The 43,207-nt window shown below is 40.2% G+C and carries 28 protein-coding genes; 13 read left to right on the forward strand and 15 right to left on the reverse strand.

Going from position 1 to position 43,207, the window contains the following annotated elements; all coding sequences use genetic code 11:
- The first annotated feature begins 92 nt into the window (after positions 1 to 92).
- Positions 93 to 878 carry a hypothetical protein gene (locus tag HC733_RS15925; RefSeq protein WP_190366004.1) on the forward strand — a complete coding sequence of 262 codons (786 nt, stop codon included), beginning with the start codon at positions 93 to 95 and terminating at the stop codon, positions 876 to 878.
- Between the two features lie 167 nt (positions 879 to 1,045).
- On the opposite strand, the gene dgt is transcribed toward HC733_RS15925, so the two are convergent.
- Positions 1,046 to 2,524, reverse strand: a complete 1,479-nt coding sequence (dgt, locus tag HC733_RS15930; RefSeq protein ID WP_190366005.1) for a dGTPase — start codon at positions 2,522 to 2,524, stop codon at positions 1,046 to 1,048.
- Positions 2,525 to 2,761: 237 nt separating this feature from the next.
- Here dgt and HC733_RS15935 point away from each other — a divergent pair, with 237 nt between their 5' ends.
- Together HC733_RS15935 and HC733_RS15940 are read left to right on the forward strand one after the other, a co-directional pair.
- Positions 2,762 to 4,159 carry a hypothetical protein gene (locus HC733_RS15935; RefSeq protein ID WP_190366006.1) on the forward strand — a complete coding sequence of 466 codons (1,398 nt, stop codon included), beginning with the start codon at positions 2,762 to 2,764 and terminating at the stop codon, positions 4,157 to 4,159.
- Between the two features lie 339 nt (positions 4,160 to 4,498).
- Positions 4,499 to 5,479, forward strand: coding sequence for an LNS2 domain-containing protein (locus HC733_RS15940; protein WP_190366007.1), 981 nt, complete (start codon positions 4,499 to 4,501; stop codon positions 5,477 to 5,479).
- A 56-nt stretch (positions 5,480 to 5,535) separates the two neighbouring features.
- On the opposite strand, the gene HC733_RS15945 is transcribed toward HC733_RS15940, so the two are convergent.
- Both HC733_RS15945 and HC733_RS15950 read right to left on the reverse strand, forming a co-directional pair.
- Positions 5,536 to 6,912: an MATE family efflux transporter gene (locus HC733_RS15945; protein ID WP_190366008.1), complete on the reverse strand. Its 1,377-nt coding sequence runs from the start codon at positions 6,910 to 6,912 to the stop codon at positions 5,536 to 5,538.
- A gap of 74 nt (positions 6,913 to 6,986) precedes the next feature.
- The gene (locus tag HC733_RS15950; protein ID WP_190366009.1) at positions 6,987 to 8,387 is read right to left on the reverse strand and encodes an aminotransferase-like domain-containing protein; all 1,401 of its coding nucleotides are present in this window, start codon (positions 8,385 to 8,387) and stop codon (positions 6,987 to 6,989) included.
- A gap of 91 nt (positions 8,388 to 8,478) precedes the next feature.
- On the opposite strand from HC733_RS15950, the gene HC733_RS15955 reads away from it, so the two are divergent.
- Entirely contained in the window at positions 8,479 to 9,852 is a 1,374-nt protein-coding gene (locus HC733_RS15955; protein WP_190366010.1) for a pyridoxal phosphate-dependent decarboxylase family protein, read from the forward strand.
- A gap of 285 nt (positions 9,853 to 10,137) precedes the next feature.
- Positions 10,138 to 11,178, forward strand: a complete 1,041-nt coding sequence (locus HC733_RS15960) for a hypothetical protein (RefSeq protein WP_190366011.1) — start codon at positions 10,138 to 10,140, stop codon at positions 11,176 to 11,178.
- Between the two features lie 77 nt (positions 11,179 to 11,255).
- Here the strand turns inward: HC733_RS15960 and HC733_RS15965 are convergent, their stop codons facing one another.
- Positions 11,256 to 11,561, reverse strand: coding sequence for a hypothetical protein (locus HC733_RS15965; protein ID WP_190366012.1), 306 nt, complete (start codon positions 11,559 to 11,561; stop codon positions 11,256 to 11,258).
- 117 nt (positions 11,562 to 11,678) lie between these two features.
- Between HC733_RS15965 and HC733_RS15970 the strand changes: the two genes are divergently transcribed.
- A complete protein-coding gene (locus HC733_RS15970) occupies positions 11,679 to 12,566 on the forward strand; it encodes a LysR substrate-binding domain-containing protein (RefSeq protein WP_190366013.1) in 888 nt (295 codons plus the stop codon).
- Between the two features lie 45 nt (positions 12,567 to 12,611).
- On the opposite strand, the gene HC733_RS15975 is transcribed toward HC733_RS15970, so the two are convergent.
- Positions 12,612 to 13,100 (reverse strand): DUF1842 domain-containing protein, encoded by a 489-nt coding sequence (locus tag HC733_RS15975; RefSeq protein ID WP_190366014.1) that lies wholly within the window; start codon positions 13,098 to 13,100, stop codon positions 12,612 to 12,614.
- Positions 13,101 to 13,338: 238 nt separating this feature from the next.
- Between HC733_RS15975 and HC733_RS15980 the strand changes: the two genes are divergently transcribed.
- From HC733_RS15980 to HC733_RS15990, 3 genes are all read left to right on the forward strand, one after another.
- Positions 13,339 to 14,328 carry a WD40 repeat domain-containing protein gene (locus HC733_RS15980; protein WP_190366015.1) on the forward strand — a complete coding sequence of 330 codons (990 nt, stop codon included), beginning with the start codon at positions 13,339 to 13,341 and terminating at the stop codon, positions 14,326 to 14,328.
- 16 nt (positions 14,329 to 14,344) lie between these two features.
- Complete coding sequence (locus HC733_RS15985; RefSeq protein ID WP_190366016.1) at positions 14,345 to 15,328, forward strand: WD40 repeat domain-containing protein; 984 nt, start codon at positions 14,345 to 14,347, stop codon at positions 15,326 to 15,328.
- A 102-nt stretch (positions 15,329 to 15,430) separates the two neighbouring features.
- Positions 15,431 to 16,678, forward strand: coding sequence for a nuclease-related domain-containing protein (locus tag HC733_RS15990; RefSeq protein WP_190366017.1), 1,248 nt, complete (start codon positions 15,431 to 15,433; stop codon positions 16,676 to 16,678).
- Positions 16,679 to 16,729: 51 nt separating this feature from the next.
- Here the strand turns inward: HC733_RS15990 and HC733_RS15995 are convergent, their stop codons facing one another.
- Together HC733_RS15995 and HC733_RS16000 are read right to left on the reverse strand one after the other, a co-directional pair.
- The gene (locus HC733_RS15995; protein WP_190366018.1) at positions 16,730 to 17,287 is read right to left on the reverse strand and encodes a TFIIB-type zinc ribbon-containing protein; all 558 of its coding nucleotides are present in this window, start codon (positions 17,285 to 17,287) and stop codon (positions 16,730 to 16,732) included.
- A 423-nt stretch (positions 17,288 to 17,710) separates the two neighbouring features.
- Complete coding sequence (locus tag HC733_RS16000; protein WP_190366019.1) at positions 17,711 to 18,496, reverse strand: hypothetical protein; 786 nt, start codon at positions 18,494 to 18,496, stop codon at positions 17,711 to 17,713.
- Between the two features lie 382 nt (positions 18,497 to 18,878).
- Between HC733_RS16000 and HC733_RS16005 the strand changes: the two genes are divergently transcribed.
- The gene (locus tag HC733_RS16005) at positions 18,879 to 20,282 is read left to right on the forward strand and encodes a YfcC family protein (RefSeq protein WP_190366020.1); all 1,404 of its coding nucleotides are present in this window, start codon (positions 18,879 to 18,881) and stop codon (positions 20,280 to 20,282) included.
- A 72-nt stretch (positions 20,283 to 20,354) separates the two neighbouring features.
- On the opposite strand, the gene HC733_RS16010 is transcribed toward HC733_RS16005, so the two are convergent.
- The 7 genes from HC733_RS16010 to HC733_RS16040 all read right to left on the reverse strand — a co-directional run bounded on the left by HC733_RS16010 (position 20,355) and on the right by HC733_RS16040 (position 33,804).
- Complete coding sequence (locus tag HC733_RS16010; RefSeq protein ID WP_190366021.1) at positions 20,355 to 22,103, reverse strand: PAS domain S-box protein; 1,749 nt, start codon at positions 22,101 to 22,103, stop codon at positions 20,355 to 20,357.
- A 183-nt stretch (positions 22,104 to 22,286) separates the two neighbouring features.
- Positions 22,287 to 23,162, reverse strand: coding sequence for an AraC family transcriptional regulator (locus HC733_RS16015; protein WP_190366022.1), 876 nt, complete (start codon positions 23,160 to 23,162; stop codon positions 22,287 to 22,289).
- Between the two features lie 155 nt (positions 23,163 to 23,317).
- Positions 23,318 to 23,668 (reverse strand): Hpt domain-containing protein, encoded by a 351-nt coding sequence (locus HC733_RS16020; RefSeq protein WP_190366023.1) that lies wholly within the window; start codon positions 23,666 to 23,668, stop codon positions 23,318 to 23,320.
- Positions 23,658 to 26,318 (reverse strand): PAS domain-containing hybrid sensor histidine kinase/response regulator, encoded by a 2,661-nt coding sequence (locus tag HC733_RS16025; protein ID WP_190366024.1) that lies wholly within the window; start codon positions 26,316 to 26,318, stop codon positions 23,658 to 23,660. Before HC733_RS16025 ends, HC733_RS16020 begins: the two co-directional genes overlap by 11 nt.
- A 31-nt stretch (positions 26,319 to 26,349) precedes the next feature.
- Positions 26,350 to 27,594, reverse strand: a complete 1,245-nt coding sequence (locus HC733_RS16030) for a response regulator (protein WP_190366025.1) — start codon at positions 27,592 to 27,594, stop codon at positions 26,350 to 26,352.
- 125 nt (positions 27,595 to 27,719) lie between these two features.
- On the reverse strand, positions 27,720 to 28,943 hold the full coding sequence (locus HC733_RS16035) for an EAL domain-containing response regulator (RefSeq protein ID WP_190366026.1): 1,224 nt from the start codon (positions 28,941 to 28,943) through the stop codon (positions 27,720 to 27,722).
- A 40-nt stretch (positions 28,944 to 28,983) separates the two neighbouring features.
- Positions 28,984 to 33,804, reverse strand: a complete 4,821-nt coding sequence (locus tag HC733_RS16040; RefSeq protein WP_190366027.1) for an ATP-binding protein — start codon at positions 33,802 to 33,804, stop codon at positions 28,984 to 28,986.
- Between the two features lie 52 nt (positions 33,805 to 33,856).
- Here HC733_RS16040 and HC733_RS16045 point away from each other — a divergent pair, with 52 nt between their 5' ends.
- The 3 genes from HC733_RS16045 to HC733_RS16055 all read left to right on the forward strand — a co-directional run bounded on the left by HC733_RS16045 (position 33,857) and on the right by HC733_RS16055 (position 38,345).
- A complete protein-coding gene (locus tag HC733_RS16045; protein ID WP_238937582.1) occupies positions 33,857 to 34,354 on the forward strand; it encodes a GAF domain-containing protein in 498 nt (165 codons plus the stop codon).
- Positions 34,355 to 34,488: 134 nt separating this feature from the next.
- Positions 34,489 to 35,379 carry a cation diffusion facilitator family transporter gene (locus HC733_RS16050; protein WP_190366029.1) on the forward strand — a complete coding sequence of 297 codons (891 nt, stop codon included), beginning with the start codon at positions 34,489 to 34,491 and terminating at the stop codon, positions 35,377 to 35,379.
- Between the two features lie 227 nt (positions 35,380 to 35,606).
- Entirely contained in the window at positions 35,607 to 38,345 is a 2,739-nt protein-coding gene (locus HC733_RS16055) for a hybrid sensor histidine kinase/response regulator (protein WP_342366021.1), read from the forward strand.
- On the opposite strand, the gene HC733_RS16060 is transcribed toward HC733_RS16055, so the two are convergent.
- Positions 38,342 to 42,847: an EAL domain-containing protein gene (locus tag HC733_RS16060; RefSeq protein ID WP_190366030.1), complete on the reverse strand. Its 4,506-nt coding sequence runs from the start codon at positions 42,845 to 42,847 to the stop codon at positions 38,342 to 38,344. The genes HC733_RS16055 and HC733_RS16060 overlap by 4 nt on opposite strands.
- Between the last annotated feature and the right edge of the window lie 360 nt (positions 42,848 to 43,207).

Below are 43,207 nucleotides of genomic sequence, written 5' to 3' on the forward strand. Positions count from 1 at the left end.
AACGGTTTTCTTTGACTAATTCGAGATGTGAAAATAAAGACATTGCGATAGATAAATAGGAAAAATTAACGCTATTAGATCATAGATTTTCCTTGTTTACAAAGTGTGATCCCGCCCTGAGTGATATAGCGGTTCATCTAATCGAAAATGGAGTTAGTTCACATTATTCAAATCAAGGAAGTGTATTAGATATTCTTAGAAGTAGAGCACTTGAATTTCGAGGGACAGAAAGTTGGCATAATCTTGACGTCTTGGACAAAGTCTACCATTTTTTTATTATGGGTCTAGATGCTCATTTGACGAAATGGTTTGTCAGGCTAAGCCATTTCAGATTCGAAAATACGAGGGAGTACTACCGTGCATTTATACGTAATCTGCATCAACTTACTTTAAAAGAGCATTTGCAAAAGCAGATAAGGTATCAGTATCAAATTAAATCCACTGAAAAAGGGCGGTTATTTTTCATTGGAGAATCGTTCGGAGAAATATCAAAAGATGAAGGTAATAAGCTATATGTAGACTTGACAGATAAATCAAGAAAAGAAATGGTTAATTTAGCGTTGATAAAAATTAAGCTAGAAGGGGACCTTGTAGCATATAAAATCAATATTCTAGTTGAAGTGCTTTATCGGTCAAAACTTTTAACTGATAGTGAGTATAATTTGTTTATTTATGGTACAAATAATGTGGTTCTAAACTCTTTTAGCAAGCTAGGAATCAGCTCTCGACTATTGAGAAAACTGGAAGCTGACGGACAATTTAGAAATATCAAAATAGATAACAATGGGCATATCGATATTAATGATGAATTTAGAGATTACCTGTTAAAGCAAGACGATTTTACTAAGTTTGAAATGCTGAAATATTTAAATGTTTAAATTGGGAAAAAGTGCATTGCTTCTTGAAATAAGCTCTTGTTTTAAAAAGTTACGGAACCCTTGAGCTACGCAGCTAAAGAGTTCTGTGTTTGCTAAATCCTGCAAAAGTGGATTGTCTTACAAGATAGATAAAGCGAGTTGTTAATTTTTAACCTACTACTATTTTATCAATCCGTCACCATCAACGCTCTATACGTATCATACGCAAATTGGTCGGTCATGCCGCTTACAAAGTCTTGTAGTAGGCGGCAGCGATAGTAAAACTCAAAAATGGGGTTTTGCTGTTGCTCCTCGCTCAACGCTTTTACCGTTTGCTGGTATACCGCAACAAATTTATCTGAGATGCGGTTGAGTAGGCGTACCTCTACGGGATAGTCTTTGCTTTTATTGATGACTGTTGCGAATTGCTTGGCGTTTAAATCCAATAAGCGTTGGTATTCGCTTAAAATACCTGAGGTGATTTTGTAGCCTTGTAGTTCAAGCTGTTCTACTTCTTTGTGGTTAAAAACATAGTTAAAAGCCACGTTTTTAAGGGCTTGGGTAATGGCGAATTGGTAGCTGTTGTCTTCAAGTAGGGCTTGATTAAAACTGCCGTGGTACACGGTCTCTAAGTTGTCAACAAAGCGTTGTGTGGCGTGTTTTACCAAGGGGTGCGTTAAGCTTACGCGCAGCCAAATAAAAAATTCGTTGTTAAAGTTGGCCGCATTGGCAGTGGCTTTATCAAACGCGTATTGGCATTTTTGCGCAATAAAGTCGGCATAGGGCTGTTGGCATTCTGGCAATGCTTTAAGCTGGCTTTGATACTCTTGGTTTAACACCACCATTAGCTTTTCAACACTAATTAAGCCCTTTTCTACCGCGTCTTCAATGTCGGCTAGGCAGTAAGAGATATCATCGGCCGCTTCCATAATGTACGACACTGGGTGCCTGTGGCCCGGCGTTATTTGTAACTTGTCGCACAGCGTATGCACAAAAGTTTGCTCACTAAAATAGTAGCCGACCTTTTTTTGTAGATAGCTTAGCGGCTGAGTTTTGTTTGGTTTAGGGTCGGTGCCACAACGGGTGTATTTTAAAATGCTGGCCGTTTGGCAATAAGTAAGATTTAAGCCGCACAAAGTATGCACGATGCGAATGGCTTGGGCATTACCTTCAAAGTGACACACATCAAACAACAGTTTGTTTTCAATAGAGTTTAAATTTGGTTGCTCTTGTTGATAAAGCTGCGCGAGATTATTTGAATAGGTTGTGTGCTGCGACAAATAACGTTTAAACCAATCGTTAATTGCTGCCTCGCCAAAATGGCCGAAGGCGGGGTTACCTATATCGTGCATTAGGCACGCCATTTCAACGAGTGTTTCGAGTGCTGCGCTAAGCTCGGAGTGTAACTCGGGGGCTAACTGCCTACGTTGTAGCTCTTTTGTAATCGACTGGGCAATAAAGCGGCCATTTTGTTGAACTTCAAGGGAGTGGGTTAATCGTGAGCGTACTGCGGCATTGCGCTCAAGCGGGAATACTTGTGTTTTTTGCTGTAAACGACGCAAGGCGGCGTTGTTGATGATACGCCCTCGATCACTTTCAAGGCTACCTTGTAGTGTTTGCATGGGGTTGTGCGGGCGCAGCAAATTAATTTTTGTATTGAAGTTCATACGCGAGCTTAAAAAATAATCGTTTTTGCATTGTATGGGTTATGCGTTAGCTTGTAAATTTTATGTGATTTAATGAGGTCCTGAAACTAGTTCAGGATGACGAGGGGAGGTGTGGTTGTTGATGAGGTTCTGAAATAATTTCAGGGATGACGGAGGGAGGATGTAACGTGCTGTAATTTACCTATTCAGCCTTTAGCCACTATAGTTCACGGTGAGATACGTTATAAGGAAAGTATTATGTTACCGTCAAAGTTTAAAACACAGGCGTTGAGCTTAGTTGTGGCTTCCACTGCGCTTAGCGTTTTTGCTCCCGCAGCCAACGCATACTCAAAAGAAGTATGTAACCTTGAGCCAAGTTGGTTTGCAAGTCCAGTTCCTAACCCTAACGAGGGGCCAAATAGCCCGTTTGCGTTTAAAGATGGTAAAGACAATTCAAGCAATTGCGACTTTCATCAATGGTCTTGGAACAAGTTTTTATATTTAACTCAGTCGGCTAAAGCGCCAGGCGGACTGTTTATGTTTGGCAATGGTTTTTGGCAAGTTGATAACGCATTAAAGCCATATTTTGAGCCGTGGAACGACCTACTCAACCCAACTGGTTTAATGCCTACCAAGCACCTAATTTTGGAAGACTTTAATCAGGCTGGACATGGCGACCCTATTATTTACAGCAAATACGGCGGTAAGTCGGTTTACTTCTCTATTCATGTAAACGATACCTTTATGAAATCTGCAATGGAGCATCCAAGCGCTGATCCTAAAGCAGAGTTTGCGGTGGGTTCTGTTGAGATGAAAGTAGCTTGGATTGATGTTAAAGACCTACAACAAGTATACAAAGGTGTTGATTTATCGAAGCAATTTTATATCCGTAAAGCTGTGTATAAAACCGACAATAAGTATAGCGACCCAACCGATGTGGCGATGATTGGTATGCACGTGGTGGGGGTTGTTGAAGACCACCCTGAATTTATTTGGGCGACGTTTGAGCACAAGTTAACCGCGCCAGATTATTATAAATCGGGTATGGAGTTTCAAAAGAGCGAGGAATATTTACAACAAGATAAAGTTGTGAGTACCAGCGATAATTACCTGCTTTATAAAGGCGGCACTGAAGTGCAACATGCCCACTTAAGCTACCCCGCAACCGAAAAGCATACTAATTCTTTTCGTTTATACCAATATGGCGTGCCCAATGGTTACCCATATACCAACAGCAGCGACTCTAGTTTAGGTGCGCCACAATCGCAGCAAGAGCGTGATGTTGAAAACTACAAAAATATCGCGCGTTTAAATAGCGAAGTGACGGCAAAATTGGCCCAATCTAACCCGGTATGGAGCAACTACTTTTATGCAGGCTCAGTTTGGCTAAGTACCTTAGGCTACAACTTTGATAACGGTATTAGTGGAGATATCGTTGGAAAAGACAGAAACGATAAACTACGTGGCTCTTTAGCGGTTGCCAATATGACTATGGAAACTTATACCCAAACGTTTAGCACCACTACGGGTACCAACCCGCAAATTCAGCCTGAAAACTGCTTTGCGTGCCATGGGACCAGTAAAGGTCAGTCAACTATGCAAGTGAGCCATATTTACAATAACTACTTGCAGTGGATAAAAACCGGTCAAAAATAGCTTTCTCCCAACGATTTAGTGGCACTGTTTCCCCAGCAGTGTCACTTTATTTATCTGGTGTTACCTCTTTTTGTCATATCGCGTTGTCTCTTTGTCACTCTGATTTTGTTTCAGGCTCCCTGTTGATGCAGGGAAGATCCTGATCTTCGTCAGGATGACAGAAGGGGGGGGACGCATAGGATCCGTTAGGATGACGGAGGGGAGGATGGCAGCGCCTCAGCCATTTTTGTTATTCAACATATGACACTAATATGAAATGCTGGTTTTTCATATTTTGTTAATAAAACTTTAATTTTTTATCTATAGTGTATTTACTCCAAAAAATACAAAGGATTAAAAATGAAAATGTCGTGCTTACCAAAATCACTTGCTGCATTAGCAATACTTTCAACCTTTAATGCCGCTGCACTGCCCAAGTGTGCTGATGCCACTTGGATGGAAATTAATTATGCCAAACCACAACTACCTGATCGCGGCTACCGCAACGGATTGAACCGTTTTATTACTTGGTTACCTAGCTTTCATATGATCCACGATGTGGTGGTGGCAAAGGGTAATACGGCAACGCTTACCGCTAAGTTTGATTATGGGGCGGTGACGCATAAAGATTTAGAGTACGAAACTGTTAGATTTTATATTCGCGGTGAGCAAGACAGCCAGTGGCAGTTTTTATCGGAAAAAGTCACCAATAGTGATGGTAAAGCATTTGTGACTATTCCTGCTTTACCAGCAGGGCAGTACCGCGTTTATGCAGGCGTGCCTGCTGATGGCAGTGGCACAGAAGGGTTTGTTACAGTGGTCGACCCAAATACCCCCGCGGTCTTATTTGATATTGACGGTACATTAACCCTGTCAGACGAAGAAGCCATTGGTGATTATACAGGTATTGATAGAGCGGATGCGCGCGATGGTGCATACTCTCTCGTACGCCGCTACATGGACTTAGGTTATCAACCTGTTTATTTGACCGCGCGCGTTTATTGGTATGCTAAGGGCACGCGTAGCTGGTTAGACTGGCTTGGGCTGCCTGAAGGTATCCTACGCACCACAATGAGTAACGAGACCAGCCTTTACAGAACGGCCGAATACAAAATCGATCAAATCAATCGCTTTAGAGCACAAGGTTTAAACATTGTACGTGCCTATGGTAATGCCAAAACCGATGCCGAAGCCTTTATTAAAGCAGGCATTGGTAGTCAAAATAGTTTTACAATAGGTGAAGATGCGGGCCACTTTGGTACCACTGCCATTTTAAATGATGGTTATTTTGACCATATTTCACAGTATGTGGATAACTTTGCGCAAGCGCAGTGTGAATAACTCTCTGTTTATTCTTTGGGTCTGTGACAATGATGCTTACAGACCCAATGTAGATATTAAGAAGTCACGGTGTTAGCAGGGCGTATTTTGCTCGCTTTGCTAAAAATGCGACCCTTTAAGGTGATCTGTAGCATAGTGAACACTAATACAGCTTGGATGCATACCGTTACTACTGATATGGTCCACATTGTGGTAATGGTTAATGCTTGTTGGCTGATATAAAAAGCGATTAGCAAACAGAAACTCCCAACCCGAACCGTTGTGCCAAGCAACGAAGGCAAAGTATTGCCAAATGCTTGAAACATTGCTGACGCTGAAAAAACGAGCCCCACAGGTACAAAATTTAAACCAACATAGCTTATAAATGTAGTGGCTGCGCGGACTACCTCAGGGTCCTCACTAAATGGGCTAAAGAAAACTTCCGATATGAAAATGCAAGGTAATGAAATCAAGCCCATAAGTATCACAGTAAACAATGTGGTTATTTTGTAAGTGACATAAACACGCTTTAGTTTGCCAGCGGCATAGTTTTGACCTGCAATTGCAGGGGCTGCAAAAGCAATGGCCATAACCGGTAAAAATAATGATTGCATTATTCTGCTGCCTAAACCAAAGCCAGCTTGCTCTGCGGAACCAAAATCTGACAATGCCCAGTAAATAACTGCCATATAAAAAAAGGTCAGCAGGAGCTCACTACCTGCAGGCACACCAACTTTTAATAATTGTTTTAGAGTCGGCCAGTGATGTTTTAAATTGGTTATTTCAAGCTCTAAGGTATTGTCATGAGTACGCAAAAACTGAATTGCTAATGCCAGTGCCGTAAATGCAGAAATTGAACTTGCAAAGCCTGCGCCACTAACTCCCATGGGCGCAATAATGCCCACGCCAGTTATAAGTACCGGAGACATTATGGCATTGACCAATACAGCAAACATTTGCATTGCCATAAAAGGTTTTACCAACCCAGCGCCGCGCATTGATGAGGCAATCACTGTGAGCACAAATTGCGCTGCAAGAGAGGGTAAAAACCAATAAAAGTAGTCAAGACACGCTTTAAAAGTCGCTTCATCTGCTGCAATGGCTAAAAAATATTTATCAGCGGAGCTATAACCCAATACCAAACTTAGCAAGGTGATCACAATGGCATAAAACATAGCATGGCTATAAATTTTATTAGCTTGAGGTTTGTCTTTACGGCCAATGGCATGGGCAACTAACGTTGCGCAGCCTATATTTAATATTTGTGTTACCGCCATCACAAAAAAGAATAAATTACCCGCAGTGCTAACGCCTGCCAGCGCTGCACCACCGATGTGCCCAACAAAATATAAATCGACAATAAAATAGAGGGTTTGCAGGAGCATCCCCATCGCAATCGGGACTGCCATGCTCATAATGTGTTTATGAATTGGGCCTTTAGTTAAATCTTGCATTTATATCCTTAACAGAGAACGATGGCGCTGATTGTATTGTCATCAATACATTTCCACATGATTCAAATTGCGCTTTATAGCACGGTGATGGTTTGCATTTTGATAATATGCACCAGCCGTTGTAACTTTGCTAGAGTTTCACTTGTGGGAACAATGCCAAAGTTGATCCTTATACAATTTTGATACTCATTGGTTGTGGTAAAATATATACCGCTGCGCACAAAAATATCTTGTTGTGCTAACAAGTCGCTGACTTCGTTAGCGTTTAGTTCGCCTAAGCTAAGCCAGATCACGAGTCCACCCGTTGGCATATAAGCTTGGCAAGTTACGGGTAAATTATGGGTTAAAACTTGGTTGTAGATTTCTAGCTGATTGACCAACTGGCGATTCACTTTGGCAATATGCTGTTGGTAATAACCTTGTTGTATGTATCGAGCCAGTGCCAATTGTATGGGTTGGTTAACTCCGAGCGTTCTTACTTTGCGTTGTGTAATGTATTGCTCAAAGTAGCGCCCAGGTAAACACCATCCTACCCGCAAGCCTGCTGCAAATGTTTTCGATACGCTTGAACACCACAAAACCCAGCCTGAGTTATCAAAATGTTTGATTGGTAAAGGAATAGCCGGAGAGTGGCTCAGCTCTCTAAATACATCGTCTTCAATAATTGGCGTGCGATATTGCTCCGCTAAGGCTGCAAGCTTTTGCTTTTGACCCGTACTTAAACTGTGACCTGTGGGGTTTTGATGATTTGCAGTAATAATACATGCAGTTACTTGCTGTTTTTTCAAAGCGAGTTCAACTTGCTCAAGGTCCAGGCCCTCGTTGGTACTTGGAATTTCTAACACCCGTCGACCTAGCATATTTAACATATCCAAAAGGCCCGAATAACAAGGCGAAGAAACCAAAATGGTATCGTCTTTGTCGCTGACCGTCTCGATTGCGAGTAACACGGCATCAAGGCAACCGTTGGTGATCACCAGCTGCTCAGAGCTGGTTGCAAACCCTTGTTTTATGAAATGCGCACATAGCGCTTCTCTGAGTTTTACCTCGCCCCGCAAGTCAGCATAGCCAAACGTTAAGGCGCGATCTTTGCCTATATATTGCCAACACTTTTGAAAGCCAGCTTTATCTATCAGTTGTTCATCTAACTCTGCTGTGGCAAATGATTGGCTAGGCATTACAAAGTCACAGCGTATATTCTGCGGTTGTGCAGGCTGTGCGGTAAAACTTGGAAAGTCATAGCGGCCATTGGCACGAGAGGGCCTCGTAACAAAATAGCCTTGTTTGGGTTTGGCGACTGCATAGCCTTGTTGCTCTAAATATCTGTAACAATTTAAAGCTGTGGTCATGCTCACTTGTTGTAATTGAGTAAAAACACGCAGCGATGGCAAAGCATCGCCCACAGTGTATTGCTCACCAAGGATGTCATCTATGATGGTATTCGCTAAGCTTTGATAGGCGGGTATTTTGCTCATCTGTTATCTAAATATCTTAAAAATCTGTATCTGTTATCTAATCAAATTGAGCATACACTAAAGCCTAACACTTCACCATTTTGAGGCCAAAATGCAGTTTAATCTTGAGAACAACCAGCAATTATTAAAATCGTTAGGCTATTTTTTTGAAAAATTTCATCAACAACTCGACACCTTACCGGTCGCGAGCAAGCAAATTCACTTACCCGATATTGCGCTATCAGAGCATCCGCGCTGTTTAGATGAATTAAATCAGGTAATTGAAGCGCAGCTAAGTGAGCATGTTTCTGGCAGTAATGGACCAAGATACTGGGGCTTTGTTACGGGAGGCGCTAACCCAGTTGCAACGTATGCAGATTGGCTTGTGACTACTTACAACCAAAATGTCAGTAAAGGTGGCGATTCGATAGCATCCAGTTTCGAGCGCCAAGCGATTAACTGGCTGTTAGAGCTGTTTTCATTGCCAAAACAGTTTAGTGGTTTATTTACCACAGGTGCTACTTCAGCCAATCTGTTAGGCGCATTAGTAGCAAGGCAATTTGCAGGCGCTCAACAAGGTATAGACATTGCCAAGCAAGGGATGTTTGCACTAGATGTACAGGTGTTTAGTGCTTGCCCTCATGCTAGTATGATAAAAAGTTTGGGCCTTGCCGGTTTTGGTCAACATACTTGGCAGTCGATTGCGTGTTTAGCTAATAGTGAAGCGATGGATGTAGATGCACTAAGTGAAGCGCTTAAAAACTCTCGTGCCAAAAGCAAGATTGTTCTTGCTAGCGCAGCAACCGTGACAGGTACTGATTACGATGACTTAATGCGGATCAGTGCGTTGTGCAAAGCACATAATGCTTGGTTACATGTAGATGCAGCATTTGGCATGTTTGAGCGATTAGTAAGTGGCCCGACAGGTAAAACGCGTGGTCTTGAGCTTGCCGATAGCATTACGCTTGATTGCCATAAATGGCTTAATGTGCCCTACGACTGTGGTGTATTTTTAACCCGTCATCATGATGTGCTTAAACAAACATGTCACGTTGGTGCGAGTTATTTGGTACAAAGTGATGAGTTTGACGATTACTTGTCGTTGGGTATTGAAAATTCGCGCAGATTTAGAGCTTTTCCGGTTTGGTGCACTTTATTTGCCTACGGTCAATCTGGTATTCGTGAGGCCGTTGAGCGCAATATTTCGCAAGCAAAGGCGCTAGCCCAATGGTTAGATAGCAGTCCTTATTATGATCTGTTGAAACCTTGTGAGCTGAATGTGGTGGTATTTGCGCCAAGCGCTAAGCATCCATTGTCATCATCAGCCGAGTGCCAAAAAATGATCAACAGCAGCGGCGAGATTTTTGTTACGCCGGGGCAATGGCAAGGCAAAGCGACGATGCGCGCGGCGTTTAGCAACTGGTCTACACAAATGAGTGATGTAGAGCGGGGGGTAGCTGTGCTTGAGCGTATAAGTCAGGCATAAACCAACATACTACGTGTTTAAGATGTAAGGTTATGAAACAAGTTCAGAATGACTAATTAAAGCCAGAATTACGGATTAGCGTCAGAATAAACAGAATCACATTTAAGAGAGTGATTAGCAGGACGACTATGCGCAAACAACATATGTTGTCTTCCTGGTGCAGTTCAGGATCTCTAAGCAAATGGCATTAGCTATCAACCCGCTATTTTGTGTGCTGTTGAAGGTTTGCGTTATACGTATTCAATGGTAAGTTTGTTGTATCTTAAGGCTTATGGTTTAACATCTTTGGCTAAAAAACGCTTTCAAACATTAATTTATTGCACCATTGTGCTTATTTTGTTGCTATCGGTTTTTATATCAAATGGTGTGCTTGAGCACGTTCAAACAATACCGCAGCAAACTGATACACAACAGACAAAGGCCGTTATTTCAACACAAGAATCGGTCGACGTTGTGCCAAAACCAAGCCTCAATACTCAAAGCCGCACGAGCGTTGTTGAGCGTTACTGTGATATGAATGGCTTTATAGAAAACCAACAGCAGCGCTCACAACAGATCCTCACAATGTTGAGCCCTGAGTTTAGGCATATACAACATGTATTTAGCGCGGGTACTGGGCCGACAATCGTGTTGTCGGTGTATTACACGCAACTTAAAGAGTTAACGCTCGATATGATAATCGAGCGTTTAAGCTTAGTACATGGCATCTATTCAGAGTTGTTACCTGCAAGTCAAGGCAAGTCCGTAACGCTTAATCTAGTGATTTTATCTAACCGTACTCAGTATGAAGACTACACTTCTCGTTATGGTTTTGATCCAAGAACCAGTCAGGGGGTGTTTTTTCATGGCAGTAACTCTGCGTTTGTTGAGTATAAAAACGACCAACAGGTGATAAAAACTGCCGTTCACGAGGCTGTACATGCGATGAATTTAAGGTTGATTGGACTAACCCCCAGATGGCTCAATGAGGGGATGGCACAGTTATTCTCAGGGGTTGATTTGCAAGAAGGGGCGCTCACTTTTGATGTAAAAAAAGAGTATTTGTTGGCAGAGCCGCACGATATTTACAGCTTGCTGGCGTCAGAATCGCAGTGGGAGAGCATAGATACCGATAAACTGTATTACAGCGGTTGGTCTTGGCTGAGTTTTTTGATGGGTTCCGAGCAAGGGAGGGAAACCATGGCTCGGTTGTTAATTCAAGAAAGCACTAATCCCTGTAAGGTTCTATCTGGTGATGAAACTTATCAGATACTTCAAAGTGTATATCCTACTTTTGAGCAAGCTTTTTATGATTGGCGTCAAACACTCAATAGTCGTTCTGAGTAAGCTTGGCGAATAAATAAAAATGCCTTTTTGCCAGCAATGTATGCTGGCAAAAAGGCGCCTCTGGGGATGAGGAAATATTATAGCTTAGCCAAAATTTGCTTTGCTGTCGTTCTGGTTAAACAAGCCGCCATGGGTGATTGCTGAAACTTTTTGTGGCTCACTTGCTGTGTGTCACCGCTGTGCTGCTGTTCGTCGCCGACAACGTTGACTCTACATTCAATACCGTTTTCTAATTCACTGTAATGCAATTCGACTCGCTGCGCTTTGAAGATCACATTCTTGTATGGATAACCTTCAGTAGTATTTATTTGCTCTACGGCTTGCGTATTCGCATAAGACGCAGTGGTGAATAAAACAAATAGTAATGTTGCTAGTGTTTTCATGGTGTGGTCTCTTATTTGTCTGTTGGTGTAAATGAATTATTGAGCTGTTTTAACGGGCAGACAAACGATAAAAACTTCCCTATACTTTAGTTTTTCTTAATTATATGTGAGTTGGGAATGAGTTTACCTCCGCTAAAAAGCTTGCAGTATTTTATGCATGCAGCGCATTTAGGTAGCTTTAAACTAGCTGCTGAACAGTTGTTTGTGACTCAAGCGGCAATTAGTCAACAGATAAGAGCGTTGGAAGCACATCTTGGTTGCGAGCTGTTTATCAGAGAAACTCGTAAAGTAAAACTAACGCGTCAAGGCGAGCAGTTATTACCTCATGTGTTAGGGGCTTTTAGTCAATTCGAAGCGGGTATAAAAGCCCTCAAACAAGACCCTTCTCCAAATACCTTGAACTTGTCGGTGTTACCCTCCTTTGCGGCATGCTGGTTATTACCAAAAATAGATGATTTTCAAAAAAAGCATAATGATATCAAGCTGCGTATTGACCCTAGCGATCAACTTGTTGATTTCGAACAAGGCGAAGCCGACTTAGGTATCAGGTTTGGACAAGGCAATTATCAGGATTTACATAGTGAATTGTTGGGGGGCGACCAAATGCTGTTAGTGTACAAGCAAGGCATGTTAGAAGAAAACAAGCCTCTAAAAGCACAATTGTTTGACCATCAGCTGATCATGGATGTGTGTCCAGATGCGCAGCGAGCTTGGCAACTACTATTTGATGAGTTGCTGATTCAACCGGCGCAACAGCCTAGTTTTTTAGAAATAGATAATGCGGCGCTGGTGGTGCAAGCCGTTTTGTCTGGGCAGGGCATTGGTATGCTGCGGCGCAGACTTATCGAGCCTCAGCTTGTGCATCAACAACTACATGTGTGGCAAGGCTTTGAGCTAATGTGTGAGTATAAATACTATCTCGTTGGACCAGAACATCACTTTTCTTGGCCTAAAGTTGATGCGTTTAAAAGTTGGCTACAATCGCATTTTTGCGAATTCGTGTAACCAACTATAAAGGCGCATACTGTAATTGACCTCAGCTTAGGTTAATCAGTAAGCATGTGTTTTAACTGACTCGCACAGGGTATAAAGTCTATCGAGCTTTTCACTGCCTGTGCGTTCGTCCAATTGCGCAACGGCTGATGCCACTTTATGCCAAGTACCTTCTTTTTTGTATTCGAACATACCATAACCAAACTGCCAATCCTCATTGAGTAACAACCTGACTTTGAGGTTTTCAACTTCTTTTACTTCGCCGTTAAAGCGTACTTTAGTGGCACAAACACCATTTAAAACGATAACAATAGTGGGTTTATTTACAGATGGGATATATTGCCAATCTCCATCCACAGAAGATTGCACATTCGTGTTTGTGTCAGTGGTCGCGTATACTTGGCTGACACCGATTAGGTTATTTGCTCTAGGGTTAATTAACAGCTGTAGGGTTAGAGATAGATCACCTAGCTGGTTTGGCTTATTAGGCTTTAGCAGATAGGCGGCAGGTAGTAACTCAGAGTGATCGCCAATTAAAGTATTCATTGCATTTTCCTTTGTTGCCGTAGTGAGCTGTGCATCATGGTAAAGTAGTAACTACTAATACTGCAGGTTAAAATTCAATCAAATTTCTAAAATGTGTAAATTACACTGGATTACACATTATTATTGCAGTTACCCTTTAGCTACAGTGTATCTAGCTGGCACTAAGCTTGCTTTATCAACTGGGTGGTTTTAGCTATGTGCAATAGGTATCACATGGCAAAAGATATTGAGGTGTAAAATGCGTCAGCATGTGGTTTTTACTATCCTGTTTTTATTGCTATTATCGGGATGCTCAAAGGATTTGGCAATTAGCGAGGGGGTTGTTCACCAGTTTGAGGTTGAGCCGTTACTTGTTGGTCAAATTTCCGACGATGGCAGATTGTTGCTTACGGTCACAGCATCTGAGCAAGTTAAAGTTTGGCGTACAGCTGCAAAACAAATTGAGTACCAAGTACCACAAAATGAGCTATTAAAACCTGTTCGACATGCACTGTTATCTCGAGATAATACGCTATTGATAATGGCCAACTATGACACTCTTGGGGTTTGGTCAGTGTCGGGTAAAGCATTTGTGCATAAAGTACAATTTAGTGGTGTTGATCCAATGGCGGCGATTAGCCATATTGCGCTGTCTCCTAATAATGGCAGAGTGTTGGTGGCGATGACCGATGGTTCAGTGAATATGGCTGACTTGAACACGAGACTGAATAACCGCTTTAAGCCCCACGATAGACCGATAGATTTTTTGTCTTTTGGAAATCAAGGAGAGTTATTTTTAACCGGTGCGCAAGATGGCAAAGTCGGGTTATGGCAGTTTGGCTCTCCAAAGGCATTATTTGAAAAAGAGTTCGCCCATCGGGTAACAAGCTTGAGCGTTAATCAAGACTTTTCACGATTCTTCGTTTCAGATGGACTAAATGCGCAGCATATAAAAACGCTTACTCGCGGTGAAGAAGTTACTAAGCTAAATTATACGGCGCGCTTTAAAGTATTCAGAAAATCTCAGTTTATTCCCACTGCTGAGTTATTGGCTACATCGTCTTCTAAGTCGCATTTAAGTTTGTGGAATACGCAAACTGGTGATGAACTGGGGACTTGGACAATTAAAACCCAGCGAGAAGGCGCTACAATCGTGTCTATGCATACGACGCAAACAGGTAAGTTGTATACCCTAAATAGTGACGCTATGTTAGAAAGCTGGGACTTAAACGCACTAAAAACGCTTTGAATGTAAGGCATCAATAATGATTAGATTTGCTCTGTTAGGGTTGTTTATTTATATGCTGTTGGCATGTAGTGAGCCTGTAGTGCTTAAATCTACTAACCAATATCAATTTAGTGATGCGCTGGTGCTTGATGGGCAGCTATCTGGGGATGGTGAGCAAGTTATGTTGCTCATCGAGGGGCCAAATCTGGCGATATGGCGGGTATACGATAAACAGACTGTGATATCCCTTAATGAAACTCAGTTACCAAACAACGTGCGCACAATCCACTTTAATGAGCGTGCTAATTTATTATTGGTAGCGGGCGACAATATTGTGCAATTTTGGCAGTCGCTAACAGGGGAGTTGATTGGAAGTTTGGAAGCCAAAGGCGTTGATGAGTTGGCAAGAGTATCAGCGTTATCAACATCAGATGATGGCGAAGAAATCGCCATTGGTTTTACTGACGGATCAGTGTCTTTATTTAGGCACAAAAGTAAAGAAATGAAACAATTTATGCCACATTCTAGTAACATTGTTGCCATGCACTTTGTTAAAGGCAATAGAATGATTACTGGCTCTCATGATGGCTTGGTAAAAGCGTGGGATACGCAATCGGGTGATAATTATTATCAGCGCGAATATAGCTCTAGACTCAGTAGCTTAACGATATCAGCTGACCAACAGCAGTTATTTGTAGCCGATGCATTAAAAACGCAACAGCTTCTGTCAGTAAGTAATGGCGAAATAATAAGCGAGTTAAGCTACATCACACGATTCAAATGGTTTAGACACGCACTGTTCATACCGCATTCTAGGTATCTTGTAACATCCACGCCAAAAGCAGAACTGAGTATTTGGGATGCAGTTTCGGGCAAAGAGCGGTTAAGTTGGCAGATAGATGTTCATAGTATGGGAACCACCTTATTAGACATGGTGGTCATTAACGACCAGTTAATAACACTCAGTAGCGAAGGGGTGATTGAGACTTGGCCCTTAAAGTCTGCGTTAACTGACCTTTAATCAATTTACTTATATTTGTATAATTGTCGTATGCTAAATTTATCTATATTTTTTAGTCACATATTTGGTTTTCTAAAGCCAAACAAAGCACGCATCGTTTTGATGTGTTCAGCGTTAGCGTGTGCGATGAATGTGCAAGCCCAGAGCGCTCTTTCGGCTGATGTATGTCGTAGCTTTTTGACCGAGGCCCAAAAGCTAGTTAGCTTAGGCGCCAATCAAAAGGGCCATTCATCCTACAGTCGATTGCAGCGTCTGGAAGAGCGGTTGAGATTATTTTGCCCCGATTTTAACTTTGAGCTAAAAACGGTTAATGCGCCGAAAAAGACTGTAAAGAGCGATAACAAACCCCTGTTACAAGTTGCTGCCACTGATCTCAAACAAAGTGATGAACAATATCAAGACGCAGATAAACAAAGCGCATGGCTGCAATTTTATAAAGCCTCTGAGCGTTGCAGCAAAGCGCGTAAAACCACACAAGAACATGTTTATTGCAGTGAAGAAATTGCACAGCAAAAGCGCGATTTTGAACAGCAATGGCAACAGCAATCAACGGCTCAAGTTTCATCGTCTAGCGCAAATATAGGACAAAACCTGCAGGCATCTGAGCAAGTCAAAACGCATGTTCCCAATGCTGTTCAGGTTGAATCAAAACAGCCTGAGCCTCAACTACGTAATACTCATCAATACGAGCAATACGCACAAAGCCAGCAGCAAACGTCAATATGGCTGCATGTTGGCCGTTACGTGTGGTTTATTTTGTTAATCGCCAGCATATTAGTGGTGACTGGTACGGTCTGGCCTTATACAAGACGCATACTTCATCATCAAATAAGCCGTATACTATTGAGCTCTTTCTTAGCAAAATCTTTACCTAAGTCGGATTATAACTTGGTTGGTAAAATACATTTTCTTGCTGATGGCAAAATGCATCATATCGATGAGTTAGTTATTTCAAAGTATGGTATTTTTATTGTGCAGTATCAAAATCAAGGTGGTGCTATCTGGGAGGACGCACATTCTGATCTTTGGACGCAGAGTATTGATGATGAAAGGAATTATTTTGACAATCCGCTCACTGAAGTAGCACAAAAAATAAAATGGCTGAAGGGGCTACTGGATATCGAAGCGCATGTTGAAGGTTGTATTGTGTTTCCAAACGATGTGTTTTTTCGCACACCCATGGCGCAGAAAGTTTGCCTTTATAAAAATGCACCCAGTTACATCCAACAATTTGACGTAACGGTTTTTGAGCCTCAACAACTTGATATGCTTAAAGAGCAAATAAAGCTATATCAAAAAGATATGTCTTTTACTCAGAGAATTACTCAGTTGGTAACTCAGGGCCCATAATGTTTTAAGTCAGTGCGCAGGTAACACTCATAATAAGCATGTAAATGAGCGTTACCTTTGTGCAGAGTAGGGGTCTTCGGCTAGAAGATAAGCGCGTAAATCAGCTTTTTGCTCTTGAGAGAGCAGCCAAGTGCGGATCTCTTTTACTTTGTCGTATACATCATCGCCAAATTTAGCTCGATAATTGTCAGAAAAACTCTGTTTTGCATTATCTTGTCGGATCCAACGTTGCCAATTGGGGGTTATTACAGCATTGAGACAACCTGCAATGCCCTCTTGTTTTAGCAGCTCCCATTCACCTTTGTCTAGCCATAAACCGCCAGTTGCAGAACTATAGTCAAGTTTGTGCACATGTTCTGCGGTGAGTTTAAACTTGCGCATAAAAGTTCCAGAGATGGGGCACAATAAAGCCATTTTTGTATCCGTAATATCTGATTCTTCAAAGCTTACATCACACCTAAATTGAAATTGAGGATTCCTTTCTTTCCAAGCAACATAGTCTTCTATTAATAGCCAATTTCCATCACAGCAATCACAAGTGTGTGCTCTAAATAAACCATCAATAAAACTAGGTACCAACGCACCGCTGTTACAATTTGTACAATTCATATATCCATTAGCTCAATTATTTTTAATGAAGGTAAAGAAACCGCTATATGTTAACTATTTTAAAGCGTCAGAGCTACAAAAATGCACCTTTTCAATAGTTTGACTACTTTAAATTTACTTATTGAGATTGTGAGCCAAAAAGATATTAAGTTTTAAGGTTTCTAACAGATATTAAGTTTTAAGGTTTCTAACTGCTTTCGAGAGCACTATTTGGTATCGAAAATGTTTTTAAGTAGCTATATGTAAGGTGTTAGACATAAGAATGCCAAATGACTTCCTTGAGGAGAGGTGTCAGAACTGTGCACTTTTTAAACGTAAATCAAAGACAACAGCATGCATTTTTGTTTACTCGCTCTGCTTTTATTTAGAGTTAACAAGCGAGTACCGTTTTAATTAAACGGTACTCGCAACCTCAGAAGAGGCTTATTTAACGATTAAGTCTTCTTCGATAAGATAAATTCCGTTTGGATTGGTCAGACTAAACACTTTCACCGCGAGTGTTTTACCCGCAGCATTTTCACATTCAATCATTTGGTATAAAACCGGCTGACCTGCTTGAGAGTTATCTACAGTTGTGTGCGCTAAAAACACATCGGAATGAAAAGGACCGAAGCGACCTTCGTTATGAAATAGGTTTAATTCTACGCCCCGATTGGACAGTGTGGTGCAGCGTCCATCGTTACTTTGGTTGTTTATACGTAAATGACTATTTACCTTATATGCGCTGTGATAGCCGTAGGTATTGGGTCTATGGACGAAATGGCCTTTAGGCTCTACATCAACTTGCCACTGGATAATCGGTGCACCTGGGATATTAACCAATACTTCGTATTCCTCTCCTTTAGAAGTTGTACAAGATGCTCTCAGTTTCTTATTTTCTGTTAAATACTGCTCAGGTATTTGTGCGGTAGCTTGTTGAATTGATACCTGAGCTGGCACATTGGAAATATTCGCATGGGCAATATGCTCGCCAGTTGAGTGTGCATACACGTTAGCATAACTGCAGTAATCACCTTCACTGCGCGGATGAAGATAAACATTGAGCTCATGGGCAAATTCACTGGTGATAACGGATGTTGCAATTGGTCCTTCGTTATATTCGGTGACACGTTCAAACCCATCGATATCAAATGCTTGATTTGGCAGCGCGAAGCTACTGTTTGAAATGGAAATCGCGATAAGGGTGGCAATGATACTGAACTTTTTCATACAAATGATTCCTTTTGTGTTCATTGTGAAAGTACTGGCTGTTTTGCAAAGGGCCCTTTTAGTTTGCAAACCGATCATAGATACAAATGACAGCGCTGACAATTGTGGTTCAGTTACATATTGTGATTTAAATCAATATTTTATAAATAAGTTTATAGAGTGACTTTTTAATGAATTAATACGGAGGCTGCGTAACTATTTGACAGGTTTTTTCTCTATAAAAGCATTACTGAGTTTGCATGTGTCTTCCAAGTTCATCAAAAGATCTTCCAAAAGTCCCTGAAAGTTCCTTGAAAGTTCCTTAAAAAATAATGAACTTTGAGCCTGTTATCGGTAATATGTCGCCATTTTAAAATGATAATAATATAGAGGCTGTGTTTGTATGGGACAAATGATGAAAGTGCCACATACCTTAATCTTGCTGTTAGGTATGATGGTTGCGGCACTTGTAGCAACTTGGGTGATCCCACAAGGTTTTTTTGATACTGCGACGACGGATTCGGGGCGTCAAATGGTGCTGGCAGGCACTTATCATTTGGCTGAAAATACCAAATTGCTAACGCCATGGGATTTGCTTAAAGCAATACCAAGGGCATTTGCAGCGGCACAGGATGTCATATTCTTTGTGTTGATAGTGGGCGGAGTATTATCTATTGCACGTGCCACAGGTACGGTTGATGCGTTGATTGGCCGTTTGCTAGAAAAACACGGAGATAAGCCACAAAATTTAATATTTATGGTGGTTTTTTGTTTTGCTTTAGCATCTAGTGCTATCGGTACAGCGGGAGAGTATATTCCATTTGTATTGATTTTGGTGGCGTTATGTAAAGCCATGAAGCTAGATGCGATGACGGCGGTGGGTATGATCATCGCAGGTTACGGGATTGGCTATGGCGTGTCTGCATTCAACCCCTTTACGGTTTTAATTGCCCAGCAAATAGCTGATATTCCTGTCTATTCTGGTATTTGGCTTAGATTAGCGATATTTTTGCCTTTTGTGCTAATTGGCTTTCACCATGTCTGGCGTTATACCAAACGTGTTCAAGCAAACCCTGCGCTTTCAATGATGAAGGATGTGGAGTGCCCCTTGGCAGGTCAAGCGCAGCAAAATTATCCTTCGCTTAACAAACGTCATCAGCTCATTTTAATGTCATTTATCGTGACTTTGGCAGTTGCTGTTTGGGGAATAGCTACGCTGCATTGGTATCTCTATGAGCTAGGGGGATTGTTTATTGCTTGGGGTATATTAATTTCTATCTTAGGTAAACTATCAGCCGATGACGCTGCGCACAAGTTCATAGATGGCGTGTCTGATCTTGTTACAACGGCGATTCTTATTGGTGTTGCACGTGGGATTGCATTGATTTTAGAAGATGGACAAATTTTACATACCATAGTTAATGGCTTATCTACACCGCTGTCTTATGTAGCAGCTGAGGTGTCGGCGGTGGGTATGCTACTTATTCAAACATTGCTTAATCTATTTATTCCCTCAGGCTCTGGGCAGGCGTACGTAACGATGCCGTTGATGGTGCCAGTAGGAGATTTAGTTGGAGTACCTCGTCAAGTTGCGGTGCTGGCCTATCAGTTTGGTGATGGATTTTCAAATATGATTGTGCCTACAAATGCGGTCCTTATGGGGATCTTAGGTATGGCGGGCGTACCTTATACACACTGGTTTAGGTTTTGTGTACCATTGATGGTAAAACTCATGCTTGCGGCCAGTACAGTGTTGGTACTTGCGGTTGTATTTGGTTATGGACTAGACGTTCAGCCCCAATTGTAAAAAATCTAAGCACTTTTGCTGGCTGATTATAGCTCGCAAAAGTGCTCAAGGATTTAATAGAATGGTTGTTAATTAATCTTCACCGGAAAGGTAAGTAGCAAGCTGTTCAACATGTTTTTTTGTCTCGTCTATCAAAGAGGTTATCTGTTCTGCTGAATCAGTGGAGCTTTGCGCCAAGTTTCTCACTTCATCTGCAACGACAGCGAAGCCGCGACCCGCTTCACCGGCGCGAGCCGCTTCTATGGCAGCATTTAATGCAAGTAAGTTTGTTTGGTTGGAGATATTATTAATAGACTGAACGATAGTACTAATTCTATCCAGTACCTGTGACATAGCTGAATGAGTTTGAGTTATCACTTTGTTTTTGCTTGAAACGTCTTCCGCATAAATTAAAACACTGGCTACATTGTCCTCCATATCTTTAATCGGTGTGGCGACGATATCTAGTCTGACTTGCTTATCTTGATAGTGCAGTGTTAATTCATTTTTAACGGTTTTACCTTGCATTAGCTCATCCCAATCTTGGGTCGGAAATTGTTGCTGCAAGTTGCCTACTTGATTGCTAAGTTGCTCGGTTGAACTGACTGAAAAAAGCGTTAATGTTAGCTGATTTGCTGAGGTTATAGTGCCTTTGTTATCTAGCTCTATTACAAGGTTTGATTGCTCTATTGCTGCCATTTTTATGTCAGACTCGAGTGAGCGTTTTTTGGTCTCATCAATGTTGGCTTGTACCGCAACAAAATTTGTTAATTCGCCTTTGTCATTCAGCACCGGGTCAATGGCTAGTGAGATCCAGTATGGATTACCTGATTTATCATAATTTAAAATCTCTTCATAAAAAGGTTGTTGAGCACGCAGTTTTTCAGCGATTCGGGCAACGGTTTGTGGGTTAGTATATTCGCCTTGCAGTAAATCTCCTGGCTTTTTACCCAATACTTCTTCTTGTGTGTAGCCTGTCATCTCAACAAAGCCATTATTGACGTATTCAATTTGACCTAGGTGGTTGGAGATCACCACAGAGTTACTGGTGTTGTTGGCCACTAATGAGAGTTTTTCAAACGATTTTTTGGCGTGGTATTGCTCAGTTACATCTTTGATAAAAGCGGTATAGAGTACTCGGCTCTCTAGTTCAATTTTCGATAGTGACAAGGCTACCCAAATGGCGCGTCCGTCAAATGTGTTAGTTGGAAGCTCGATAGAGGTACCAACAACTCGATTTTGACCTGAGGTGCGGTTGCGATTCACATAACTATCATGATTGGGTTGGATATCTTTAGGTACTAGTATCTTTACATTTTTGCCCATGATGTCTGACTTGCTGCAATGCCAAATTTTTTCTGCGGCAGAATTAAAAAAGATAATATTATTATTTTCATCTATCGTGACAACGCCATCCACACATTGCTCTAGCGTTTGATCTATGATGGTTTGTGCGTCTTTCTGTTGTGTAATATCGCGTACTATAGCGGAATAAAGGCGCTGTTTGCCTAAATCAATTTTTGACAAAGATAGACTTATGGTTTTTCGACCACCAGATTTCGGTTCAACGAATAACTCTAATGTTTGACCGACGAGCTTATCGTCACCGGCATGTCGATGTCGATTTACATGTTCATCGTGGTTCGTTCTAAACTCAGCAGGCACAAGCATTTTGACATTCTGTCCAAGTACCTCTTCGGCACTGTATCCCCAGATCTTTTCTGCGGCGTCATTGTAATAAACTACTGAGTTTGTATCGTCTATTACCACAACACCGTCTATAGAAGCATCGAGCACACTTTTATACAACTTTGATACATCAGACTGAAACCAATTGAACATATTTACCTCCCACTTGTGTGAGATATCTTACGTAAAGTGCGAGTTTTCCGATTTATAGTTGGCAAATAAAATAAAGCGAAGTTCAGGTAAGTTAAGTAAATCGCTAAATATATGGTTCTGGAGATTTAAAAAACGCAGCGCTGGAAAAGAAAAAGTGCGCTGTGTTAACACAGCGCAGCTAGATTATTTAACTAAGCAGTTAATGCGGGTCAGTAACTCTGATGGAGGAGTTTGCCTTACATCATTTAGGTATTCTTCAAATGGTGGAAAGTCTGCCAACTCTACTTGGTTATCAGGTATCCACTGACCAAATAGCCAATCATAGGGCTTGTCTAATTCTGTGTAGTCACCTTTGAACAGGACACTCAGGGCCGCACCTTCTGGTAATTCAACAATTTGTAGCTGCTCATCGGGTAGTTCAATGTTCGCATCGTCAATGCTCATGCATGCCATTGATCTTAATTGGTCTTTGTCTACGGTTTTAGGATCGTCGTAATAAATACCAAACGAGCGCGAATGCTCGTTGAGCAACCCCGCACTACCGGCTAGCATACCAAGCTTTTCAAATGCTTGACCTATTTGCATGTAATCTCCTTGATGAGGTAATGCAACTAAAGTTAAGGCTTCACTGTGAATACGTTCTACGTTATACATCTGGTTATACTCCTTTGGATGAGTTGGATAAAACACAGATCGTTCAAGTTCTTTGGCGCTACGAAGCTGGCGATATTGGTTAGGGGTTTCGCCATAGTGTTTTGTAAAAGCTCTATTGAAAGCTTCGACACTGGCATATTTTACCTGCTTAGCGATGTCTGCCTGACTTAAACTACTGTGCAGTAACAGTGTTGCCGCTTTAAACAAACGCATTCTTCTAACTGTTGAGTTAATGGTTTCGCCTGTAAACTCTCGATAAATACGATGAAAATGATAGGCAGACATATTTGCAAGCTCTGCTAGAGAGTTAACATCCAGTTCCATATCAAGGTGCTCGTATAGATAATCAATCACTTTGAGTAATCTTTGCCTATAGCTGTGTTTGGTCGTATTTTTGAGAGTCATAGCGTATCCTTTGAAGCAAATTTATTGGTACAACATCTTACCTAATAAAATTCATGTTCGTTATAGTGACAACGCAGACAATGTATCGCAGGTGCAATTGATAATGTTTGCTAACTTTAAAATTGCATGGCTAAATTAGTGGACTGGGTTTTCTGCTAACTATTGCAAGCTCGAAAAACATTTTTAATTTCATTGCTTAAAGACTCGATATAGGCTCTGCATTTTTGTTTTTCTAAATCTAAGGCTGCATCCTCTAACTCTTGTAAAAAGTATGCACAGCGTTCAGCACCTATGGCTTTAGCCGAAGTTTTCAAATAATGGGCCTCTTCTTTTATTTCCTTTAACTTGTCTTGTCGGTAATGGTCCGCAATTTTTTGCAAACTGCCTTTTGCTTGCACTAAAAACTGTTGCCTAAAGCTATTGATCTCTTCAAGATCGTCGCCTAACAGTTCCAACATGACATCTTCATTCAACGTTTGAAGATTTTCTAAAGCGCTAATTTCCATACCATCTCTCTAGTGCGTTTTTAAACTTGGCCAATGTAACTGGCTTACTGATGAAGTCAGACATGCCAACCGACAAGCAATACTCTTGATCTCCTTTCATTGCCGCTCCTGTAACAGCAATAATTGGGATCGCTTGTTTTTTATCCTTATCTTCTATTTTTCGAATTTGTCGTGTTAACTCAAACCCGTCCATACCAGGCATATGGCAATCCGTTAAAACTAGCGCATAATCTCCGCTTTGCCACATTTTTAAACCCTGTATTCCATCTGATGCCAATTCACAATTGTAGCCTAGCCTAGACAGTTGTTTTACCATAAGCTTTTGATTAAATTCATTATCCTCAACTATTAGCAGAGGGAGTTCATGCTCGGTAGTATTACTTGGTGCTAAGCTTGTATCTAAATCTACAACAAAGTCATCTTCTATTAATTCCTCTGATGCGGTGCTCGTTTGCTCTTTTAATTGAGTTAAATACTTCTCAAGGGTAAAGAAGGTGAGAGTGTCTATATCTAGCTTAAATACACCTTTAAAGCGCTCTTTTACCTGACTCAATATATCTTGCTGATATAAAATTAAGAGTTTGTGAGTAATGATGGATTTTGCATCTAACTCATGGATGTCAGTCATATTCTCAATCATAAGTATATCTAAGCAATGACTACCTGTGCTTTTAGTCGATAATTGGCTAATCGGTTGTTGTGTGACGTTATCGCAATAGAATGACAGCCTCTCTAGAATGTGCTCACAGCGAGCTCCATCATGTATGTTTGAGTAAACGTTGATACACGGATATAACAGGGTTTTTTGCCGAGTCTTAAAGTTCCAAATAGGGATGTTAACAGTAAACTCGCTACCAACGCTTACCTCACTGTTAACAACGATTCCTCCTCCCATTAGCTCGACTAATCTACCACAAATAGCGAGTCCTAGACCTGTTCCCCCAAAGCGACGAGTGGTACTTTTGTCAGCTTGAGTAAAAGGAGTGAACAGCTTTTTTAATGTATCTTCGTCAATGCCTATACCATCGTCTTTTACCACTATCACAAGTTTGCTAACTAGGCTGTTAATTTTTACGCACGACAATTCTATCGATACAAGGCCACTATCTTTTGAGTCATTCACACTGAACTTTATTGCATTACTAACCAGGTTGAACATCACCTGCCGAATACGGTTTTCATCTCCGTTCAACACAGATGGCATATCTTTGGCTTCAATTACTTTTAATTTAACGCCTTTTTGTTCTGCAATTGGACCAAAGATAACAATGATGTTGTTGAGCATTTTCGATACATCAAAATCGTAGCAATCAAGCTCTAATTTACCTGCTTCTATTTTGTTGATATCAAGTATGTCGTTTAAAATAGACACTAAATTATTGGCGGCGATTGCGGCGGTATCTAGCAACTCTTGTTCTTCAAAGCTATTGTCTTGATGGGTTAGTAAGTCTAAGGCCCCTATGATTGCATTCATCGGTGTTCTTAACTCATGACTCATCATTGATAAAAACTCAGATTTAGATTGGCTGGCCATTTCCGCGTGTCTTACGGCTTGATTTAATTCTGCGGTTCTGGATTTTACTTTTGCTTCGAGGAGTAAATTAGACTCTTCAAGTTTAGTTCTCGCTTCATAAATGGATGTATGGTCAATAATTACGCCGTCTAAAAATGTCGTACCGCTCGCACTATCTGTGCTTAACACACCTTTTGCATATATATAAATGCTTTCACCATTTTGTAATATACATCTGTATTCGCGTTCAAAATCTAGGTTTGCATTAAATGAATGTTCGATGGCTGCTTTTACTGACGTGACATCGTGAGGATGTATATGGCTTATCCAGCTGTCTAAATCACCGTGGTTTTCCTTTAAAGGGAGGTGAAGTAATTTGCATGTTTGGTCATCCCATCGAAAATACAAGCTTTGACTGTTTCTTGTTGCACTCCAAGTACCAATTCGTCCACCTTCTAGTGCTCTGCGTCTTCTCTCATTTTGCTCGTATAATTTGCAGTTCAATACCTGAGAATAAACATTTCTTTTTAAAATTCCTTTTAAGATATCTGGTGTTGATTCGTCTTGTAGACCTTGGCAAATAAATTGTATTGTGGATGAATCTAAAGAGTGCTCTGTACGAACTTCTAAGCAGAATGGTTTTTTGTCTAAATTCGCTTCTTTGAATGTTTTTAAAACAAGGGCTTTATCCGTTTCGCGAAAACTATTTACTATCTTATCTATCGGGACCGCAGTTTTTTGCTCCAACGCTAGCAGTGCTGCACAGGTATTAGAAAGTTGAAATGTTTTTTCTGAGATGTTGTACATCCAACTGCCGGTCACATAATTTGGGGATTTTTCAGAATTCACGCTAACCGCTTGATCAAGGACCATCAGTAAATAGGTCGTTTGCTCTTGAGGTAGAATCGCAATGTTAACCTGTTTGTTACTTATCGTCGCAGGCTGAGTTTGATTGAGCCATTGGCCACTTAAGCTTTGTGAAATTTCGTTATTAAAGTTGATGTATTGTTTTATTGAAGTTGTTTTTAGCTCATCTATGTTTTTATTGAATAAAGTAACAGCTGCATCATTTAGGTCTAATATGGTCAGACTATGAGATACCAATACAGCGGGAGTTTTGGTGATATCAAATTTCATAGTAAACCTCAGTTAAGCTAGTGAAATTACGCTAATGAGTGAGATTGCACTTTTCTACAGCTTTTAAAATGGACTGCTTGGTAGACGGTTTAGCAATATAGGCTGCAAGTCCAAGGGAAGCCCATTTGCGAATCAACTCTTTGTTCTTGTTACTTGTTAAGGCAATAATAGGAATACTTTTGCAATTAGGGATATTACGAATATTTTTTGTGGTGTTATAGCCATCTAGTTCGGGCATAAATAAATCCATAAAAATCAAATCGTATTTATGTTTTCTCAGCATTTTTATTGCAGTAAGGCCGCTGCCGACACTTTCTACTTCATGACCCTCGTCTCTGAGGATTTTACTTATCATTTCTCTATATATTTCATTATCTTCCACGACCATTATTTTCGAGTTTCTCAGTTGCTTTTCTGAGCGAGCCATATTGTCGCCGTTTGCTAAGGGTAAGTCTAAAAAGCCATCATTCTTGCTGTGGGCTTCTTTTTTGGGCTCTGGTTTGGCCTCTCTAAGTTGGGAAGCATGTTGGCTGGTGTGAGGTATAGATTTTTCAGTTAATAAAGCGGATAGCTCAGCAACGGAAAATTGCTTGCTTTTCAGCCTTTTTGTTAGTTCAGCAACGCTGTCTGCAAGTTGCGATTCGAGTTTGTCTAGTAAGGGGTCAATATGTTTTGCTTTAAGGTCTTGGATCAATGCAGTTTGTACTTCATTTATCCCTGCTGCTTGATCTAAGTTTTCTCGGGCGTCTTTTAATGTTTGTTCTGCAGATTGATGATACTCAGCTGCATCGTCTATTAATTGCTTGAGGTCTTCATCTATTCTGCCAAAATGCTCCTCTCTTATTTGTGTAATATCATGCGCCTCTTTACTACGTAACAAGGCATTGTGCAAAATCATACGTAAGCGATAGTTTTCATACATAGGTTTGTAAATGAAGTAGTCTCTGAAAATATTTTTCATACAACACCTAAAACCGATGCCAGATTCTCTGTTTTCGCATAATAGGATGTTTTCGTGAGGGTAATCTAAAGTGCCTTCCTTAGCCAAGCGGCTATAAAGCTCAACACTTTTGCTAACTGTTGACATGGCGATGATAATAACCAGCGGGGTTGAGTCTACGATGACTTCGTGCATATCACTAAAGTTGTTCAGTGTTCTAAAAGCAGTGATTTGAGATGATATCACTTCAGTTACGCCGGCAAGCTCTTCTACATCATCACACAAAAGAACGACTTTTGGGTGGCGCTCTACATGTTCAACTTCTTTACGCGTCATGTGTCACTTCCTAGTTCTCATGGTCATAAAAACTCGCTCTACCTTTGCTCTTACTCAACTAAACAGGGCAGATACTTTTGTCGTTTTATAAATTAAATATAATCGCTAATTCCTCAATTACACATCTAACCTCTTAACACACTTTGGCTTTTCCTTTGACTATAGCTAGATTGTTGCTCCAACGTTTTTAAAAATTGCACCTTTTCTAAAGGTAGCGCAAAGAGATAACCTTGCCCGTAGTCAATTTTGTAATTATGTAAAAAGTTCAGATCCTGTTGTTGTTCAATACCTTCTGCTACTACTTTTAGATTGAGCTTTTGAGCCAATGCAACTGTGGCTTCAATAATAGCTTGTTTATCAGAATCTATTGCACAATCATGAATAAAACATCTATCTAACTTTAGTTCACAAAAAGGAATTTGGCTTAATTGTTTTATTGAAGAATAGCCTGTACCAAAGTCGTCTATGGCTAACGAAAAGCCTTTCAATCGAAGCCTTAGCAACACATCGAGCGATTGAGCTAAGTTTTCAATTAACAGACTTTCGGTAACTTCAAACATAATCATGCTAGGAGGCACATTGTAGCTATTAGCCAAATCTGCCAGTCGCTCTGGCAATTGCAGGTCTTCTAAGTTTTTTACGCTCAAGTTAATGTTGAAGGTGAGCTCTTGTAAAAGACTGAAGTGCTGTTCGATGAATTCGAACGCTTCATTGACTACAAAAATGGAGAAGTCATGCACCAAGTCAGAATGTTCAATAAGATCAATGAAGTAATATGGTGATAGTGTGCCAAACTCTGGGTGATTCCATCTAACCAAAAATTCTGCACCGACAACTTCCTCATTTAATAAAGAAACTTTGGGTTGAAGATACAAGCACATTTGCTTGTCATCGATAGCATGTTGCAGCTCGTCAACTTGAAATGAGTGGGGCTGGAGATTAGACGCTTGTCTGTGACACAGGCTAAATAACGACTCCATTAATTGCTTGATTTGGCCTGCGGTAACCGGTTTATCAATGCCTGTAATGACGTTAAGGTTTCTTAACTGTGCGAGATTTTTTGCCATTTTTATTATTGTGTTGTCTTCACCGCTGAGCAGAACGATAGACGAACTGATATTTAAATCAGATAAATGGCGAAGAACCTCTATGCCATCCATTTGTGGCATGTTGAGATCCAAAAATATGAGGTCAGCCTCGTTGTCTTTAACATGCTGCAGGGCATCAGGGCCATTAGTAAACCCTGAAAAATGGATGTCATATGACTGCGATAACAAGAGTTTTAGCTGTGTTAATATTAACCCATTGTCATCTATCGCAATTACTTTCAATGATTTATCGGCATTCATTTTGTAGCCTTTTATTCACGTACAGAAGCTTGCTTAAATATCAATGCAAGTCGCTAAGACTTAGTATAGATGTAATTTCAGAACATACATCATTGAATTGAGATGCACAGTGGGGAAGTATGCTTGCGATTTCATCGGCATGTTGCTCTTTTGCTGCTTGCTCTAATTTTAGGTATAAATCGGCCAGATCTACCGCACCAATAGCCTTAGCGGAAGACTTGAGCTGGTGAGCTAGGCTTCGAACCAATGCGATATCGGCTGGGCTCTTATGCAGTTTGTCCATTATGGGGTTGGAGTCGTTAATAAAACTTTCCAAAAATACCCGTTGTATTTGCTTGTCATCCCCAACATAAGTTGACAGCAGAGATAAGTCTAACAAGTTTCCGTTGTGATTTTTAGCCTGACTGTCGGTTGTAGTAGGAGGCATGTTGTTGACCGTTATGGGGGAAGGCATCCATTTGAGTAGCAAGTTTTTAAGATAGGCTAATTCAATAGGCTTGGAGATATAATCACTCATACCACAAGCGATACATTTTTCTCTTTCGCCACTGAGAGCGTTAGCGGTGGCAGCGATAATTGGGATCTCTTTTTGCACTACGTTTTGCTTTTCAAGCGCTCGATACTTTTTGGTAAATGTGTAGCCATCCATAATAGGCATATGGCAATCAGTAATAATTAGCGCAAATGAATGAGTCGCGATAAATTCAAGTGCCATTTTTCCATGCTCAGCAATCATGCATTGATAACCGAGGAGGCTCAACTGGCGTCTAAATACTTCTTGATTATATGTGTTGTCTTCAACTACCAAAATTAACTGATCGCTTTGTTGCGCTTGCTCAATGGTAGGTAACGCTAGCTCACTGTTATTAACCACGTGAGCAAGCGGTATATCAGGGCTGATAATTCCTTCTTTTATGGCTATATGCTCAATTACTTTGAAGCTGTAATAGGGGTTGTAGTATATAGGTTCAAAGCAATTTTCAGTGGGGAGTGGCACTGTAAAGTTATCGCTTACCAAAATGATGTAACATGTTTTATTGTTGTTTGGTTCAAATTGATAGTTGGCGGTGACTATCTGTTGATAGCGTTCTAAAGTCACAATCACATAGTCAACATTTAAAGCATGGATATTGGTGTCATTTATGTTGATCCAGTTAACCACTTTGCTTTTGGCACCATGTGCGATTAGGTTTGTATGCAAGTCCTGTTCAAAAATATCTCCATCACCGAGTATGCAGACACTCACATTTTTAAAAACAATCTCGATCTCGTGTTCGCTCTGAATAGCGCTTTTACTGCAAGGAAGCGTAACCTTAAATGTGCTACCGATATTTTCACTGCTTTGACAGATGATTGACCCTTGCATCATGGTAACAAGCTTTTGAGTAATGGATAACCCTAAGCCCGTACCGCCGTATTCACGTTGAATGCTGCTGTCAGCCTGGGTAAATGGTTTGAAAAGCGACTGCTGTTGCTCATCAGTCATGCCTTTACCATTATCTGTGACAGAAATATCAAGTTGGTTTTGATCTAGTTGCGATACCGAAAACTTGATTTCGATGACGCCAATTTTACTGGATGATGTCTTGGTAAATTTGACCGCATTACCGATGAGGTTAAGTAAAATCTGCCTGATCCTTGTTGGGTCTCCTAGTTGCCAGTAGCCTAGATCAGGGTCAAACATAAAATACATTTGTAGGTTTTTTTCTTTTACTTGGTGGGATAGAAGCTCCGCGATTTCTTTAACAACACTACGCCAGTTAAACGGCACTCTATCGATTATCATTTTACCGGCCTCAATTTTTGAAAAATCGAGAATATCATTAATGATTCTCAGTAGCATGAGCGCTGAGTTTTTTGCAACAGAAGTTAAGTGGCTCTGTTCTTGAGATAGCTTACTTTGATTGAGTAAATCAAGCACACCGACTACACCATTCATCGGCGTTCTGATCTCGTGGCTCATGGTAGCTAAAAAACGAGACTTGGCGTCGTTGGCAAGTTCGGCTTTGGCTTTGGCATCTTCTAACTGGAACGCATCTTGTTTTCTTTGCGTGATATCGTGCTGGTACATCAATATCGACTTGCCATTAAGTGTTTCGATTGTAGTAATGATGACTTCGAACCATATTGGCCCTTCGGTGATGGCGTATTCGCACTCAAGCTCAGCTAAATAATTATCCTGAAACTTTGCTTCTCTAAGGGCATCAATCAAGGGTTTCTTTTTAACGAGCGGCAATGTGTTTATAGCATCAAGACAGTCATCGCCTACATTAAAAAATGTGTTTAAAAATAGTCCGCCACTAAATTGGTCAGCGTGTTGAGTTTTAAACCAGTATTGATTAACTAAGGTTATTTTTGCTTGAGAGTCCAGCAACAAAATAAATGCAGGTATGCTATCGAGGGTCTGCTGTAGCAAGCGTTCAGTCTCTTTATTTTCTTTTAAGGCTATTTCTAACGCAATTCGCTGCTGGTCTGCTTCTTCCATTTTGGCAAGGGCTGCTTCACGCGCTGCTCTTAGAGCTGCTTGTTGCCTTTGTTGGCGATTTTGCTCCATTACTAATAAAGTGACATTTTTTATAATACCCACAAGCGTTTTGTTTGTGGGGTCGTGTTTGTCTTGTTCGGATAGCTGCCAATTTGCAGCAAAACCAACATGGGTAATATAGGGCAAGTTCTGTGTTGTGAGTTGCAGCGTGATTGATTTTAGGCTGTTGTGGTCTTTTATCGCTTGCAATAATAGGTGGCGGTTTGGTGGCGCTATCAGCCGAAGTAAGCTGCGAGCAGGGTAGTGACGTGTTTCGCTAGGCAGATTTAACATGTTGGAAAGTTCTTTTGAAACATCAACATGTGAACTACCATAGCGCCATTCCCACGACCCCATGCTGGCCATTTTTTGAGCATTGTTAAGCTGGATTTTATCTTTTTCTAACTGTTGCTCTGAGCGCGCAAGCTGCACAAAGGCTTTATTTTGCACTCGGTATGCAATGAGTAATATGGCACCACCCAGTGAAAGCAAAATGAGCAACTGAATAGTAAACTCCTGCTGTACACTCTGTATCACCGCATTAATTGACGCGATTTCTTGTTCTGCGCCGATCCCGATATCCAGTGCGTTATCCCAAACCAGCACTCCCAATACTTTCTTACCCAAGTAGTTATTGTATTGCCTTTGAGTCATTGGGTTTAATAATGGCTCAACTGAAGCTACAAGGCTATCTTCGTTTGATTGCTGTTGATTGATATAGGCACTTCTGTGGGTGATGATGTTCTGATTATCAAAATAAATAATGTTCGAGTCAGAATCTAAAAATGGTGATTTAAGTATAGATATCAAAGGTGTAAGGTCATCCAAAGAGTACCATATTTGATAGGGTAAAGCGCCGTATTCGTTGGCCAGTTGGGTTGCAAAGTGCGTACTTAATTTATTGTTAGTAAAAACGGTAGTTACAATAACTTTCCCTTGCTCGGCGAGGTTTTGTCGGTGTTTGGTTTGCTCAAGTGCAAGCTCCAATCTTTCGTTGCCATTGAGCAGCCATGTTTGCTTTTGCGTATCGTAAATAGCAAAGTTAGGGTTAGTGAGATTGCGTAATAGCGTTGTTGAGTCTTCTAGCTGCGCTTGTGTCAGAGTAAAAAGTGTGGATTGCATAGATGCTAAAGCGTTTTTTGCTGGTTGATACCAAATAGCCTTGACACTTTTTAGTGTATGGACTGCGTTGTTTCTTAGCTCAGCAGTTAACTGCAGTTTTAATTGGCCTTCAAGCTCTCTTTGACTGACTTTATGTGCCAGCAGCATGACTAATAAAATTGAAAATAGTACGAATGAGAGCTGCCAATAACTAACGGCATTATATCTTCGTATTTCATTGGGCTTCATTAGTAACCACATAGAGTAGGTCAAAATACCACCAACAACTGTCACTGCAATAAAAGTAATAAAAATAACTTGGCACTTAATCTTTGTGGTACGTATATGGTCGTTTGAAAGCCTTTGGCTATTGCGTATTATTTGAGAGCTAAGGGCTATTAATTCGTTAATATAACCTGTACTTATTTCCCACCACATTGCTGGGGGCATGTGAGCTTGTCCTTGGTTTCTTAAAGTGTTCATTAAGTTCGCCAATTGCGTTTTATCTTCAGAGCTCTCAATTTTCTGGATGCTATCTTTTACCTCTTTGGTTACATCCAAATTTATAAGCAGATGGTTTAAGTTCGCGTGAAGGTAGAAAATATTTGGAATGATTTGATTTTTTTGCGCTTGTGGATTGCTCAGATACACACCAACATTGGCTCGCAGTTTTCCTGCATATTCAATGGTGTTTAATAAGTTTAAATAAATAGACAAATCGGTATAAAAGATGTGACTTTCGTTGTAGCCGACAAAAGTTTTGTGCTTAATCGCCAATACCGTATCAAGTAGTGATTCAATGATTTTAGTGTATTGTGAAAAAGACTGCGTCTTGGTTGTTTGTTGAGCGCCTACTTGCGCCCTTATTGTTTCAACTTGGTGGTAATAATCATTAAGCATCTTTATGGTGTTACCATGTGATGTTACGTAATCTTCCTGATTGTATAAGTTAATGATTTTTTTGAAGTATTGCTCAGTCTCATGTTGATATTTTAATAATAAAGGATGCGTTTGTGATTCGTTGCTGTCATCGAAAATATAGGTTGTGCCTCGCTCTCTTTGTAGTGAAAAGATGATATCTCCAACAAGTAAAAATTGTTCACTGTTGTTTAGTACTTGTTGGTACATTTTAAGATTTTCACTCTCAATATGGTGTTGTTCTAAAATGCTATCTAATATGTAGAAACAGCCTAGTAGCAAGCTAAAGCATAAGAACTTTTTCAAGATTTTTTGCATATTTTTGTCACTAAGTGGCTTTAATAAACTACTATAGAACAAGGTCTATAAATTGCTATTTAACTTCGATATGAAAAAACCCGAAAAGCCAGCAAATGAACCTCTAAGGATTCAAACACTCAATCAACTAGGACTGTTAGACACTGAACCTGATCCTAAACTAGATAGACTGACCGAGTTTGTAGCGCACGTCTTTTGTGTACCTGTAGCTTTAATTAGTTTAGTTGACAGCGAGCGACAGTGGTTCAAGTCAAAAGTTGGTTTGGATGCGTGCGAAACGTCTCGCGATATTTCATTTTGTGGTCATGCTATTTTAGGACCTGATGTTTTTGTTGTACCGAATGCGCTTAAAGATGGGCGCTTTAAAGACAACCCGTTGGTAACGGGACCTCCACATATTCGATTTTATGCAGGTGCCCCATTGGTCCATAAAAATGGCAGTGCATTAGGTACGTTATGCTTAATCGATATAGAGCCTCGCACTTTTGATGAAGATGACATGAAAGTGCTTAGAGAGGTTGCAGATAAAGTCGTTAATGAGTTTGGCTAAAAAGTGGAGGATAACCAAAAATAATCACTCACTTGCAGGTTTTTGGTGCGCCTGTAGTTAAAAATCGTTACAATTGTGACTTTATATCATTACCCTTGCGGTGCTTTTCATTTTTTAAGGTTTTCCATCTGTCGATGACTGACATCACAACTCACCAAGATTCTAGGCGCAGGTTACTGTTAGCGCTTGCTATTACATGTTCGTTTATGGTTATTCAGTTGATTGGCGCGTATTACGCTAATTCGTTGGCTGTACTAGCTGATGCTGGGCACTTATTTGTACACAACAGTTCTTTATTCATTGCTGTTATCGCTTCGAGCATTGCTGTTTATCTTGCTAAAACTTTTAACGATGGTTACAAAAAAGCCGAGTACGTAGGCGGGCTCATTAATGGTATTTTGTATTTGGCTATTTCGGTACTGATAATCGTTGAGGGGGCGCAACGCTTTGTACACCACAACGATGGTCATCAATTAGAGGTAAACTCATACTTGATGTCTGTGATTGCCAGTATAGGCTTTTTATTTCATGGCTTGTCAACATGGGTACTATACAAAGGCCGAAAGGATAGCATTAATGTCTATGCTGTATTTTTACACTCGTTTTTCGACTTATTATCTACCGTATCCACATTTCTTGCGGGGGTCATGATCTACGTAACTGGTTGGGAAATAATTGATGTTATCTCAAGCTTGCTGATTTCAATGTTTGTTTTATTAACCGGCATTAAAGTTGTAAGAAGTTGCATCAATGGACTATTTTTCGCTCGTATCGTGTTACCAAAAATTGCGCATGTGGAAAAAGAGATCCTCAAAACTGAGCACGTTGAGAATGTGCATAACATAACGGTTAGTGAAGTAGATGGCATGTTGGCAATAGGAGCCCACATTGTGTTGAAGCACCATTGTACGATTGAGCTACACGATGCGTCTTGCAGAGTACAAGTTGAAAATGTGTTGAAAAACAGATTCAACGCTAAGCAGTGCGTACTGCAAATTGAGAGCCATCAATGTCCAAATCATTAGATTCAATAAGACTTGTTTTATATATTTAGATACTTGTTTGTCATATTGTGATCAAGCTCGATTTGGGCGCATTAGCAACAAGATAACTAGATGGAGAACAAAGTGGTTTTTTACGCCTAAATTATGCCTAAATAGTTGGCAAGATGAGTATTTTCTTTTACCTTTAAAGGGTTGTTTTTCAGGAATCTCAAGTGCCAAGTTATCTTCACAAATTTATGCCGATACTCTTGACTGTACTTTTAGGTACATTGGGAGGGGCCGCCAATTTATTGCCATTCTTTTTCTTAGATGCATCGGAATTTTTATTTGGGCAACTATTTGTGTTGTTATGCCTGGTGTTATTCGGTTGGCAATATGCGCTTGTTGCCGTGGCAATTGGAGCTGGGTTTATTTTTTATCGCTGGGGGCATAGTTGGCCCTCAATTGTTTTCTTACTTGAAGTTATTTGGCTGCAAGTATTTTGTGTTACAAAAGGCAAACCTTTTTTTGTCAGAGGGGTAGGCTTTTGGTTGTTAATTGGTCTGCCGATCTTGCTGTTTTTTGGCTATTACTTACTGAGTTTACCTAATCTGGTTATTGCCACTGCCTTGGCGAAATACTTTATCAATGCGGCGCTTTATCTCGCCATCATAGATCTTCTAAGCTTCTTTTTTATAAGACATTTATGGCGAGCGCACCCTTTAAACTCCATATTGAATTATACAATTAGCCTGTTGATTGTTTTGGTCGTACTAATTACTTCAATAGTGCTAACTAACAATAGCTATCGAAGGATAGAGTTTGAAGTTCAAGAGCAATTACATACTTCAGCTAATAGCATTAGTACTCAACTGAATGATTACTTACAGTCTTATCGAAGAGCTGTTGTTGGTGCTGCAAAGTCGGTAGAGTTAGGATTAGATGAAAATTCAGTTATTAAATCATTGATAGATTTGCAACCAGACCTTAGAACTGCGATCTTTGCAGACAAAAAAGGGTTAATTACAGCATTTTATCCCAGTGTATTTAATAGTAATCCAGTTACTGAGTCGCTATCCGTTGTTGATAGAGAATATTTTGTGCAAGCACCTTTTTATCCCGACGGTTACGTTTCTTCTATTTTTCAAGGACGCGGTTTCGGCAATGACCTGATTGTAGCTATTTCAGCGCCAGTTTTTGAAGGCGAGCATTTTAAAGGAATTGTTGAAGGGTCACTGTTGTTCGGTTCTTTTTCTCGTTTTCAGCCGAATATTCTAGCCCACACCGGTGATGTGGTTATCTTAGATAATGATAATAAAGTTGTTTATAGCTCATTAGAACAGTCGTTTAATGCACTCGATATTGTTGATTCAAGTATTATTGCGAGTTGGTTTGACAGCGAACAAACATCCTACACAACCAGTACAGGTGAAGTATATTATCGCCACGCGGTGAAAGTAGATGGGCTCAGCTGGAGTGTAGTGACGCTACTGGAAGGCCATGTTATTAGATTAGCGGCAGCTTCTGCATGGATGAAATCTTTGTTACTCGCATTGATAATTATTGTTCTCAGTAGCTTTTTTGTGAGCCAGCTATCACGATTTTTAGTCAAACCCATTAAAGCCCTAAGCGAAGACATAAATCGTTTTGAACCAAATACCATGCTGAAAAACTCTGCGGGAGAAGAAGCCAGTTGTTTGGAGGTGATAGCATTGCAGCAGCATTTCAATCAACTGGCATTTAAATTGACAATGAACTTCTCAAAGCTACAGCTCGCAAATGATGAAAATCAAGAACTTAATAAAAAGCTTACCAATTTCAATCGAGAACTTGAACAACAAGTCAATGAAAAAACAGAAGAGCTTCTAGAGGCAGTTGCTACGGCAAATAATGCTAATAAAGCTAAAAGTCGCTTTCTAGCTAATATGAGTCATGAAATACGCACGCCTATGAATGGCATTATCGGTTTAACGGGGCTCTTACTGGAACAAAAGAAAGGTGACGAAGAAACACTAAAGCAGCTCGATATTGTGAATACTTCTGCAAAAAATTTGTTACTTATACTTAATGATATTCTTGATTACTCTAAGATTGAAGCTGGCGCTTTAGTGCTGGACCTGCATCCAACAGATGTACTTAAAATGTTTGATAGTTTAGCGTCCTTATTCAAACAAGTGGGACTGCGGGAAAATGTTGAGTTTGAGTACCTGTTGTCTCCCAAACTACCTAGGTGCTTACAGATTGACTCGCTGAGAGTTACCCAGATTGTTAATAACTTACTGAATAACGCAAGTAAATTTACGGAGCAAGGGAGGGTGACATTAAAAGTTGATTATGAAAACGACAAACTGATTGTGAGCGTAATAGATACAGGGATTGGGATAAGCCAAAAACAACAGCAACGGTTATTTAAAGAATTCACTCAGTTAGATGTCTCTACGACTCGTCGTTATGGTGGCACTGGATTAGGGCTAACTATTTCAAAGCGTTTAGCCAATTTAATGGAAGGTGACTTGGAGGTTTTGAGTCAAGAAGGACAAGGCAGCTGTTTTACCCTATCGATACCTGCATTGGGTGCTGAGTTGCCGGTTGAAGATAAACTCATTGATATACATCTCGATTTGAGTGATGTAAGTGTATTGCTTGTTGAAGATAATATGGTTAACCAAATCGTGGTGGCAAAAGCACTGCAAAGCACACACTGTATTCTTCACAAAGCGATGGATGGTATTGAGGCGTTGGCATTTTTAAAAGAACATAGCGTTGATATTATTCTGATGGACTGTCAGATGCCTAATATGGATGGGTATGAATGTACTCAAAATATACGAAAAATGCCTAATATCTATGGGCGCCCTTATATCATTGCTATCACTGCCAATGCTTATAATGAAGATCGGCTAAAGTGTTTACAGGTTGGTATGGACGGATTTGTGGCAAAGCCGATAGATAAGGAGCTGTTGTTTAAGGAAATAAAGCAGTGGCAGTCACAAATAAAGTACAATTAATGCATACTTACGCCGATGATATTTTCTAGCTCTTTTGCGCTAACAGGCGTAGAAAAATAATACCCTTGCATTAAGTGGCAACCAAGCTCTTTTAAAAATACGAGCTGTTCTTTGGTTTCTACCCCTTCAGCAATACAAGACATGTGTAAACTTTTCGCCAGCAAGTATATGGTTTTAATGATAGATTTGTTGCTACTTAACTCGTTCATTTTCCGCACAAAACCTTGATCTATCTTGATAATGTCAATCGGGAACTGGTTTAAGTATGTCAGTGATGAGTAACCTGTTCCAAAGTCATCAAGAAGCAAAACAAAACCCGCTCGTTTAAGTTCATGAAGGGAACGTTTGGCTTTTTCGGTATCTTCCATAAGCGAGCTTTCTGTGATCTCTAGGCGCAGTACTTCTGGACCTAGACCAAACGCTCGTAAAATATTTATCAGGTTCTGCGCTATATCTGATTTTAAAATGTGCACTGCAGAAAGATTCAGAGAAAGATAAAAACCTTTATTGCCATCTAATAGCGAGTTTAACTCATATAATGCGCGTTTTAATGCTTGCTCGGTCATCAGTTCTATGAGACCAACTTCTTCAGCAATAGGAATAAAGTCCAGCGGTGAAATGGGCTCGCCTTGATATTTCCACCTCATGAGCAATTCAACACCGACCACTCTGCCACTTATTATGTTCACGATTGGTTGATAGCAGTTGTATATTTCCCCGTCTCTGTAGGCTGTTTTTAAGGCATTTTCCAGCGTTAACTTTCTAGAAAACTGGGAGTTCATTTGACTGGTGAAAAACTTAAAGCCATTTCTTCCTGCTTGTTTAGCATGGATCATAGCGATATCGGCATTTCGAATAAGCATTTCAGGAGATTGAGCGTCAAAAGGGTACATTGCCACACCGATACTTGCTGATATGCTCATAGATATGCCGCCAATTTCGATTTTGTTCGGTAAGCTTTCAAGCAATAAAGTGGCTAGTTCACTGAGTTTATGTGGAGAGTGTACATTTTTAACCAACACTAAAAACTCATCGCCACTTTGACGGCCTAATATACAGTTGTCATTTAGTTTTTGAGAGATCCGCTCGGTGATTTTTATTAATAACTGGTCGCCGGTGTGATGGCCATATGCATCGTTAATTGGTTTAAATTTATCCAGATCAATAAATAGTAATGCACAATATTTACCAGATGATTTTGCATTATGTAGTGCAAATTCTATGTGCTGGAGCATCAAACTTCGATTTGGCAATTTGGTCAATGTATCAAAATTGGCAAGATAACGAAGTTCACTTTCAGCCTGTTTTTGCTCTGTCAAATCTGTTATTACAATAACATAGTGCTCAATCTGCTCTTTGTTTTTTGAGATTGCATTAATACTTAAGTGGATCGGGTGTGCATTTTGATGGGAGGTTTTAACCGTTAATTCTTGTCGAATATTTTGGTTAGGCTCAAGCTCACTCATCCTTTCTAACAAGCTATTGAGTCTATTAAGCCCTACAACATGCGCTAGTTTACGAAATGACAGTTCTTTAATCGCGGTTTCTTCATCTAGTTCAAAGGCTTTACAAAAGCTCGTATTTGCGGAGAGTGGGTTAAGTTCAGCATCTAAAATTAAGATCCAGTCACTCACTTGGCTAAATGCTTCGCCAAGTATCGTAGCGCGTAAATCAACCGCTTTTTGTTCAGTCACGTTAGTATAGATACCCATGACCTTTTGCGGTGCACCTTGTTCATCAAAACTCAGCACTTGACCAATATCATGATACCAAAGCCATGGCTCTGTATTTCCTTTAACACGATATGTGAGTGAAAACTGCTTGTCTTTTGTTGAGTTGAGTATTTGATCCCATACAAATTGCACTCTACTTCGATCTTCTGGATGAATAACTTCAAAGTATCTTTTTAATGGCACCTTATCATCTTTAGATTTACTCAATGAGCAATCTACATTTCTGTTTTGTGTTACCATGTTTGACGTGAGATCGACTTGCCAAACACCGCTTCGAGTAGTATTCAATGCCATTTCTGTCTGTTGTTTACTGACCGTTACCTCATGCAATGCAGCTTCAATTTCTCTGCGTTTGCTGTAACTTTGCCGACCCCATACAAATAGCACTGCAAATCCAGTTACAAAATAAAGCCAAAAAGCTAAAGGAGACGTGAAAATCGAATGCTGCACTTGAAACGGCAAAGTTATAACATCAACGGTTGTGTCGTTTCCCAAGGTTTTTTGCTCAATAGTCAAAGTGTATTGACCAGGCTTTAGCTGATTAAAAAACAGATAGCTTGTTTTTAGGTTGTCAAACTTAATCGCTGTGGGACCTTCTAAGTTAGCACTGTATTCATAAATGGATTGTTTGGAAAAGTCGAAGTTACTGAACTTAATTTTTAATCCCAAATCATCTTGCTGTAGTACCAAGGGATTGTTTTTCAAAAAATAAGGAAAATATTCTAACTCTCTCGTCATCAAGCTAATATCGGTGATTGAAAGCTTTACATCGGTGTTTTGTGTTGTAATGAAGTCTTCAGGAGAAAACCAGACCATGCCACTGATTGTACCAAATGCAAGTTTCCCATTTTCAATTATGGCACTTGCATTGGCATTAAATTCTCCATTAGGAAGTCCATGATTAGTATCAAACTTTTTGATTTGCTTGGTTTTAATATTGAATTGAATCAGTCCAGATTGGCTGCTTACCCATAAGTTACCGAAGTTATCGGATTGTATCTGATATAGCGTTTGAGAGCCGTCACCTGTTGAGGTATCAACTTTGAACTTGACTGATAAGTCTTTAGCGTCAAGAGCAACAATTCCTTCGATAGAGCTTGCGAGCCAAATTGTACTATCTGGCGTCGCTACCCAACTATCAATCACGGAGAAACGTTCTGAGTCTTGTTTTACGAATTCATAGATTGTACTGATAGTGCCTGTCTCTTCGTTATAACTAATAAGGTGTTGCTCTGTACTAAGAAGGTATTCATTTGGCCTTGAGGGTAGCGGTGGCAGAAACTTATAGGCAGTATCAATATCTAATTGTTGGGTTAAGTGAGTTAATGGTTTCACTTGTTGGGATTTCACATCGTAGACAAAAAATCCATCTCTACTGATAAAAGCAATATTTTGCTCATCTAATAAGCAAGATCCCCAGTTGATTGTTTCGAAGGGGTTCGTCATTAGTTTAGATTGTAATGGCGGTAGTCTGGTTTCACCGCTGTGTTTATTCAACAGCAGTAAACCGGTTAAGGTTTCCAAAAACAATTCATCTGACGGGAGGCTGTTAGGCTCTATTATTTTGTACACGGCATTGGTCGCGTAGGCCGCTTTAGGGTCAACATTTTTATAATAGTGTTTTGGGTTGTCATCAGAAAGCGAGCTGAACCTTAACACTCCATTGTCAGTACCTAGCCATATCTCCCCTTGAGAGCCTTGATGTATAGACCATATATTATTGTTATTAATAGTCTCATTGGTTGCTTTGAGCGCTTTGAAACGTAATGATGTCATTGGCCAGTAATAGGCACCTTGATTTAATGTAGCCATCCAGATGTTACTGTGTTTATCAAACATTAAATCAGTAACACTTGTTTGAGATAACGCATATTTGCTCTGTTGTAGTGACATCAGTTTTTCGGCTGATTTTTTACTGCGATTTATTTTATAAACACCCAACTCGGTGGCGATTAGTTCTCCGTAAGGAGTAATTTCATGATCCCAAATATTGAGTTCTGGCACTAAGGTATATGTGGCATTTAATTGCAGTAAGTGATTGTTTACCGGTATTATATACAAACCTTGCACTGTGCCTACAAGTAGTCCAATTGCGGGGTCAAGTCTAAGCAGTTTTATATTGTTATTGAGACTGGTTTGAGCTTGCGGATCTAAAAACTCTTGTTTTAAAAGCTGTAACGACTCGAGATTTAATACAAATAGCCCTTGGTTTGTCCCCATCACTAATTGCTTATCTATTTTTAGCAATGATCTGATATAACTATGATTTTCAAGCGTAGAGACTAATTTTGAGCGTTTGGTTGATAAGTCTATTTGATATAGGAAATTATCTATGCCTGCATATACCGAGTTACCTATTTTTATAGCCGCAGTGACTTCAGAAAAAGCATTGGTGCTGGTTATTAACCTGCCAGAATAGATCTGCTCAATTTTGAGCGTGTTTACGTCTAAAAGGTAAGCGCCACTAAAAGCCGTTGAGATAAACAAAGTATCTTCATCAAGTAATTTTAATAGCGAGATGTGCTTTGTTGATAAGTTTACGGGTTCCTTTACTATTGCAACAAGGTCGCCATCATAGCGGTTTAACCCTAAGTGCGTACCAATCCATACGTAGCCATACTTATCTTGAACAATGTTACTTATACTTGCTTGAGATAAGCCTTCTTCAGTAGACAGGCGGTTAACCGTATTGCTGTTAAGTGCAATTGCATTACCTTGAAAAACAAGCAGTAAGCAAAAAAATATAATAAGCACACAGCTTCGATGCATTTAATAGCCCTTTGTGGTTTATTTAACTTTTAGCGCTGTCTCCTGACATCTATCCGCATTGTGGCATTGACGGGTAAGGTAAATCCATTTGTGATTACAAAGTAGGCCAAACCAATAATTTAACACGGTATTTATATTTAATTCCACTGCAGTTAAAGTTTCTGCAGCAGGAACGTCAGAGAGAGTCTGCATTCTTTTCCCTTATATACACTTTAGTATAGTTTGATATAGATGACATGAGAGAGCTGGACCCCATTGGTTGGACACATAAGCTAACTTTTTAAGTGGTTGATCCAGTCATGCCGCGTATCTTTGCTTACCGAAGTAAACTTCATCAGGTGTTAGTTCGTTTAGCCCTTG

Source organism: Pseudoalteromonas sp. S16_S37 (assembly GCF_014694405.1).
Lineage (GTDB): Bacteria > Pseudomonadota > Gammaproteobacteria > Enterobacterales > Alteromonadaceae > Pseudoalteromonas.

What these genes read in the sequence shown, in the direction of transcription:
- dgt (WP_190366005.1), bottom strand. Translation starts at nt 2,524, where the DNA reads ATGAACTTCAATACAAAAATTAATTTGCTGCGCCCGCACAACCCCATG.
- HC733_RS15935 (WP_190366006.1), top strand. Translation starts at nt 2,762, where the DNA reads ATGTTACCGTCAAAGTTTAAAACACAGGCGTTGAGCTTAGTTGTGGCT.
- HC733_RS15940 (WP_190366007.1), top strand. Translation starts at nt 4,499, where the DNA reads ATGAAAATGTCGTGCTTACCAAAATCACTTGCTGCATTAGCAATACTT.
- HC733_RS15945 (WP_190366008.1), bottom strand. Translation starts at nt 6,912, where the DNA reads ATGCAAGATTTAACTAAAGGCCCAATTCATAAACACATTATGAGCATG.
- HC733_RS15950 (WP_190366009.1), bottom strand. Translation starts at nt 8,387, where the DNA reads ATGAGCAAAATACCCGCCTATCAAAGCTTAGCGAATACCATCATAGAT.
- HC733_RS15955 (WP_190366010.1), top strand. Translation starts at nt 8,479, where the DNA reads ATGCAGTTTAATCTTGAGAACAACCAGCAATTATTAAAATCGTTAGGC.
- HC733_RS15965 (WP_190366012.1), bottom strand. Translation starts at nt 11,561, where the DNA reads ATGAAAACACTAGCAACATTACTATTTGTTTTATTCACCACTGCGTCT.
- HC733_RS15970 (WP_190366013.1), top strand. Translation starts at nt 11,679, where the DNA reads ATGAGTTTACCTCCGCTAAAAAGCTTGCAGTATTTTATGCATGCAGCG.
- HC733_RS15975 (WP_190366014.1), bottom strand. Translation starts at nt 13,100, where the DNA reads ATGAATACTTTAATTGGCGATCACTCTGAGTTACTACCTGCCGCCTAT.
- HC733_RS15980 (WP_190366015.1), top strand. Translation starts at nt 13,339, where the DNA reads ATGCGTCAGCATGTGGTTTTTACTATCCTGTTTTTATTGCTATTATCG.
- HC733_RS15985 (WP_190366016.1), top strand. Translation starts at nt 14,345, where the DNA reads ATGATTAGATTTGCTCTGTTAGGGTTGTTTATTTATATGCTGTTGGCA.
- HC733_RS15990 (WP_190366017.1), top strand. Translation starts at nt 15,431, where the DNA reads ATGTGTTCAGCGTTAGCGTGTGCGATGAATGTGCAAGCCCAGAGCGCT.
- HC733_RS15995 (WP_190366018.1), bottom strand. Translation starts at nt 17,287, where the DNA reads ATGAATTGTACAAATTGTAACAGCGGTGCGTTGGTACCTAGTTTTATT.
- HC733_RS16000 (WP_190366019.1), bottom strand. Translation starts at nt 18,496, where the DNA reads ATGAAAAAGTTCAGTATCATTGCCACCCTTATCGCGATTTCCATTTCA.
- HC733_RS16005 (WP_190366020.1), top strand. Translation starts at nt 18,879, where the DNA reads ATGGGACAAATGATGAAAGTGCCACATACCTTAATCTTGCTGTTAGGT.
- HC733_RS16010 (WP_190366021.1), bottom strand. Translation starts at nt 22,103, where the DNA reads ATGTTCAATTGGTTTCAGTCTGATGTATCAAAGTTGTATAAAAGTGTG.
- HC733_RS16015 (WP_190366022.1), bottom strand. Translation starts at nt 23,162, where the DNA reads ATGACTCTCAAAAATACGACCAAACACAGCTATAGGCAAAGATTACTC.
- HC733_RS16020 (WP_190366023.1), bottom strand. Translation starts at nt 23,668, where the DNA reads ATGGAAATTAGCGCTTTAGAAAATCTTCAAACGTTGAATGAAGATGTC.
- HC733_RS16025 (WP_190366024.1), bottom strand. Translation starts at nt 26,318, where the DNA reads ATGAAATTTGATATCACCAAAACTCCCGCTGTATTGGTATCTCATAGT.
- HC733_RS16030 (WP_190366025.1), bottom strand. Translation starts at nt 27,594, where the DNA reads ATGACGCGTAAAGAAGTTGAACATGTAGAGCGCCACCCAAAAGTCGTT.
- HC733_RS16035 (WP_190366026.1), bottom strand. Translation starts at nt 28,943, where the DNA reads ATGAATGCCGATAAATCATTGAAAGTAATTGCGATAGATGACAATGGG.
- HC733_RS16040 (WP_190366027.1), bottom strand. Translation starts at nt 33,804, where the DNA reads ATGCAAAAAATCTTGAAAAAGTTCTTATGCTTTAGCTTGCTACTAGGC.
- HC733_RS16050 (WP_190366029.1), top strand. Translation starts at nt 34,489, where the DNA reads ATGACTGACATCACAACTCACCAAGATTCTAGGCGCAGGTTACTGTTA.
- HC733_RS16060 (WP_190366030.1), bottom strand. Translation starts at nt 42,847, where the DNA reads ATGCATCGAAGCTGTGTGCTTATTATATTTTTTTGCTTACTGCTTGTT.